Annotated in this window: 58 protein-coding genes (2 of these 58 only partly in view); 17 read left to right on the forward strand and 41 right to left on the reverse strand. The window is 63.8% G+C overall.

All coding sequences use genetic code 11. The features are described from left to right. The 3 genes in view from AC0L3H_RS05610 to AC0L3H_RS05620 are tightly spaced (at most 59 nt apart) and all read right to left on the reverse strand, a layout consistent with a single transcriptional unit that may run on beyond the window. On the reverse strand, positions 1 to 721 hold the beginning of the coding sequence (locus tag AC0L3H_RS05610) for a 6-hydroxynicotinate reductase (protein ID WP_473584764.1). It extends 821 nt beyond the left edge of the window; the window shows 721 of its 1,542 coding nt (coding positions 1-721); its start codon is at positions 719 to 721; the stop codon falls past the left edge of the window. Next, on the reverse strand, positions 718 to 3,471 hold the full coding sequence (locus AC0L3H_RS05615) for a molybdopterin-dependent oxidoreductase (protein WP_473584765.1): 2,754 nt from the start codon (positions 3,469 to 3,471) through the stop codon (positions 718 to 720). The genes AC0L3H_RS05610 and AC0L3H_RS05615 overlap by 4 nt, the downstream gene beginning before the upstream one ends. Before the next feature lie 59 nt (positions 3,472 to 3,530). Then, on the reverse strand, positions 3,531 to 4,394 hold the full coding sequence (locus tag AC0L3H_RS05620; protein ID WP_473584766.1) for an FAD binding domain-containing protein: 864 nt from the start codon (positions 4,392 to 4,394) through the stop codon (positions 3,531 to 3,533). 301 nt (positions 4,395 to 4,695) lie between these two features. On the opposite strand from AC0L3H_RS05620, the gene pncA reads away from it, so the two are divergent. After that, positions 4,696 to 5,295, forward strand: coding sequence for a bifunctional nicotinamidase/pyrazinamidase (pncA, locus tag AC0L3H_RS05625; protein ID WP_473584767.1), 600 nt, complete (start codon positions 4,696 to 4,698; stop codon positions 5,293 to 5,295). A 41-nt stretch (positions 5,296 to 5,336) separates the two neighbouring features. Next, positions 5,337 to 6,767, forward strand: coding sequence for a sodium:proton antiporter (locus tag AC0L3H_RS05630; RefSeq protein WP_473584768.1), 1,431 nt, complete (start codon positions 5,337 to 5,339; stop codon positions 6,765 to 6,767). On the opposite strand, the gene AC0L3H_RS05635 is transcribed toward AC0L3H_RS05630, so the two are convergent. The 8 genes from AC0L3H_RS05635 to gcvA (AC0L3H_RS05670) form a co-directional block, all read right to left on the reverse strand. Beyond that, on the reverse strand, positions 6,768 to 7,487 hold the full coding sequence (locus AC0L3H_RS05635) for an ABC transporter ATP-binding protein (RefSeq protein WP_473584769.1): 720 nt from the start codon (positions 7,485 to 7,487) through the stop codon (positions 6,768 to 6,770). After that, entirely contained in the window at positions 7,484 to 8,209 is a 726-nt protein-coding gene (locus AC0L3H_RS05640) for an ABC transporter ATP-binding protein (RefSeq protein ID WP_473584770.1), read from the reverse strand. Before AC0L3H_RS05640 ends, AC0L3H_RS05635 begins: the two co-directional genes overlap by 4 nt. Further along, positions 8,206 to 9,168 carry a branched-chain amino acid ABC transporter permease gene (locus AC0L3H_RS05645; RefSeq protein WP_473584771.1) on the reverse strand — a complete coding sequence of 321 codons (963 nt, stop codon included), beginning with the start codon at positions 9,166 to 9,168 and terminating at the stop codon, positions 8,206 to 8,208. The genes AC0L3H_RS05640 and AC0L3H_RS05645 overlap by 4 nt, the downstream gene beginning before the upstream one ends. Beyond that, positions 9,165 to 10,046, reverse strand: a complete 882-nt coding sequence (locus AC0L3H_RS05650; RefSeq protein WP_091596321.1) for a branched-chain amino acid ABC transporter permease — start codon at positions 10,044 to 10,046, stop codon at positions 9,165 to 9,167. Before AC0L3H_RS05650 ends, AC0L3H_RS05645 begins: the two co-directional genes overlap by 4 nt. A gap of 26 nt (positions 10,047 to 10,072) precedes the next feature. Then, positions 10,073 to 11,377, reverse strand: coding sequence for an ABC transporter substrate-binding protein (locus AC0L3H_RS05655; protein WP_473584772.1), 1,305 nt, complete (start codon positions 11,375 to 11,377; stop codon positions 10,073 to 10,075). Between the two features lie 165 nt (positions 11,378 to 11,542). Then, entirely contained in the window at positions 11,543 to 13,003 is a 1,461-nt protein-coding gene (locus AC0L3H_RS05660; protein WP_473584773.1) for a hypothetical protein, read from the reverse strand. A 194-nt stretch (positions 13,004 to 13,197) separates the two neighbouring features. After that, positions 13,198 to 14,502 (reverse strand): nicotinate phosphoribosyltransferase, encoded by a 1,305-nt coding sequence (gene pncB / locus AC0L3H_RS05665; protein ID WP_473514466.1) that lies wholly within the window; start codon positions 14,500 to 14,502, stop codon positions 13,198 to 13,200. A gap of 191 nt (positions 14,503 to 14,693) precedes the next feature. Next, a complete protein-coding gene (gene gcvA, locus AC0L3H_RS05670; protein ID WP_236393237.1) occupies positions 14,694 to 15,668 on the reverse strand; it encodes a transcriptional regulator GcvA in 975 nt (324 codons plus the stop codon). A 216-nt stretch (positions 15,669 to 15,884) separates the two neighbouring features. On the opposite strand from gcvA (AC0L3H_RS05670), the gene speB reads away from it, so the two are divergent. The 5 genes from speB to AC0L3H_RS05695 all read left to right on the forward strand — a co-directional run bounded on the left by speB (position 15,885) and on the right by AC0L3H_RS05695 (position 19,632). After that, positions 15,885 to 16,946: an agmatinase gene (gene speB / locus AC0L3H_RS05675; protein ID WP_473584774.1), complete on the forward strand. Its 1,062-nt coding sequence runs from the start codon at positions 15,885 to 15,887 to the stop codon at positions 16,944 to 16,946. 77 nt (positions 16,947 to 17,023) lie between these two features. Further along, a complete protein-coding gene (locus AC0L3H_RS05680) occupies positions 17,024 to 17,821 on the forward strand; it encodes a transporter substrate-binding domain-containing protein (protein WP_473584775.1) in 798 nt (265 codons plus the stop codon). Between the two features lie 21 nt (positions 17,822 to 17,842). Then, on the forward strand, positions 17,843 to 18,511 hold the full coding sequence (locus tag AC0L3H_RS05685; protein WP_023801531.1) for an amino acid ABC transporter permease: 669 nt from the start codon (positions 17,843 to 17,845) through the stop codon (positions 18,509 to 18,511). Continuing rightward, positions 18,508 to 19,155 carry an amino acid ABC transporter permease gene (locus AC0L3H_RS05690; protein WP_128244682.1) on the forward strand — a complete coding sequence of 216 codons (648 nt, stop codon included), beginning with the start codon at positions 18,508 to 18,510 and terminating at the stop codon, positions 19,153 to 19,155. The genes AC0L3H_RS05685 and AC0L3H_RS05690 overlap by 4 nt, the downstream gene beginning before the upstream one ends. 111 nt (positions 19,156 to 19,266) lie before the next feature. Beyond that, entirely contained in the window at positions 19,267 to 19,632 is a 366-nt protein-coding gene (locus AC0L3H_RS05695; protein ID WP_473584776.1) for a hypothetical protein, read from the forward strand. A 41-nt stretch (positions 19,633 to 19,673) separates the two neighbouring features. Here AC0L3H_RS05695 and AC0L3H_RS05700 read toward each other — a convergent pair whose 3' ends face one another. Further along, positions 19,674 to 21,077: an MATE family efflux transporter gene (locus AC0L3H_RS05700; RefSeq protein WP_473584777.1), complete on the reverse strand. Its 1,404-nt coding sequence runs from the start codon at positions 21,075 to 21,077 to the stop codon at positions 19,674 to 19,676. A 201-nt stretch (positions 21,078 to 21,278) separates the two neighbouring features. Beyond that, positions 21,279 to 21,815: a phosphatase PAP2 family protein gene (locus AC0L3H_RS05705; RefSeq protein ID WP_473584778.1), complete on the reverse strand. Its 537-nt coding sequence runs from the start codon at positions 21,813 to 21,815 to the stop codon at positions 21,279 to 21,281. Positions 21,816 to 22,103: 288 nt separating this feature from the next. Here AC0L3H_RS05705 and AC0L3H_RS05710 point away from each other — a divergent pair, with 288 nt between their 5' ends. Then, positions 22,104 to 22,283 carry a hypothetical protein gene (locus AC0L3H_RS05710; RefSeq protein WP_473584779.1) on the forward strand — a complete coding sequence of 60 codons (180 nt, stop codon included), beginning with the start codon at positions 22,104 to 22,106 and terminating at the stop codon, positions 22,281 to 22,283. 294 nt (positions 22,284 to 22,577) lie between these two features. Here the strand turns inward: AC0L3H_RS05710 and AC0L3H_RS05715 are convergent, their stop codons facing one another. Next, positions 22,578 to 23,249 (reverse strand): class I SAM-dependent methyltransferase, encoded by a 672-nt coding sequence (locus AC0L3H_RS05715; protein ID WP_473507950.1) that lies wholly within the window; start codon positions 23,247 to 23,249, stop codon positions 22,578 to 22,580. Positions 23,250 to 23,252: 3 nt separating this feature from the next. Continuing rightward, complete coding sequence (locus tag AC0L3H_RS05720) at positions 23,253 to 24,059, reverse strand: alpha/beta fold hydrolase (RefSeq protein ID WP_473584780.1); 807 nt, start codon at positions 24,057 to 24,059, stop codon at positions 23,253 to 23,255. Positions 24,060 to 24,169: 110 nt separating this feature from the next. Between AC0L3H_RS05720 and AC0L3H_RS05725 the strand changes: the two genes are divergently transcribed. Beyond that, positions 24,170 to 25,717, forward strand: a complete 1,548-nt coding sequence (locus tag AC0L3H_RS05725; protein ID WP_473584781.1) for a bifunctional AfsR/SARP family transcriptional regulator/alpha/beta hydrolase — start codon at positions 24,170 to 24,172, stop codon at positions 25,715 to 25,717. A 229-nt stretch (positions 25,718 to 25,946) separates the two neighbouring features. Here AC0L3H_RS05725 and AC0L3H_RS05730 read toward each other — a convergent pair whose 3' ends face one another. The 3 genes from AC0L3H_RS05730 to AC0L3H_RS05740 all read right to left on the reverse strand — a co-directional run bounded on the left by AC0L3H_RS05730 (position 25,947) and on the right by AC0L3H_RS05740 (position 28,321). Further along, positions 25,947 to 26,177 carry a tautomerase family protein gene (locus tag AC0L3H_RS05730; protein WP_473507952.1) on the reverse strand — a complete coding sequence of 77 codons (231 nt, stop codon included), beginning with the start codon at positions 26,175 to 26,177 and terminating at the stop codon, positions 25,947 to 25,949. Between the two features lie 233 nt (positions 26,178 to 26,410). Beyond that, positions 26,411 to 27,163, reverse strand: coding sequence for an OsmC family protein (locus AC0L3H_RS05735; protein WP_473584782.1), 753 nt, complete (start codon positions 27,161 to 27,163; stop codon positions 26,411 to 26,413). Positions 27,164 to 27,250: 87 nt separating this feature from the next. Then, a complete protein-coding gene (locus AC0L3H_RS05740; RefSeq protein ID WP_473584783.1) occupies positions 27,251 to 28,321 on the reverse strand; it encodes an alpha/beta fold hydrolase in 1,071 nt (356 codons plus the stop codon). A gap of 351 nt (positions 28,322 to 28,672) precedes the next feature. Between AC0L3H_RS05740 and AC0L3H_RS05745 the strand changes: the two genes are divergently transcribed. Then, positions 28,673 to 29,251: a histidine phosphatase family protein gene (locus AC0L3H_RS05745; protein WP_473584784.1), complete on the forward strand. Its 579-nt coding sequence runs from the start codon at positions 28,673 to 28,675 to the stop codon at positions 29,249 to 29,251. Positions 29,252 to 29,276: 25 nt separating this feature from the next. On the opposite strand, the gene AC0L3H_RS05750 is transcribed toward AC0L3H_RS05745, so the two are convergent. The 9 genes from AC0L3H_RS05750 to gcvA (AC0L3H_RS05790) form a co-directional block, all read right to left on the reverse strand. Further along, entirely contained in the window at positions 29,277 to 30,863 is a 1,587-nt protein-coding gene (locus tag AC0L3H_RS05750; RefSeq protein ID WP_473584785.1) for an FGGY-family carbohydrate kinase, read from the reverse strand. Continuing rightward, positions 30,860 to 31,543 carry an HAD-IA family hydrolase gene (locus tag AC0L3H_RS05755; RefSeq protein ID WP_473584786.1) on the reverse strand — a complete coding sequence of 228 codons (684 nt, stop codon included), beginning with the start codon at positions 31,541 to 31,543 and terminating at the stop codon, positions 30,860 to 30,862. Before AC0L3H_RS05755 ends, AC0L3H_RS05750 begins: the two co-directional genes overlap by 4 nt. Positions 31,544 to 31,583: 40 nt before the next feature. Next, positions 31,584 to 33,062 carry a mannitol dehydrogenase family protein gene (locus AC0L3H_RS05760; RefSeq protein ID WP_473584787.1) on the reverse strand — a complete coding sequence of 493 codons (1,479 nt, stop codon included), beginning with the start codon at positions 33,060 to 33,062 and terminating at the stop codon, positions 31,584 to 31,586. A 183-nt stretch (positions 33,063 to 33,245) separates the two neighbouring features. Next, entirely contained in the window at positions 33,246 to 34,016 is a 771-nt protein-coding gene (locus AC0L3H_RS05765) for an L-iditol 2-dehydrogenase (RefSeq protein ID WP_473584788.1), read from the reverse strand. Beyond that, positions 34,013 to 35,017, reverse strand: a complete 1,005-nt coding sequence (locus tag AC0L3H_RS05770) for an ABC transporter ATP-binding protein (RefSeq protein ID WP_091596290.1) — start codon at positions 35,015 to 35,017, stop codon at positions 34,013 to 34,015. The genes AC0L3H_RS05765 and AC0L3H_RS05770 overlap by 4 nt, the downstream gene beginning before the upstream one ends. A gap of 50 nt (positions 35,018 to 35,067) precedes the next feature. Next, entirely contained in the window at positions 35,068 to 35,892 is an 825-nt protein-coding gene (locus AC0L3H_RS05775; protein WP_287200723.1) for a carbohydrate ABC transporter permease, read from the reverse strand. A gap of 11 nt (positions 35,893 to 35,903) precedes the next feature. Further along, complete coding sequence (locus AC0L3H_RS05780; protein ID WP_473584789.1) at positions 35,904 to 36,776, reverse strand: carbohydrate ABC transporter permease; 873 nt, start codon at positions 36,774 to 36,776, stop codon at positions 35,904 to 35,906. Positions 36,777 to 36,899: 123 nt separating this feature from the next. Continuing rightward, positions 36,900 to 38,210, reverse strand: a complete 1,311-nt coding sequence (locus AC0L3H_RS05785) for an ABC transporter substrate-binding protein (RefSeq protein WP_027152174.1) — start codon at positions 38,208 to 38,210, stop codon at positions 36,900 to 36,902. Positions 38,211 to 38,401: 191 nt separating this feature from the next. After that, entirely contained in the window at positions 38,402 to 39,310 is a 909-nt protein-coding gene (gene gcvA, locus AC0L3H_RS05790; RefSeq protein ID WP_473584790.1) for a transcriptional regulator GcvA, read from the reverse strand. 213 nt (positions 39,311 to 39,523) lie between these two features. Here gcvA (AC0L3H_RS05790) and AC0L3H_RS05795 point away from each other — a divergent pair, with 213 nt between their 5' ends. Next, on the forward strand, positions 39,524 to 39,709 hold the full coding sequence (locus AC0L3H_RS05795) for a hypothetical protein (protein ID WP_027152175.1): 186 nt from the start codon (positions 39,524 to 39,526) through the stop codon (positions 39,707 to 39,709). Between the two features lie 21 nt (positions 39,710 to 39,730). Here the strand turns inward: AC0L3H_RS05795 and AC0L3H_RS05800 are convergent, their stop codons facing one another. Beyond that, entirely contained in the window at positions 39,731 to 40,687 is a 957-nt protein-coding gene (locus AC0L3H_RS05800) for a sugar-binding transcriptional regulator (RefSeq protein WP_023801517.1), read from the reverse strand. 238 nt (positions 40,688 to 40,925) lie between these two features. Between AC0L3H_RS05800 and AC0L3H_RS05805 the strand changes: the two genes are divergently transcribed. Continuing rightward, on the forward strand, positions 40,926 to 41,558 hold the full coding sequence (locus AC0L3H_RS05805; protein ID WP_473584791.1) for an HAD family hydrolase: 633 nt from the start codon (positions 40,926 to 40,928) through the stop codon (positions 41,556 to 41,558). Positions 41,559 to 41,905: 347 nt separating this feature from the next. Here AC0L3H_RS05805 and AC0L3H_RS05810 read toward each other — a convergent pair whose 3' ends face one another. The 7 genes from AC0L3H_RS05810 to ureC form a co-directional block, all read right to left on the reverse strand. After that, entirely contained in the window at positions 41,906 to 42,673 is a 768-nt protein-coding gene (locus AC0L3H_RS05810) for a class II aldolase and adducin N-terminal domain-containing protein (RefSeq protein ID WP_023801516.1), read from the reverse strand. Positions 42,674 to 42,758: 85 nt separating this feature from the next. Next, positions 42,759 to 43,400, reverse strand: coding sequence for an urease accessory protein UreG (gene ureG, locus AC0L3H_RS05815; RefSeq protein WP_287221321.1), 642 nt, complete (start codon positions 43,398 to 43,400; stop codon positions 42,759 to 42,761). Then, positions 43,397 to 43,837, reverse strand: a complete 441-nt coding sequence (locus AC0L3H_RS05820; RefSeq protein WP_287139353.1) for a DUF3995 domain-containing protein — start codon at positions 43,835 to 43,837, stop codon at positions 43,397 to 43,399. The genes ureG and AC0L3H_RS05820 overlap by 4 nt, the downstream gene beginning before the upstream one ends. Continuing rightward, on the reverse strand, positions 43,834 to 44,505 hold the full coding sequence (locus AC0L3H_RS05825) for an urease accessory protein UreF (RefSeq protein WP_473584792.1): 672 nt from the start codon (positions 44,503 to 44,505) through the stop codon (positions 43,834 to 43,836). Before AC0L3H_RS05825 ends, AC0L3H_RS05820 begins: the two co-directional genes overlap by 4 nt. Further along, positions 44,498 to 45,067, reverse strand: coding sequence for an urease accessory protein UreE (locus tag AC0L3H_RS05830; RefSeq protein WP_473584793.1), 570 nt, complete (start codon positions 45,065 to 45,067; stop codon positions 44,498 to 44,500). Before AC0L3H_RS05830 ends, AC0L3H_RS05825 begins: the two co-directional genes overlap by 8 nt. A gap of 157 nt (positions 45,068 to 45,224) precedes the next feature. Continuing rightward, the gene (locus AC0L3H_RS05835; protein WP_473584794.1) at positions 45,225 to 45,713 is read right to left on the reverse strand and encodes a DUF29 domain-containing protein; all 489 of its coding nucleotides are present in this window, start codon (positions 45,711 to 45,713) and stop codon (positions 45,225 to 45,227) included. A gap of 105 nt (positions 45,714 to 45,818) precedes the next feature. Continuing rightward, complete coding sequence (ureC, locus tag AC0L3H_RS05840) at positions 45,819 to 47,531, reverse strand: urease subunit alpha (RefSeq protein WP_473584795.1); 1,713 nt, start codon at positions 47,529 to 47,531, stop codon at positions 45,819 to 45,821. Positions 47,532 to 47,710: 179 nt separating this feature from the next. Here ureC and AC0L3H_RS05845 point away from each other — a divergent pair, with 179 nt between their 5' ends. Further along, positions 47,711 to 48,094: a hypothetical protein gene (locus AC0L3H_RS05845; protein ID WP_023801509.1), complete on the forward strand. Its 384-nt coding sequence runs from the start codon at positions 47,711 to 47,713 to the stop codon at positions 48,092 to 48,094. A gap of 126 nt (positions 48,095 to 48,220) precedes the next feature. After that, positions 48,221 to 48,715 carry a hypothetical protein gene (locus tag AC0L3H_RS05850; RefSeq protein WP_473584796.1) on the forward strand — a complete coding sequence of 165 codons (495 nt, stop codon included), beginning with the start codon at positions 48,221 to 48,223 and terminating at the stop codon, positions 48,713 to 48,715. A gap of 89 nt (positions 48,716 to 48,804) precedes the next feature. Here AC0L3H_RS05850 and AC0L3H_RS05855 read toward each other — a convergent pair whose 3' ends face one another. From AC0L3H_RS05855 to AC0L3H_RS05870, 4 genes are read right to left on the reverse strand one after another with little or no spacing between them, the layout of a single operon-like run. Then, positions 48,805 to 49,110 (reverse strand): urease subunit beta, encoded by a 306-nt coding sequence (locus AC0L3H_RS05855; protein WP_473584863.1) that lies wholly within the window; start codon positions 49,108 to 49,110, stop codon positions 48,805 to 48,807. Between the two features lie 37 nt (positions 49,111 to 49,147). Further along, a complete protein-coding gene (locus tag AC0L3H_RS05860; protein WP_473584797.1) occupies positions 49,148 to 49,405 on the reverse strand; it encodes a DUF1272 domain-containing protein in 258 nt (85 codons plus the stop codon). Positions 49,406 to 49,438: 33 nt separating this feature from the next. Next, complete coding sequence (locus AC0L3H_RS05865) at positions 49,439 to 49,741, reverse strand: urease subunit gamma (protein ID WP_023801505.1); 303 nt, start codon at positions 49,739 to 49,741, stop codon at positions 49,439 to 49,441. 43 nt (positions 49,742 to 49,784) lie between these two features. After that, positions 49,785 to 50,621 carry an urease accessory protein UreD gene (locus AC0L3H_RS05870; RefSeq protein ID WP_473530523.1) on the reverse strand — a complete coding sequence of 279 codons (837 nt, stop codon included), beginning with the start codon at positions 50,619 to 50,621 and terminating at the stop codon, positions 49,785 to 49,787. Positions 50,622 to 50,829: 208 nt separating this feature from the next. On the opposite strand from AC0L3H_RS05870, the gene AC0L3H_RS05875 reads away from it, so the two are divergent. The 3 genes from AC0L3H_RS05875 to AC0L3H_RS05885 all read left to right on the forward strand — a co-directional run bounded on the left by AC0L3H_RS05875 (position 50,830) and on the right by AC0L3H_RS05885 (position 53,088). Then, a complete protein-coding gene (locus AC0L3H_RS05875; protein ID WP_010912831.1) occupies positions 50,830 to 51,084 on the forward strand; it encodes an acyl carrier protein in 255 nt (84 codons plus the stop codon). Between the two features lie 4 nt (positions 51,085 to 51,088). Then, a complete protein-coding gene (locus AC0L3H_RS05880; RefSeq protein WP_473495050.1) occupies positions 51,089 to 52,297 on the forward strand; it encodes a beta-ketoacyl-[acyl-carrier-protein] synthase family protein in 1,209 nt (402 codons plus the stop codon). An 86-nt stretch (positions 52,298 to 52,383) separates the two neighbouring features. Beyond that, positions 52,384 to 53,088, forward strand: a complete 705-nt coding sequence (locus AC0L3H_RS05885) for a glutathione S-transferase family protein (protein ID WP_473584798.1) — start codon at positions 52,384 to 52,386, stop codon at positions 53,086 to 53,088. 28 nt (positions 53,089 to 53,116) lie between these two features. Here the strand turns inward: AC0L3H_RS05885 and AC0L3H_RS05890 are convergent, their stop codons facing one another. After that, positions 53,117 to 53,503, reverse strand: coding sequence for a hypothetical protein (locus tag AC0L3H_RS05890; RefSeq protein ID WP_473507974.1), 387 nt, complete (start codon positions 53,501 to 53,503; stop codon positions 53,117 to 53,119). Positions 53,504 to 53,592: 89 nt separating this feature from the next. Continuing rightward, positions 53,593 to 54,109, reverse strand: the 3' portion of a protein-coding gene (locus tag AC0L3H_RS05895; RefSeq protein ID WP_473584799.1) for a nucleoside triphosphate hydrolase. It continues 104 nt past the right edge of the window; 517 of the gene's 621 nt are visible here — the last part of the coding sequence; its start codon lies off the right edge, out of view; its stop codon occupies positions 53,593 to 53,595.

Raw genomic sequence — 54,109 nt, forward strand, 5'->3', positions numbered from 1 at the left:
CGATGGTGGCCGAGCCGCAACCGACCCGCATCCGCTGTTCAAGCTGACCGTCGATGACCGGCGGCTTACCGGCTTCGACGATGACCGTGGCACCGCCGTCGATGGTGAGTTCGACCGGCTTGCGGTTGCATAGATTGAGCAGCGCATCGCAGGTGGCGCGACCTTCGGCCTTGGATCCGCCGGTCAGATGATGCACGCCGCCCAGCGACAGCATCTGCGAGCCATATTCGCCTGTCGTGACATGGCCGATCGCCTCGCCCGCCGCGCGGACCGTCGCCGTTTCGGGGCCGATATGCCGGTCGGTGTCGATCTTCACCTTGACGCCGCAGTAGGAGAAGATGCCCTCGGTGACGACGGTGACGAGATCGACGCCTTCGACCTCCTGGCTGACGATGAAAGGCGCCGGCTTGTAGTCGGGATAGGTGGTGCCGGCGCCGATCGCGGTGACGAAGCGGCGGCCGGTGTTGACCAGTTCGCCGTCCCATTCTTCGCCCTCGGCGACAAACGGCACGACCGCGCCGCCGGCCTCGGTCGCGTGGTCGAGGATGGTCAGCGGATCCATCCGCACGATCCTGCCGCCGACATTGCCGTAGCGGTCGCAGGCGCCGGTGCGGCCGTCTGCTATGTAGCACATGACCGGGCAGGCATCGCAGCGGATCTTTTCCGCCACCTGCTTCTCGCCGGGATCATGCGTCTCAAAACGTTCGGCAAGCTCGCTCATCGGCGTGCCTCCTTGTCGCGGATCGCGGCGCGGATGCGGCTCGGCGTCGCCGGAATTTTGCTGACCAGGGCACCGGTGGCATGGCGGATGGCATTGAGGATCGCCGGTGCCGTCGGGATCAGCACATGCTCGCCTAATCCCTTGGCGCCAAAGGGTCCTTCCGGATCCGGAACTTCGATCAGGATGGTCTCAATCGGGGGCACGTCGCCGATCGTCGGGATCAGGTAGTCGTGCAGATTCTCGGTGCGGCCGGGGATGTATTCCTCCATCAGCGCCATGCCGATGCCTTGCGCGATGCCGCCTTCGATCTGGCCTTCGGCGAGCAGCGGATTGATCGCCTTGCCGACATCATGCGCGGCGGTGATCTTGATCAGCTTGACCGTGCCGAGCTTGAGGTCGACCTCCAGTTCGGCGATCTGCGCGCCGTAGCCATAGACGGCGTAAGGCTTGCCCTGGCCCCTGGCGTCGAGCGGCAGGGTCGGCGGGTCATAGCTTTCCTCAGCGCGAAAGACCAAGCCGTCGGCATCGGCCTTCAGCGTGGACAAATCGATATGCCGTGTCGCTTCGCCCTCGCGGATGACCAGGCTTGCGCCATCCAGAGCGATCGCCGCTCTCTCCGACACATTGGCGAAGCGCAGCATCGTCTCGCGCAGGGCACGGCCGGCCTTTTCGGCGGCCTTGCCGGTCACGAAGGTCTGACGCGAGGCGGACGTCTTGCCGGCGTCCGGCGTGATCGCCGTGTCGGCGCTTTTCAAGCGGAATTTTTCGAGCGGCAGGCCGACCGCGTCGGCGCAGATCTGCGCAATGACCGTGTTCGAACCTTGCCCGATATCGACCGCGCCCTGATGCAGGACGACATCGCCTTCAGCCGAGATGCCGACCCTGATGGTCGACGGATTGGGCAGCGAGGTGTTGCCGCAGCCGTACCAGCAGGAGGCGACACCGACGCCGCGTTTCCTGCTGTCATTGGCACTGTTGAACGCATCGGCATCGACAAGCGCACGCATCCAATGCGGCCGCAGCGCTTCGAGGCACTCGGCGATGCCGACGCCCGATTCCAGCCTCTGGCCGGTAACCGTTTCGGAGCCGTTCCGAAGGCTATTTTTGAGGCGAAAATCGAGCCGGTCCAGTCCAAGCTTTGCGGCAAGCTCGTCATAGAGCGTCTCCTGCATGATCGTCGCCTGCGGCACGCCGAAACCGCGGAAGGCGCCGGAGATCGGGCCATTCGTGTGGATGGCGCGGCCTTCGGCGCGATAGTTCGGCGTCGCATAGGGACCGGAGGCATGCACCGGCACGCGGTTGGCGACGGTCGGTCCCCAGCTCGCATAGGCGCCGGTGTTGAAATCGCCTGCGAAGACCATGCCGGTGACGCGACCATCGGCATCGGCGCCGATCATCGCCGTCATCTCGGCGGGATGACGCTTGGTGGTCGAGATCATCGATTCATGACGGGTATAGGCGAGCGCTGCCGGCCGCCCGGTCTTCATCGCGACCAGACCGATCAGCGGCTGCAACGAAACGTCAAGCTTGGAGCCGAAGCCGCCGCCGGTGGCGGTCGGCACGATCCGCACCTTGTCGACGGCAAGGCCAAGCACTTTTGCCACGTCGTCGCGGTCCATATAGGGCGCCTGCGTGCAGGCGACGACGACCAGCGTGTCGCCGTCCATATAGGCATAGCCGGCCTCGGGCTCGATGTAGGCATGTTCGACATAGGACGTGTCGACGGCGCCGGAAACAGTGAAGGCGGCGCCGGCAAGGGCGGCGTCGGGGTCACCACGCTCGACAAAGCCCGATGTGAGCAGGTTTGCCGGCCGGTTCTCGTGGATCAGCTGCACACCGCCGGCTTGCGCCTCGGCTGGCTGCAGGACATGCGGCAACTCGGTCCAACGAGCAGGAAAATCCGCAAGGTCGAGATCGAGGATGGCCTCGCGCTCGCCGGCAACCAGCGCCACCGCCTCGCCGCGAAAGCGCGAAAAATTTTCGGCCAGCGCCGGCTGGTCGGCAAAAGGCGCGATGACGCCGAAGCAGTTCCTTCCCGGAATGTCGGCAGCGGTGAAGACGCCGACGATGCCGGGATGGACTTTCACCCAGGCGTCGAGATCGCCGAAGGCGAAGCGGGCGTGATAATGCGGCGAGCGGACCACCAGCACCGCCAGCGCATCGGCCGGGAAGGAATCGCCGCCGAATTTTTCGCCGCCGGTGACTTTCGGCAGGCCGTCGAGCCTGATCGGGGATGAACCAACGGCGTGGCCGGACTGCGGCATGCGATGGTCGAGGTCATCTGCATGGCGCGACGCATCCATCACCGCCGCGACGATCTTGCGATAGCCGGTGCAGCGGCAGAGGACGCCGCCCAGGGCATCCAGGGTTTCGGCCTCGGTTGGATTGGGGTTGCTGTCCAGAAGCGCTGTCGCCGCGATGAGCAGGCCGGGTGTGCAGATGCCGCATTGCGCCGCGCCATGGTCGAGGAACGAGGCCTGCAGCGCCGACAATCTGCCGTTGGCGAGACCCTCGACCGTGGTCACCACGGTGCCAGCGGCAGAAGCCGCAGACATCAGGCAGGCGCAGACAGGTTCGCCGTCGACAAGCACCGTGCAGGCGCCGCAGTCGCCGGCGTCGCAGCCGACCTTGGTGCCGGTCAGCCGCAATTCGTCACGCAGCACCGAAGAGAGACGGCGAACCGGCGGCACGCAGACAGAGACGGCGGCGCCGTTGACCTCGAAGGCGATGTCAGCGCGCTCCATGCTCATGCCAGGCTGAGCTCCGCTCATGCCAGGCTGAGTTTTGGTCATGCCAGGTTGAGCTTGGCTCATGCCGCCGCTACCTTCTCGACCGACGCGTGACCCGCGGCACCGAGAACGGCGCGGGCGACAATCTCGCGCGCGGCGTCCAGCCGGTATTCGGCGCTGCCGCGCACGTCGTCGATCGGCGAAAGCTCGTCCATCGGTGCGGACTGGATCGCAGCGACGAGAGCGTCGTTGACCGGGAGGCCGCGCAAGGCTGCTTCGACACTTGCAAGACGGCTGGCGACCGCCGAACAGGAGCCGACGGCGACGGCGGCGTTGGCGACGATGCCATCCTCAATGGTCAAGCGAGCCGCCGCCATGGCTATCGAAATGACGAGATAGCGGCGCGCGCCGAGTTTTTCGAAAACCGACGTGCCGGTGGCCGCTTCTTTCGGCACGCGGATGGCGGTGACCATTTCGCCCGGCTGCAGTTCCGTGCGGCGGTTCCCCAGGATGAATTTTTCCAGCGGCAGATGGCGGACCATCGTCACCGCGCGCAGTTCGACCTCGGCGTCGAGGACGAGCAGCGCCGGCACGCCGTCGGCCGCCGGGGAGGCGTTGCAGAGATTGCCGGCGATGGAGGCGACGTTCTGGATCTGGACGGAGCCGACTTCCCGCGCCGCCTGCTTCAGCGCGTCGAAGGCCGCCGGCAGCGGATGACGGACAAGATCGGTCCAGGTCGTGCGCGCGCCGATGCGCCAATGGCTGTCGGTCTCAGCAATACCACGCAGCGTCGCTAGGCCGTTGATATCGAGGACATTGTCGCGGAAAGGCTTGGCTCCTTGTGCCGCATAGAAATCGGTGCCGCCGGCAAGGATGCGCCACGGAGCCTCGCCAAGCAGAGCGAGCGCCTCGTCGACCGTGGTGGGTTTCGCGTAACGGATCACGCCCGCCTTCCCAAAAAATGGGCCTTCCCAAAAATAGGGAGTCCTTCCGGCATTCGGGCCGGTCAAATTCATTCGTATGCAAATGATATCAAGCCGGCAGGAATTGTCAAAGCCAGAGTTTTGCGCCGCTATCCGCATCGGCGCGACGGCACGCATTTGTTATACCGTTAGAGTTGACGCAGCCGGCCATCTGGTCAAGTTTCTGCATCCGTTGCGTCAGCGGCATTTTCGGCGGGTTCGAACACCGGATTCCACGTTTCGGCAGACTTCATGCCTCCGGGACAAACAAGAGGGAGGCTCCATGGCCGACGAAGCGCTTGTCATCATCGACCTGCAGAACGATTTCTGTCCGGGCGGCGCGCTGGCGGTGGCCGGCGGCGACGAGATCGTGCCGCTGGTCAACGACCTGATCCGGCGGACCGAACATGTCGTGCTGACGCAGGACTGGCATCCCGCCGGACATTCGAGTTTTGCCTCCAATCATCCCGGCAAGCAGCCGTTCGAAACGATCGAGATGCCCTATGGCCCGCAGACGCTGTGGCCCGACCACTGCATCCAGGGCAGCCTGGGTTCGGATTTCCATTCGGGCCTTGCCTGGACCAGGGCCGAACTGGTGATCCGCAAGGGTTTCCGCCAGGAGATCGACAGCTATTCGGCTTTCTTCGAGAACGACCATGCGACGCCGACCGGCCTTGCCGGCTATCTCAAGGAGCGCGGCATCGACACGCTGACCCTGGTCGGCCTGGCGACCGATTATTGCGTCGCCTTCTCGGCGCTCGATGCGGTCAAGCACGGCTTTCACACGACAGTGCGGCTCGACGCCTGCCGCGGCATCGATCTCAATGGCTCACTCGAGACGATGCTGAACCGAATGCGCGATGCCGGCGTGACGCTGGCTTGAACATCACCAATCGCATTCGACACAATTCCAGAGGGGGCATTATGCGGTTTGCGGCGGCATTGACGGCGGGCGCTGTGGTGGCAGTCGCAACCCTGTTTCCGGGAACAGTGCTTGCAGCCGAGGCCCACGAATTGCCCGGCGAAACAATGTCGCTGTGGTGGGCGCTGCCCTTTGCCGGCCTGCTTCTGTCGATCGCCACCGGGCCGTTGCTCTTCCACCATGTCTGGGAGCATCACTACGGCAAGATTACCTTGTTCTGGGCGGCGCTTGCGGTCGTGCCGCTGGCGCTGGCGTTCGGCATGGCTTCGGCTGCAGAGGCGGTGCTGCATGCGCTGCTCACAGAATACATGTCGTTCATCATTCTTCTGTTTGCGCTGTTCACCATTTCGGGCGGCATCCTCGTCGCCGGCAACATCCACGGCACGCCGCTGGTGAATGCCGGACTGCTGCTGATTGGGGCGATGCTCGCCTCGGTCATCGGCACGACCGGCGCCTCGATGATCCTGATCAGGCCGATCCTGCGCGCCAACGACAACCGGCCGTTCAACGCCCATGTCGTCATCTTCTTCATTTTCCTGGTGTCCAACATCGGCGGCTCGCTGACGCCGCTCGGTGATCCGCCGCTGTTCGTCGGCTTCCTGCGCGGCGTCGATTTCTTCTGGACCGCTGCCAATCTCTATCAGGAGACATTGTTCGTCGGCGGCCTGGTGCTGGCCGTCTTCCTGGCCATGGACATCATCATGCATCACCGCGAGGCCGGCGCACCGAAAATCAAGGATCCGACACCGGACACCAAGGTGCGCATCCGAGGCCTGGCCAACCTCCCGCTGCTGGCCGGGGTGATCGGCGCGATCCTGCTTTCCGCGACCTGGAAGCCGGGCGTGGCGTTCTCCGTCCAGGGCGTGAGCCTTGAATTGCAGAACCTTGTGCGTGACGCCATCATCCTGGCCCTCGCCTTGCTTTCGCTCGCTGTCTCAAGCAAGAGCCACAGGCGGGCGAACAACTTCCACTGGGAGCCGATATCAGAGGTGGCAAAACTGTTCGCCGGCATCTTCATCTGCATCGTGCCGGTCATCGCCATTCTCAGGGCCGGTGCTGGCGGCGCGCTGGCGCCGCTGGTCTCGCTGGTCAGTTCGCCAACGGGCGAGCCCAACGACCTGGCGTATTTCTGGATGACCGGAGCGCTGTCTTCCTTCCTCGACAATGCGCCGACCTACCTGGTGTTCTTCGAGCTCGCCGGCGGCGATCCGCAGCATCTGATGACCACCTTCGCCTCGACGCTGGCGGCGATCTCGGCCGGCGCGGTGTTCATGGGCGCCAACACCTATATCGGCAATGCGCCGAATTTCATGGTTTACGCCATTGCCAGGCATCGCGGCGTAAAAATGCCGGGCTTCTTCGGCTACATGGCATGGTCGGGCGCGGTGCTGATCCCGATTTTTTTGATCGCGGGTTTCCTGTTCTTTCGCTGATCAGCCGACGCCGACATAGCGGCGGACCGCCGACGGATCGGCGCGGAGCTCCTCGACATCGACGGTCTCGCGGTTGCGGCCGTTTTCGATGAACGAGACCCGGTCGGCGACGGACAGCACGGCATCGACGCGCTGCTCGACCAGGATCGTCGAGACGCCTGATACACGCAGCTTCGCTACCGTCTCGCGGATTTTTGCGATCATCGACGGCATCAGCCCTTCGGTCGGCTCGTCGAGCAGAAGCACCTGCGGCTCGAGACACAGGGCCCGCGCCATAGCCAGCATTTGCTGCTCGCCGCCCGACAGCGTGCCGGAGCGTTGTCTCAGCCGCTGGCGCAGCAGCGGGAAGAGCTCGAGCACGTTTTCGCGCGTCGCCTTGCCCTTGCCGCGGGCCATCAGGCCGATCTCGATGTTTTCGGCCACCGTCATCTCGGCGAACAGCCGCCGGCCCTGCGGCACATAGGCGACGCCGGCCTTCGGCACGTCATGCGCCGGCAGGCCGGTCAATTCCCTGCCGTCGAGCCTGATCGAGCCGGCGCGTGTGGGAACGAGTCCCATGATCGCCTTCAGCGTCGTCGTCTTGCCGGCGCCGTTGCGGCCGAACAGGCAAAGCACCTCGCCCTTGTTCAGCACGAGGTCAAGGCCGTAGAGCACCTGGACCTCGCCGTAGAAGCAGTCGAGCCCGGAGATGGTCAGTGCTTCAGCCCGTGGTTGCGTCATGGGGTCGTCCCCAAATAGGCGTCCTGCACTTGCGTATTGGCGCGGACCTGCTCGGGCGTGCCTTCGGCCAGGATCTTGCCGGCGTTGAAGACGGTGATGCGGTCGGCAAGCTGCATGACCACCGGCATGTTGTGCTCGATCAGCAGCACGGTGGCGCTTTTGGCGATCTCGCGCACCAGCCCGATGAAATTGTCGATCTCGCTGTCGGCCAGCCCCTGCGTCGGCTCGTCGAGGATCAGCAGGCGCGGTTTCAGCGCCAGCCCCATCGCCACTTCGAGCAGGCGCTGATGGCCATAGGACAATTGCCCGGCCGGCATATGGGCGCGGTCGGCAAGGCCGGTGCGCTCCAGCGCCACCATGACGCCGGCATGCACAGCACCTTTCGAGCGGCCGTCGGTCAGCGTGCGCTGCACCGGCAGCGCGACATTGTCGTAGGCGGTGAGGTTGGCGAAGACGCTGGTGATCTGGAAGGTGTAGGCGATGCCAAGGCGGACCCTGGCGTAGGCCGGCAGGTTGGTAATGTCGGCGCCGTCGAAGACGATCATGCCCGATGACGGCTGGATGCGGCCGCTGATCAGGCTGACGAAGGTGGTCTTGCCGGCGCCATTGGGGCCGATGACGGCGCGGATCTCGCCCGGCATGAGAGCGAAATCGACACCATCGACAGCGCGCAGGCCGCCGAAATTGCGGGACAGGCCTTTGGTCGTCAGCAGCGGCATCATGGCAGCCATCCGAGCCAGCGCTGACGGATGGTGCCGAGAATGCCCCTGGGAAAGTACAGCACCAGCGCGATGAGGGCGATGCCGACGATCAGCAGATAGGCCGAGGTGTAGCCGCTGGTGATGTCGACGACATAGTACATGAACAGAGTGCCGATCAGCGGACCGAGCGTGGTCGCAGCACCGCCGAGCAGCACCCAGAGCAACGGCAGGATGGAATATTGCACCGAGGCGAAGGTCGAGCCGATATAACCGAACAGCAGCGCGTAGGCGGCGCCCGAAGCCGCGCAGATGGTGCCGGAGACGACGACCGCGGCAAGCTTGTTGGAAAAAGTGTCGTAGCCAAGCATTTTGGTCCGCTCCTCGTTTTCGCGGATGGCGACAAGCACACGGCCATACCTGGAGCGGACGGTGACGAGCGTCACCAGCAGCACGATCGAGAACAGGACCAGCGCGCTCATGTAGCGCACGGTCGGATTGGTGAGGCCGAGCGAGGTGTCGCCCAAAACAAGCACACGCGCCGACTGCGGCACCACCAGGCCCTGATCGCCGCCGGTCCAGGCCGCGAGATAGAGGATTATGAGATAGAACACCTGCGCGAACATCATGGTGACGATCATGAAGGCGACACCGGAAGTGCGCAGCGCCAGCAGCCCGATCACCAGCGCGAGAAGCGCGCCGCAGGCAAGGCCGGCGGCGAAGGCGGCCGGCACGCTCCAGCCGAGATGGATGACGGCAAGGCCTGCGCCATAGAGCCCAGCCGAAAAGAACATGGCGTGGCCGAGGCTGAGCAACCCGACATAGCCGAACAGCAGATTGTAGCCCATGGCGAAAACCGCCAGCACCATGATGCGGGCGAGCAGCCCGTGGTGATATTCCGGCAGGACGAAGCTTAGGGCGAACAGCAGGACGATGACGCCCAGATGCAACGCATAGGCGTTTGACGGTGAAGCCTCCTTCATCGCGATGCCGTCCCGAACAGGCCCTGCGGCCGGAACACCAGCACCATGGCCACCAGCAGCGTGGCGATGATCTTGGCCAGCGTCGGCGAGAAGAACACCGAGATGATGCCGTCCGACAGGCCGATGAGCACGGCGGCGACCACGGTTCCGCGCAGCGAGCCGAGGCCGCCGATGATGACGACGATGAAGGACAGCAGCAGCGGGTCCTGTCCCATCAGGTAATGCGCCTGGCTGATCGGCACGATCAGCACCGCGGCCACCGCCGCCAGCATGGCGCCGAGCGCGAAGACGCCGGCATAGACGCGGTCGACCGGAATGCCAAAGGCCTGCGCCGTTTCGCTGTCATATTGCGTGGCGCGCATGACGAGGCCGATTCTCGTACGCGTCAGCACGAACCAGGTCGCCACCAGCAGAAGCGCGGATGCGGCGATGATCGACAGCTTGTAGCCGGAGTAGCCGAACCACGGCAAAAGGATGCGGTAGCTGAAGGGCGGCTCCACTGGCCGTGCCTCCGGACCATAAAAGGTCAGCGCCAGTTGCTGGATGATGTAGAGCATGCCGATGGTGGCGACGATGGTGGCTTCCGGATTGTAATTCAGCCGGCGCAGCACCAGCCGTTCGGAGACCAGCGCGATCAGGCCGACGATCAGTGGCGCCAGCACCAGGGCTGCGAGGAAGCCGAGCGCCGGATGGCCTGATATCGCCGTGGAGATCGCCCAGGCAAGCACCGCGCCGAGCATGAAGAACTCGCCATGGGCGACATTGACGACGCGCATGACGCCGAACACCAGCGACAGGCCAAGCGCCGTCAGCGCCAGCACGGCGGAGGTGACGAGGCCTTCGAGGGCGGCGAGAAGAAGATGAGGTCCGAAGTGCATCGGCTATACGCTGGCGGGGTGCAAACTCACAGGGCCTGGGTCGTGTAATCCCCTTCCGGCTCGTAGAGGCCGTCCTCGATCTTGGTCTTGTGGACGACGTTCAGCCGGCCGCCTTCGACCTTTGAGATGTTCTGGATGCCAAAACACTGGTGGATCTTGCCGTTGAAGGTCTTCGGCCCTTGCGGATGCTCGGGGCCCTCGGCGAACTCGGTCAAGGCCTCGGTCGCCTCGACCAGCTTGGCACGGTCTTCCGGGCCCTTGTAGCCGGCATCCTCCATCGCCTTCTTGACGACATAGAGCGTTTCCCAGCAGCCGAACATGTGCGCGGCGGTGGAGACGTCCTTCGGATCGCCGACGGCAGCGCCATTGTCGTCGATGCCGACGGCGGCGCGATAGGCCTTCTGCGCGGCGGAATCATCTGGCTGCGCGTAGCGCGGCGAGCCTTCCCAGAAATGGCTGCCGTCGAGGAATTCGAGGCCGAGGCTGTTGATGTCGGTGGCTTCGAGCGAATCGATGAAGCCGAACAGCTGCGGCCGGCTGGAGCCGTAGAATTCCCCGAGTTCCTTGACGAAGGTGAGTACCGCCGGGCCGACCATGACGTGGTAGATCACTTCGGTTTCGGCCGGGATCTGCGGAAAGTATTTGGTGAAGGACGATTCCGTCGGCGGGATGGCGATCTGGGCGATGACCTCGGCGCCCTGCGCCTTCAGCGCCGGCGGCAGGTAGTCGCGATGGTCGTAGCCGAAGGCGAAATCGGGGAATATCTGCGTCACCTTCTTGCCGGCATTCGCCGCGATCCACGGCGCCATCGCCTGGATCTGGCTCTTCACGTCGGTGATGCCGGGCTGGAAGACGTAGCGGTTGAGCTTGGTCGAGGCGACGTGGTGGCCTTCGCTGACGACAAAATAGGGCATCTTGGCCTCGCCGGCGGCCGGCGCCGAGCCGATGACGACATGCGAAAACAGCGTGCCGTAGACGATGTCGGTCTTGTGCTGGGTGGCGAACTTGCCGACCACTTCGGCGCCGCGGCCGGGATCGGTGCCGTCATCCTCGATGATCACCTCGACCGGCCGGCCGTTGATGCCGCCGGCTTCGTTGATCGCCTTGACCGCGGCTGCGGTGGTCCGCTCGTACCAGCGGCCATAGGCGGCGCCGATGCCGGTGCGGTGGCACTGGAAGCCGATCTTTATCGGCGCCGAGCTCTGCGCCTGGCTGTAACGCACGAACCCGGGCGCGACGGCGAGGCCGGCGCCCGCGGCCAACCCCTTGAGCGCGGTGCGGCGGGTAAAACCGGTCTTGGAGAGATCGAAAAACCCATTCTTGTCAGTCACGGCAGTTCCCCTTGTTTTTTGAGTTTGACCAATGGCTGTAGCGACGCGGGCCACTCTCGGTAAGAGCGCCGAAATTGCATGTGTACAAACTAAATCACCAAAGCCCTGATGTGGCAAGCGGGCTTTCCCGGGGGATCAATCGACGCGATCGAAGCGGTTTTTGTCTCATCCGGCAGCCGGGGTGGCAAGCAGCCACAGGCCGAACACCGTATAGGCGATCATCAGCACGGTGAGCGGAAACTGGCTGAGCGCGGCGCCGGCGGGACGCGGGTGCAATCGCCAGGCGAGGCCATGCGCGACGAGCACGGCGAGCATGTGGCCGATGATGATGACGCCGGCCTGGATATTCCACAGCCACCATGCCGAGCCGGCGCCGGCAGCGACGCCGGCTTCGATCGGCATGTCGGCGGTGCCGAACAGGTTCCAGCCCAGCCCAAATGGGTCGGAAAGCGCAGCCAGCGCATATTGGCTGTCGACGAGCAGCGCCGTCAGATAGTGCGCAAAATGATAGGCGAGCGCGATCGGCACGATCGACCAGACCAGCAGCCCTGCGGCCTGACCGAGGGTATGCGGGCTGCCGGCAAGATGCTGGCCGAGGACAATGGCAAGGATGAACGCGGCCGCAAGCAGGACGAACGTCACCACGAGCCCGAAGCTGCCGATGCCGATCACCGCCGTGCGGCCCGGGACTTCCAGCGGATTGATGCCGAACAAGCCGAGCCAGAAGAAGGTTTTCGACAGGCCGTCGAACGACACCGACGACAGCGCCAGCAGCAGGAAAGCAATGCCGCTGAGCGACAGCGGCGCGGCATCGCCGAGCTTGGCGCCCGGCCAGCACAGACTGAGCCGACCGCCTTCTTTGCGCTCAAGCAGGGCGAAGCGCGTCACCATGGCGAGGAAGACGGTCAGGAACTCGCCACGCCGGCTCCAGTCGCGGTAGCCGAACACCAGCATGGCGGCAAAACTCAGCAGCCAATAAAGGCTGGCGGCCCAGGCGAGCCGCGCCGGGTCGTCGGGCGCCGGGTCGATCAACTCGAACCAGGCGAAGGCGAAGAACAGCGCGAAAGCCGGCCAGCAGCCGAGCCACGCAGGCGGTCGCCATGTCTTGCGATTGACGACCTTGCGATTGCCGAACACGCGGGAAATGACACGCCAGGGCCCATACCAGGGGTTGAGCCATGACCAGAGATTGCCGAAAAGCCCCTGCAGCAAAACCAGGCCAACCCAGAGCAGTGTCCAGATCGCCAGCGGCAGCGGGTTGGAGAGCGGATCACGGCTGCCGAACAGGCCGGCCGCAACCAGAACTACAAAGCCGGCAAAGGATATCAAGCTGACGACTGCCCGCGCGCCGTCGCCGAATGCAATAAGCGGCAGGCGCCGCCGCCAGAAGCGGGCAGGAAAGTCTGAGGGCAGCAGCGCCAGGACAAGAAAACTGGCTGCGACCGCGAACGCGCCGCCGGCGACGTAGTAGCCGGTGGGCAGAAGCAGGACGTGGCCGCGATCGGAGGCATGGGCGAAGGCTGGGGTGGGTGATGCGATGAAAGCCGAACAGATGAAAGCTCCCGTCCAGAAAGAATATGCTCGCCCGCAGTGATCCTTCGCACCCCCCTCTGTCCTGCCGGACATCTCCCCCGCAAGGGGGGAGATTGGCTGGCATGCCGGCTTTCGCCAATCTTCAACGTTGCAGGAAGGGCGCCGTTCGAACGAACTGCCGATCTCCCCCCTTGCGAGGGAGATGTCCGGCAGGACAGAGGGGGGTGGGCGGGAACTCACGCTATCCGAGATTTCCCTTTTGGCGAGGCGAAACCATCCGCAGCCCCTCACACCTTGACCAGCTGCTCCACGCGGTCTTTCTCGCCAAATATGCGCAAATAGCGCTCGATCTCTTTTTCGTCGCCGGTGGCCTTGGCGGGATTGTCGGAGAGCTTGACCGCCGGGTGGCCATTGGCCTCGGTGACCTTGCAGACAAGCGAGATGGCGTCGAGCCGGTTGGTTTTGGTCGGCGCGCAGCCCTCGAAATCATTGGTCAGGTTGGTGCCCCAGCCGAAGGACATGCGCACCTTGCCGTGGAAATGGCGGTAGGTTTCCTCGATGGTCTCGACCTCGAGCCCGTCGGAGAAAATCAGCAGCTTCTGTCTGGGGTCCTTGCCCTTTCCGCGCCACCAGGAAAGGATCTTTTCGCCGCCTTCGATCGGCGGCGCGCTGTCGGGGCGAAAACCGGTCCAGTCGGCGATCCAGTCCGGCGCGTCACGCAGGAACGCCGCGGTGCCGAAGGTGTCCGGCAACACGATCAGCAGATTGCCGCCATAGTAGCGCTGCCAGTCCTGCAGCACCTTGTAGGGCGACTGCTTCATTTCCTTTTCCGAATTGGCGAGCGCGGCGAACACCATCGGCAGTTCATGCGCGTTGGTGCCGAGCGCCTCGAGGTCGTTGTCCATGGCCAAAAGCACGTTGGAGGTGCCGGTGAAAGCCTCGCCGATGCCTTCCTTCAGCGCTTCGACGCACCAGCGCTGCCACAGGAAGGAATGGCGGCGGCGGGTGCCGAAATCCGAAATGCGGATATCCGGCAGCGCTTTCAGCCGCTCGGTTTTGGCCCACATCTTGGCCTTGGCGCGGGCATAGAGCACGTCGAGCGCAAACGGCCCGAACGCCCGCATGGCGGCGCGAGATCGAAGTTCATTGATAATTGCCAGCGCCGGGATCTCCCACAGCGTCGTGTACATCCACGGACCGCTGAAAGTGAGCTCGTACTGGCCATCGCGCTTGGAAAGCGCGTATTCCGGCAACTGGAAATTCTCGAGCCAGGCGAGGAATTCCGGTTCAAATATCTGCTTGCGGCCATAGAAGGTGTTGCCGCCAAGCCAGATCATTTCTTTCTTGGAGAAGCGCAAGGTGCGGGCATGGTCGAGCTGATCGCGCAGTTCCGCCTCGTCGATCTCCTCGGCAAGGCGAACCGAGGTGGTGCGGTTGATCAGCGAGAACGTGGTGTCGATCTTGGGATACATGCCCCAGATCATCTGCAGCATCAACAGCTTGTAGAAATCGGTGTCGAGCAGGCTGCGGACAATCGGGTCGAGCTTCCAGGTGTGGTTGTAGACGCGCCGCGCTATATCGGTCTTGGTCATGTCTCGATGCCGCCTTCGCTGTTCGCCCTAGCTTTTGTTTAGCGCTTTTCCCGGGAAGCCGCTGCGCACTATTCCGGGAATTGCTCCAAATGCCTCTTAGCATTGAATTTTTGAATGCGCCTCCCGCTTTGCCGGCTGGCCCGACAAAAAGAAAAGGCTGCGGGAAGCGCGCTGCGCCGGCTGCAGCAACTTCAGGGCGCGGTCTTGGCGCCGATCACCCTCAGCGCCGGACGCTTCCTGCGGATGCCGATGCGGCCCGCCACCGGCGCATCGGCGCGGCCGTCGGCCTGCTCCTTTTCGGCAAACAGCCAGTCGATGAACAGCTGCACGATCGGCGCCGACCTCATCTCGTTGCGGCAGACGACATAGAAATCGTCGACCGCCGGCACCGACAGGCTGAACGGCGCGACCAGCAGTCCCCTGGCAAGCAGTCCGCTTGCTGTCACCGTATCGCCCAGCGCCACGCCATGGCCGTGGACCGCCGCCTCGCTCGCCATGCGCGCGTCGCCGAGATGATGGCGGCGGCCGCGCTCCAGGTCCAGCGCGTCGGCGGCGGCCAGCCAGGTGTGCCATTCGCGGCCGTCGTCGCCGTGCAGGAAGACGTGATCGGCGAGGTCGCGCACGGTGCGGATCGGACGGTTGTTGATCAGCGTCGGGCTGACCACTGGGAACAGTTCGAGGCCCGACCATTTGCGCATCCAGCAATCGGTCCAGCTGCCATCGCCATAATGCACGCAGATATCGATATGCGGCGCGCGGACGTCCTTGGCATCATTCGACGGGATCAGCGTCAGCCTGATATCGGGATACTGCGAGGTGAAGCTGCCGAGCCGCGGGATCATCCACAGCAGCAGCAGTGCCGGCACGCAGGAGACCGAGAGGGCCCCGGTGCTCGCCGGCCTTGTCATGCGCTGCGTGGCGGCGGCGATGCCGTCGAAGGCGGTCGACACCGCCGGCAGCAATTCGGCGCCGTGCGGCGTCAGCTTCACCCGCTGACCGGCGCGCTGGAACAGCTTGACGCCCAGCGACTGTTCGAGCGCCTTGATCTGATGGCTGACGGCGCCGTGGGTGACGTTGAGCTCAGCCGCCGCCTTGGTCAGCGAGGCATGGCGCGCCGTCGCCTCGAAGGCCCGCAATGGATTCAGGGGAGGCAGACGCTTGGCCATCGGAGCCTCAAAGGAACACGATCCCCCCGGTTTGGATAAGACCGTGCTCGACATCAATGTGAGATCTTCTCACAGCAAACACCCTAACAATATCAATTGATTTTTCAATGCAGCTGCAAGACACTTTGGCTCGTACAGCATCAAGACGTGAAAATCCGCAGGCAGCCGGCGCGACCGTCATTGATGGCCGCACTGCACCAGCCATGGAGGACCGACATGGGTTATAACAGCGGCAAGCTCGAAGCGTTGCGCCGCAAATATGGCGAAAGCCATGGCGGCGAGATGTTCGACCCAAAATTCCGGCGCGTCGCCGACAAGATTTTTTCCAAGAGCGGCACGCGGCTGGCGCCCTATTCCGGCATCCCGACCTTCCTCAGCGCGCCTTACCGGGAAATAGCCGCCGACAATCCTGATTTCGGCGATCTGCAGGTGGCGATGATCGGCGTGCCGATGGACCTTGGCGTGACCAACCGGCCGGGCGCCCGCTTCGGGCCAAGGGCACTGCGCGCCATCGAGCGCATCGGCCCCTATAACCATGTGCTGGAATGCGCGCCGACACACGAACTGAAGGTGGCCGACATCGGCGACGTGCCGTTCCAGAGCCGCTACCGGCTGGAGACCAGCCATGACGACATCGAGCGCCGGACGAACCAGATCGTCGACGCCGGCGTCATTCCGCTTTCGGTCGGCGGCGATCATTCGATCAGCCATCCGATCCTGAAGGCTGTCGGCAAAAAAGCGCCGGTCGGCATGATCCATATCGACGCCCACTGCGACACCAGCGGCCTGTTCGACATGACCAAGTTCCACCATGGCGGGCCGTTCCGCAATGCAGTGCTCGACGGCGTGCTCGACCCGTCGCGCACCATCCAGATCGGCATCCGCGGCTCGGCCGAATATCTGTGGGAGTTCACCTACGAATCCGGCATGACCGTCGTGCATGCCGAAGAGGTGACCGGCCTCGGCATCCCCGCCATCATTGCGAAGGCGCGGAGAATAGTCGGCGATGGCCCGACCTATGTGTCCTTCGACATCGACAGCATCGACCCGGCCTTTGCGCCGGGCACCGGCACGCCGGAAGTCGGCGGGCTGACGACGCGGGAAGTGCTTGAACTTCTGCGCGGCCTCAAAGGGCTCAACATCGTCGGCGGCGACGTCGTCGAGGTGGCGCCGCAATATGACGCGACCACCAACACCGCCCATGCCGGCGCGCAGGTGCTGTTCGAGATCCTCAGCCTGATGGTGTTCAGCCCGGTGATCTCAGGCAAGCGAGCTTAACGCACATCCAAGGCGAGCGCCGCGCTGGAGCCGGCGGCCGCATTCAAACAAAACAAGCTTCCAGCAGGGGAACGACAATGACATTTCACATGAAATCATCCATCGCCGCCGTGCTGCTGCTTGCCGGCCTCGGTCTTGCCACCCAAGCCGCCAATGCCGACGCGCTCGACGACATTACTAAGGCCGGCGCGATCAATGTCGGCATTTTCTCCGACTTTCCGCCCTTCTCCTCGGCCAGTGCCGATATGAGCATCAAGGGCTATGACGTCGACGTGGCGCAGTTCATCGCCGACCAGCTCAAGGTCAAGCTCAACTTGGTCAGCGTGACCGGGCAGAATCGCATCCCGTATCTTACTGACAAGCGCGTCGATATCCTGATGAGCGTCGGCTACTCCAAGGAGCGCGAGCAGGTGATCGATTTCGCCGCCGCCTACGCGCCCTATTATATCGCCGTCATCGGCCCGGCCGCGCTCAAGGTCGAAGGCAAGGACGATCTCGCCGACAAGTCGATCGCCGTCAACCGCGGCACGCTGGAAGATACGTCGCTGACCGAGGCAGCACCCGCCTCGGCCGACATCCGCCGTTTCGACAACTATAATTCCGTCATCCAGGCCTTCATCTCGGGTCAGACCCAACTGATGGTCGTCGGCAACGATGTCGGCGCCCAGGTGCTCGCCCGCCAGGAGGCACTGAAGCCGGAGCAGAAGTTCCAGCTTCTCACCTCGCCCTCGCATATCGGCCTCAACAAGAACGAGGACCGCCTGAAGCAGGTGGTCAACGACGCGGTCGCCAAGATGCTGGCCGACGGCAAGCTGGACGAAAGCTCGAAAGCCTGGCTCAAAACACCGCTCAATCCCGACAACCTCAAGGATTGATCTCCGAGGTAAGGACCTATCATGGGCTACAGCCTCGACTTCGGCTGGCTTGCCGATGCGACAGGTGCGATCGCGCGCGGGGCGGCCATGACGATCCTTTTGATCGCCGTGACCACGCTGGCGGGAACGTTCCTCAGCATCCTCGGCGCAGCAGGGCGGCGAAACGGCCCCTTGCTGCTCAAGCGGGCAATCGGCGTCTATGTCGAAATTATCAGGAACACGCCGTTCCTTGTGCAGCTGTTCTTCATCTTCTTCGGGTTGCCCAGCATCGGCGTGAGGCTCGATCCGCTGCTGGCCGCCATGCTGGCAATGACGCTCAACATGGCGGCCTACACGATCGAGATCGTCGGCGCCGGGCTCGACGCGGTGCCGCGCGGGCAGACGGAAGCAGCCCTTGCGCTTGGGCTCAGGCTGCGTCAGGTCTTCGTCAAGATCGTGCTGCCGCAAGCGCTCAAGGTGATCTTTCCGGCGCTGACCAGCCAGATCATCATCATGATGCTGGAGTCCGCCGTGGTGTCGCAGATCGCGGTGCGCGAACTGACCTACGAGGCCGACATGCTGCAGGCGCGCACCTTCCGTGCTTTCGAGACCTATTTCGTGGTGACGATGGTCTATCTCGTCCTGTCGATGGGGCTGCGCCGGCTACTGGTCAGCGGCGGCCGCCGCGCTCTGGGAGCCGGCGTGTCATGATCGAATTCACCTTCTGGGATATTGTCCGCAACCTTCTGCTCGCCGCGCGCTGGACGGTGCTTCTGTCACTGGCGGCCTTCGTCGGCGGCGGCGTCGTCGGGATGGTCGTGCTGTTCTTCCGGATCGCCAAGAATAAATGGGCGCGGCGGCTGGCCTCGGGCTACATTGCGCTTTTCCAGGGCACGCCGCTGCTCATGCAGCTCTTCCTGATGTTCTTCGGCCTGCCGATGCTGGGCTTGCGCATCGAGCCGTGGACCGCTGCAGCGCTTGGCCTGACCTTCTTCGCAAGCGCCTATCTCGCCGAGATCTGGCGCGGCGGCGTCGATGCGCTGCCGCGCGGCCAGTGGGACGCCGGCGCCAGCCTCGGCCTTCACTATCTGCAGGAACTCAGGCTTATCATCCTGCCGCAGGCGTTTTCGATCACCCGCGCCCCGACCGTCGGTTTCCTGGTGCAGCTGATCAAGTCGACCGCGCTGACCTCGATTATCGGTTTCGAGGAACTGGTCAGGACATCCAACGCCATCAACAATGCGACCTTCGAGCCGTTCACCGTCTATGGGCTGGTCGCCTTGATCTTCTTCGTCATGTGCTTCCCGCTGACGCAATATGCACGCTCGCTTGAACGACGGGCGACTTCAAACTAGCAAACCGCCTCTGCGCTTGGTCTTCGAACGCCTTCTTCGCTTCTTCGGAGCTATCTCCTTGTTGGAAGAAGAGTTCTGTGTACTCTCACAATGCTTAATCAAGGGCTTGGGATGAGAATTGCAATGTTGGTCGCGTTGGCCGCGACAGTAGCCGGGTGCGCGACCTCTCCGGTCGACTATGGAGCGTCGCTTTCGAAGCAAGACCGGAAATGGGCGTCGCCGGAATGCCAGCAAGCCCGCATGGAGGCTTCCTACTACGACGCTCGCGAAAAAAAGCAGCCGGGCTGGGGAACCGGCGTCTTTCTTGGCCCGTACGGATTAGGGCTCGCAGCAGCCATCAAGGAGCACCAGCAGAAGCAACGAAAATTGTTCGCCCGCGCGGTGCACTTGCGGTGCTCAAGCCTTCCACTGCCAAAGGAGTTGCACAGCGACTTAAGCCCACAGGCCGCAACTGCAAATCAGACGAAGTATCCATAGACGTCACGATCCCCGCCCTCCTCGTGACGAAGCTGCTTTCATCAATGCCCAAAGGAGAGCGGCGGCGCGATCTTGTCGCGCCGCAGCCAGCGCGCCAGGAGCAGCGCCGCCACCACCGCCAGCCCCATCGACAGGCCGATCCAGATGCCGACGCCGTCGAGCCCGGAATGGAAGGCAAGCAGCACGCCGAGCGGCAGGCCGATGCCCCAATAGCCGATCGCTGCATAGATCATCGGCACCTGGGTGTCGTGCAGACCGCGCAGCATGCCGGCGGCCACGGCCTGGGCGCCATCGAAAATCTGGAACAGCGCGGCAAAGGCCAGGAACGACACGGCAAGCCCGATCACAGTGGCATTGGCCGGGTCGCCGAGATCGATGAAGGCGCTGATCAGCAATTGCGGCCACAGGATCATCACCAGCCCCATCAGCGCCATGAACGAGACGCCGATGACAAAAGCGGTCCAGCCGGCGCGAGAAACACCTTCCGGATTGCCGGCGCCATGGGCGAGCCCGACGCGCACTGTCGCCGCCTGGTTGAGACCGAGCGGCACCATGAAGCTGATCGAGGCGATCTGGATGGCGATGGCATGCGCCGCGAGCGAGGCGGCGTCGATCAGGCCCATGAGAAGGGCCGCCGCGTTGAAGATCGTCACCTCGAAGGCAAGCAGGCCGGCGATCGGCAGGCCGAGCCGCAGCAGGCCCTTGAAGCGCGGCCAGTCGGCCCGCCAGAACCGCCCGAACAGTTGGTAGCGGCGAAACTTCGGCTCAAGCGTCACCACCGCCGCCATGCCGGCGAACATCAGCATGCTGGACAGCGTGGTGGCGAGGCCGGAGCCGGCAATGCCCATCGAAGGAGCGCCGAGATTGCCGAACATGAACACCCAGTTGAAGAACACATTGCAGGCGACGGCAACGAAGACGATGACCAGCGCCCAACCCGGCCGCTCCAGCGCCGAGATGAACGAGCGCAGGACGATATAGCCATAGAACGGCAGCACCGCCCATTCGAGCCAGCGCAGGTAGATGCCGGCCTGATGCGCCAGCGCCGGTTCCTGGCCCATGGCCAGCAACACGGCCTCGCCGTACCAGAGAAATATCCAGATCGGGATTGAGATGAGGATTGCCAGCCACAGGCCCTGCCGCACGGTGCGGCGCAGATCGCGCACTGAGTGGCGACGGCGGCCGAGTTCCGTGGCGATCATCGGCGAGGTCGCCAACATCAGGCCGAGCCCGAAGATCAGCGGCATGAAATAGAGGTTGGCGCCGAGCGCGCCGCTGGCCAGCGTGTCCGGACCCAGCCGCCCCATCATCATGACATCGGTGGCGGTCATCGCGGTCTGGCCGAGATTGGTGAGCACCATCGGCCAGGCGAGCGCCAGCGTCGCCTTGATTTCCCGACGCCAAAGATTTTCCGGCGCGCGCGCGCCGGCTTCGATCGCAGACATTATTTCGCCTATCCGATTGCGGCGCGTCGGCAAAAAGGGCCGGAAGCCGCGTCTCAGCGCGGAAAATGGCCGTGATCGGCCCGGATTCCGCATTATCCGCACGGCTTGTCCACGAAATGGGCAGCTATGGCAAGGGGGCTGGCTCAGGGGAAGCGTTGAGCCAGCTGGGCGCCGAAGCCTCCAATGGGAACGGTAAGCTTCTCACTCCTCCCTGTCGGTGAAGGCGCGCGACAGCACCTTCTCGGCGACCTGCCGGCCCACGGTCTCCCCTGCCTCGATATCGAAGCGGTAGTGGATGCCGGCCCAGATCCGCGACTCGCTCGCCTCCGTCGCGCGCGCGAAAAGCCGTTCGCGGTCGCGCGGGAAGAGGTGCGCCAGCACCGTCGCGCGGGCGGTCGACAGGCAAGAGTGAGCGGCCGAGTAGCTCGGATGGTTGGGCGAGGGGAACACGGTCTCGAGCTCGGGGTCGAGCTGCGAGGGCCGGATGTACCAGTAGACATACTTCGCGTCGAAGCAGGCAATGGTGGCATCGACATGGGCGACGTTCAGAGCCGCCAGCGCGCGGGCCGACGCCTGCGGGCCGAACGCCGGGCCGTATTCCAGGAGCTTCGTCCGCGCGATCTCGTTCCAAAGCGCGAAGTCACGGCCGCCGCCGAACACCTCCCAATAGAGGGCCTTGTGGTTGCTCGCCGGCGTGCGCTCGTAGCTCTTGAGCTCCGCCAGGGCCGCGGCGACCACCTCGGAATTGAAGGCAGGCGGCGGGGCGGGGCGGAAACTCGTCCGGACGGTCGAGCACCCAGGGACGCCAGGTGCCGGCGAGCGGGGCGATCGGCTTGCTGCCTTGCCATTTGCCTGGTCCCTCCGAAATTCGACCCTGCAAGGAGCCGGCTCTGCATGGCCTCTTCCGCCTTCTCGGCAAATGCGCTCGCGCGATTAGGGAAGAGATCGCCGAGCACGCCTGCGGCCGCTGCCGCCGCTGCCGCATACTCGGACGGGTAGGACGAACTGTCCGGCGTCGGAATCGCCGTGTCGATCGATGGATCGGCTCTGGCCGGGCGCGCCCTGCCGGGCGTTTGCTTCATCGCTGATGCGGCCGCGATCGCGTCGTCGATCGCCGCGTGCATCAAGGCGAGACCACGTCCCGCGGCGAGCGAGGTGACGAAGTCGGCGAGCATCGTGTCGACGGCGATCTCATTCCACCGGTAGGCCGGTCCGCCGACGTTCCACCAGCGGATGCGTTCGACGTCGGCAGCGCTCCGCCGTGCGACAAACGCCTTCACCTCGTCGAGTTCGGCGCCAGCGTCGGCGGGCGGGTTGGGCACGTCGGGGCCGGCGAACGACGTCGTCAGCCAACCCCTATCGCTTGAAGGCGCTACCTCCGCCTCGTCGGCTGCATTGGCCGGATCCGGCATGATCACGAGCACGGCAAGCAGTCCGGCAATCGTGTAGCTAGTGTTCCTACTCAGGTGAATGTCGACAAGTGGCATGACTTCCTCCTGTTCAGGTTGACGTTCTCGGTTGTGATGGCTGGCAGTCAGGCTGCCTTATGGCGACGCCCGCGTAGTGGCTGCCCAACAGCCAGAAGGTGGGCGGAAACCCCTCCTGCCATGCGTCTCGAATGTCGAAGTGGGCGCTCGCCACGAGCTGAAACGGGTTGCGGTTGAGATTGCATCCGCCGGCAAGAACGCCCCAGAAGCGGTTGAGCCGATCCTGCAACCTTCTCCGCCAGCCGGCATTCGCTTGCCCGTGTTCGAGGAAGATCAACCGCCCGCCGGGCTTCAAGATGCGCCGGATCTCCGTCAGCGCAGCCGCCGGCTTCGGAATGGTGCAGAAGGCGTAAGCGACGATCACTGTGTCGGCGAATCCACTCACAAGTGGCATGCTTTCGCCGCAGGCCTGGAGGCATTCGACATCGAACGGCAAAGCGCGGTTCTGTCGTTTCGCCAAAGCGAGCATAGTGCCGTCAGGATCGACGCCGACGAGCCGCCTCACCTTGGCTGCATCGTAGTAAGGCAGGTTCAGGCCGGAACCGAAGCCGACTTCGACCACAACGCCCTCCGCCAGCGGCACCATGCGCTGCCGCATGCGCGAGAAGGCGGTCGCCGAACAGCCGGCGTGGACGACATACGGCGCGATGCGTCGTCCGTACCAGGAGAGACATGACCGACACATGGCTCAGCCTCCTCGCCCTGCATTGCGGGTGCCGATACAGCCGAGGAATTGGTCGACGACCGACACGATCGTCTCGACATCTAGAAAGGCCGTCACATGGTTCCTGCCCTCAAGCGATAGGAATTCACCTCCGGCCAGTTCCGCGAAATTCCGGACGCACTCCCAGCGGGGGTCGAGCGTGCCGCTGATCGCCAGCACCGGGATGTCGAGCTTCGCAAGGGCCGCTGAGAAATCCGCCCTATCCCTGGCAAGGCTTGCCTGAACAGCAGGGAGATCATTATCTCGGATGCGTCGGCAGCTGTTCGGCGAAAGGTCGGGGGCCAACTGCTTCACGAAGGCAAGCCACGCTTCGAAGTTATCCTTGATGGCGGCTCGCAAGGGAGTCAGGTCTTCCGCGAAGGGATGCGCGCCATTGACGATCAGTGCACCGACGCGGTCCGGATGATACGCGGCGGTGGCAAGTGCGATGACACCGCCCATCGAATGACCCATTAGTGCAGCGCGGCGAATGCCGGCGTGGTCGAGGACCGCGATGATATCGGCCGCCCGCCTGCGGCCCGAATAGGCAGCCGGATCGTGCGGCTTGCCGCTGCGGCCATGGCCGCGGCAATCGACAAGGATCAGCCGCCGTTCGCGCTGCAGGAATTGCTCGACATAACCGGCCTCATGCCAAGACTCACGGCTTTCAGTTACGCCGTGAAGCAGCATGAGCGGCTCGCCGCAGCCAATGTCTTCATAAGCAATCGAGACGCCATCCGCGGCAACAGCCTCGGATGGGTGGTGGGGGATGATAGAATTGACCAGTGACATTTATCGCTCCAAAGTTGGGCGCAGTTGGCCCGAAAGTCGCAGGGGGAACGATAGACGGCAGGCGTCCCCTCAACGTCCCCTGCCTGGTGCGATTTGTCGCGAGCGGATCGATGGAGCGATTGGAGTTTCGGCTTTTGGGCTTTCCGGAGTTCCGCTTGGACGGACAGCCGATGCCACTTGCCCTGCGCAAGGCAGCCGCGCTGCTCATCTTTCTTGCCGAGGCCGGTCGGCCCGTCGCGCGTGAAACTGCGGCCACGCTGCTGTGGCCCGAAGCCGACGAAGAGACTGCTCGGGCGCGCCTTCGGCGTGTCCTTTACAAGATCCGGATCGCCTTTCGCAGCGAACTCGTCGCCGTGAGCGGAACTTCCCTCAGCCTGCACCCGGCGCTTTCCGTCGAGATTGACTCCAGAATTTTTGAGCACGCCTGCGACCACGGCTCTCTTGAAACGGCGGCCAACATATACACGGGCGATTTTCTTGCGGGTTTCTCCCTGCCGGATTGTCAGGAATTCGAGGAATGGGCGTTCTTCAGGCGCGAGGCCCTGCGCAGCCGCCTGACACAGGCGTTGGAGCGCCTGGTCGAAACGCAGATCGCCGCTGGAGAACCTCTCACCGCAGTTGTGCATGCGACGCGTCTGGTGGGACTGGATCCGCTGAGCGAAAATGCACACCGCCATCTGATCCGTGCCCACTTGGCGGCCGGGAACAGGGCGGCAGCCGGGCGCCAACTCGAAGCATGCGCCCGGCACTTGCAAGAAGAGCTTGGCGTGACACCTGACCCTGCAACCGTTGCCTTGTTGCAAGAGCCAAGCAAGACCACTGCTCCGGAAGCGCCGCGAACGCGTTATGTCGAGGTGGATGGGATCCACCTCGCGTTCCAGACCGTCGGCAGTGGCCCGCCGGACATCGTGCTCGTTCCCGGGTTCGTGTCGCATGTGGAGCGGATCTGGGAAGACAGCCGCTGCCGCGCGTGGATTGCGGCGGTTTCGCGTATCGGTCGCCTTATCCTCTTCGACCGGCGCGGCGTGGGCCTTTCCGACCGCGTCGGAGCGCGTCCAACCGTCGACGCGACGGCGCAGGACATATTGGCGGTCATGAACGCGGCCGGAAGCCGCCTTGCGCTCCTCATCGGTTCGTCGGAAGGCGGTCCCGGTTGCATCCGCTTTGCAGTCGATCATCCCGATCGCCTCATCGGGCTCGTTCTGTGGGGCTCCCTGGCCAAAGGCAGCCGGACGCCCGAATACGCTTTCGCCTTGACCTCCGAGCAATACGACCTCTGGAAGCGCCGCCTGGTCGCCAACTGGGGCGGACCTGCCGAGATCGAAACCTTTGCCCCGAGCCTGGTCGGCGACCGCCAAGCGGAAGCCTGGTGGGCCGGGTTGCTGCGGGCGGCGTCCAGTCCAGGTGCCGTTGCAGGTGTGATCGATGCGCTGCGCGACACCGACGTCCGCCATTTGCTCGCAAGGGTCTCGGTCCCGACACTGGTGCTGCATCGCTCGGGCGACCGCGCAGTCCACCCCGAGGTGGGTCGTTTCCTTGCTGCGAAGATACCCGGAGGGCGGTTCGTGGAGGTCGCCGGCGACGACCACTGGTTCTGGGTCGGCGACCAGAACCAGCTGCTGCGCGGCATCAGCGAGTTTGCGGAACGCCACCGGTGAACCAGCGCAGCGAGCGCCCGCAGTTATGGCGTCGAATCTGATCACCGCCACTGTCTCATTCTGTTGCCCGGGACGAGGTCGCCCGCGGCGCGGGTCAAGCACTTGAGCTTGCGCTGGCCGGCGCAGCCCGGTGTCCGGGCATCGCGCTCAATTGGTCCGGGATCGACGTAAGTGATGTCGAAGGGATCCGTTTCGTTGATCTGGACAATCGGACCAGGTCCGGCACGGGTTATGCCGCAGCACCGCGTCCGGCAGCGATGGCCTTGACCTTTTCGGACGTCAGCATCTCTCCGCCGATCGCCCAGTCGCCGCTTGCGACTTCGTTGATCTTGACCCAGGTGACGCCGCGCATGTTTTCGCCTTCGACGGCGACCATCGCTTCGGTCACCTTCTCGATCAGCTTGTGCTTCTGGGCGGGCGTGAAAACGTCTCGGATGACGTGAATGTCGACGAGTGGCATAGTCTGTTCCTCCATTTCAGGGTTGGCGTTTTCGATCGTCGTGGACTTGTTCGCACGACTCATTCTGCGGTCGGTGAAGCCTCCGTGGCGGTGTCATGAGCCACCCCCTGTTGCTGTGCTCGTCTGCCGTCGCATCCGCCAATGAGGCCACGGGAACGGCCTGCGCTCTGCTGGGGCGAACGAAACTTGCGGGCTCGCGCGGTTGTTTTTATTGGTTCGGACAAGCAGTGTGGTCATGACGCTTCTCCTCTCGGGCGCTGGTCCGGCGCCAAAGACGCCCAATGATCTGCTTGTGAATGATGAGGCCAGTCCATGGGCGCGGACGCGGGAGGCGACGTGGAATCGTGTTGACCGGGTCGATCGGGCGGCGAACCTGCCACCTCGTCGAAGGGCGCTCCGATGCGCGTTCGCACCGGAACGCCGTGGCGCAGGGTCCGCAGCACGACACAACTGTGTTCGGCCGCCGCGAAGAGCACCTGCAGCTTCGTGGGATCGGCATCAGAAGCCGGCTGCAAGCGCACGCGGCAGCCTATGCGCTGGAAGCCTGCCGGAACGGAGCGATCGACGAGCAGCGCGCCTCGCACGTCGGCGTCGGCGCTTACGGCGACCTCCAGCGACTCAAGGCGAATCTCGAGCCGGTCGGCAACCATTCGAAGGGTGGAATCGAGACAGCCGGCGAGCGCGGCGCACAGCATGTCGCCCGGATTCGGCAGATCGTGATAACCGCCGACCGCCCGATGAATACCGAACCGCCATGGCGAACCATCTCCTTCCCCGAGAGCAACGCTGCCGTGGAAAGGATCTGCGCGATCATCAATCGTTCTCGCGCGGTCGGTGATGAGGGCTTCTTCCGCAGCGCTGCGATAGCGCTCGCGAAGCGGATCCTGGCGTTGCTTGACGATGCCTGCTGAGGTTTGGCTCATGGGTCCGTGTCCCAAGTTCTGCAATCCTGGTGCAAAAATGGGGCAACGACGGGCCCCGGTCATGGGGCGAGAGCCCTACCGATCTTGCTTATTTTGCCAGAAGGGGCGGGTTTTCTGGGGCGCCGGCCCCAGTGGGCGAGCCAAAACGGCTCAGTCGTGGCCAAATCCCGCCTTGCGCGCGGCCACGATGGCCTGGGAACGATGCTCGACACCAAGCTTGGAGAAGATGCTGGATATGTGATTGCGCACGGTCTTTTCCGAGATGTTCAGCCCTCGTGCAATCTCGATATTGGTCAGGCCGCGCGCGATGCGGTCCAGCAGTTCCTTTTCGCGCTCTGTCAGGTCGAACAATTCGCTGCCCCGCGCCATACTGATCGGCTCGTCGGCATCAAGGAAATTGTCGAGTTCCTTCCGAAACTTCCTCCAGGCCTTCTCGCGCGGCAGCAGGATGTGGTTCTTGCTTTCGAGCGACACGAAGCGGGCATTCGGTATCATCGCAGCAAGGCTACGGCCGGCCTCGAACGGTACCATGCCGTCGCCACGAACGTGAAAGACCAGCGTCGGCATCGTGATCTTGGGTGCCTCTTCCCGAATGTCGAATGCGTGGAAGGCATTCCACAGCCGGCATGCGGTTTCAGGCGACGCGCTTAGCCGCTGCAGTTCACCGATCCATTTGAGCTGCTCCTTGCCTCCGTCCGGCATCAGAAGATTCGCAAAAACTTCACGGAACGCTCCAGATTCACGGCCCCATCCGACCTCGATCATCTGCGAGAGCGTCCGCGCCTGCTTGGCGAGTTTCTCGCCCACACCGTCGACATAGGCGCCGTGTAGATAGCCGCTGTAGAGGACGAGCCGCGTGACACGCTCGGGGTGGCGCGCAGCAAAGGCAATCGCCACCAGACTACCTTGACAGAGCCCGATGATGGGAAAGCGATGCAAACCGAGCGCATCGACGACCGCTTCCAGGTCGGCTACCCAGGCATCGAGCGAGAAGTCGGTCGCATCCCGGTCCGAAAGGCCTGACCCGCGCGGGTCATAACGGACAAGCATACGTCGATCGCTGAGAGTCTCTTGCCAATGCCGCCAGACGGGGCTTTCCCAATCAATATCGAGGTGCGTGAACCAGTTGTTGACCCGCACCAGTGGCGGGCCGTGGCCTGCCGTCGCCAAGGCGATTCGAACCCCGTCCCGCGACGTGCAGAACTGTATCCGTTGCGTCATCGGAGCTTTCCTGCTTGTCCTTGTCCGCAACCACTGCAAGAGAGCCGCAATGTTATCAGGCACACCGCGCCAGCAACAGCTATCAGAACACAGCCGCCTATCAATGGTAGCTCATCAGCGCTCATCAGCATATCAGACGACGTTCATCCTTAACCAATCGAACAGACGCCTTGCTCGACTACGTCATTCTCTCGCTGCTCGACTTCGCTTCGAGTACAAATAGAGTGAGCCAGGAATCGCGATGATCTCGCGCCCGACCGCGGACAATCTCAATTCCGCTACAGCTATGATCGCGTCGTTGGCCGATTTGAAGAGCGGTCATCACATCGGATTCAATCGAAAGGCATGCGGATGAGCGCGTTTCCCGAAATCCATCTGGTTCGACATGGCGAGACGGAATGGAGCGCGTCGGGAAAGCACACCGGCCTGACCGACATACCGTTGACGCCAGCCGGCGAGAAGGCCGCTCGTGAGCTCGCCGAGCGGCTGCAGGGGCTTTCGTTCCAGGCAGTCTGGTCGAGCCCGTCGCAGCGGGCCTTCAAGACCTGTACGCTGGCCGGCTTCGGTTCGGCCGGCGTGAAGAAGGCCGATCTGGCGGAATGGGATTACGGCGCTTACGAGGGACTGACCACGAAGCAGATCCTCGTCGAGCACCCCGGCTGGCGCCTGTTTCGCGACGGCTGCCCTGACGGCGAGGCGGCAGACGACGTCGGCGCGAGGGCCGATCGGATCGTCAATGAATTGCGCGACGTCAACGGCAATGTCCTGGTGTTTTCAAGCTCGCATTTTCTGCGGGTGCTGGCGGCGCGCTGGCTCGGCCTGCCGCCGCAAGATGGCGCCTTGTTCGTGCTGGATACCGCCAGCACAAGCGTGCTCGGTTATGAGCACGACCTTGGCGAGCCAATTATCCGGCGATGGAATCAGAAATAGCAGACGCATTGCAGGCCATTCGAGACTACCTGATCGCATCCAGCGCCTGCCGCTGCCGGTGCATCTCCAAAAACACGCGGTAGTCGCGGTCGAACCGGCCGGCGGCCGCCGAATTTGGCTCTCGCGTCTTGCCGCCTTGCTGCATGGCGACGCAGGCGGCGTTCAAATCGGGGAAAAGCCCGGCGGCGGTGGCGGCGATCATGCCGGTGCCGAGCAGCACCGCCTCATCGGCCAGCGGCTCGACCACCGTGCAGCCGGTGGCGTCGGCATAAAGCTCCATCAGCAGCGGGTTCTTGGTGTGACCGCCGGTGACATGCAGCGTGTCGATCAGATAGCCGTTCTCGTTCAGGGCTTCCAGCACATGGCGCACGCCCAGCGCAATGCTGACGGCGGTGCGCCAATACAGCTTGCACAGGCTGTCGAAGGAGGAATCCAGCGTCAGACCGCTGATGACGCCGACGGCATGCGGGTCCGCGAGCGGCGAGCGGTTGCCATGGAAATCCGGCAGCACATGCAGCCTTCCGGCCAGGTTCTCGCCCTCTATGGCGCGCAACTCGACAACGCGCCGGGCAATCCTGGCGTGCATGGCGGCGTCCGGCTCGCCGCCGGCGCCGTGCCAGCGGATGATGTGATCGAGCAGCGCGCCGGTGGCCGATTGGCCGCCTTCCGACAGCCAAAGCCGGGGAAGCGCCGCGCCATAATACGGGCCCCAGACCCCGGCAAAGGGTTGCGGGTCGGGCGACATCGCCATGACGCAGCTCGAAGTGCCGGCGATCAGCGCCAGATGCCGGCCGATGTTGGTTTCATCGCCGGCGAAGCCGCCGAGCACGCCGAGCGCGCCGGCATAGGCATCGATGACGCCAGCGCCGACCCGGCATTGTTCGCTCAGGCCAAGCTCGGCCGCGGCTTGCGCGCTCAGCCGGCTGATATCGGCGCCCACCGGGCTGGCCTTGTCAGGCAGATTGCCATGCTCGAAAAGATCGCCGAGCCCGACGGCTTTGAAGAAGTCGCGCCGCCAGCCGGTCTCTTCATGCGCCAGATAGGTCCATTTGGCGGTCAGCGTGCATTGCGAGCGGGCAAGCGAACCGGTTGCCTTCCAACTGAGAAAGTCGGCGAGGTCGAATAGATAGCCGGCGTCGTTCCATGTTGCGGGCAGGTTTCGCTTCAGCCACATCAGCTTCGGCGTCTCCATTTCCGGCGACATGACGCCGCCGATATAGTCGAGCACGGCGTGGCCGCTTTCGGTGCATTCATCGGCCTCGGCAATGGCGCGGTGATCGAGCCAGACGATGGTGTCCCAGCGCCTTTCGCCTGTCACCGAGACACTGAGCTGGCCACCATCCTTGCCCCGCACCACCAGCGAGCAGGTGGCGTCGAAGGAGATGCCGACGATGTCCTGCGCTGCCACGCCGGCTTTTTCATTGGCCGCGCGCACCGCAATGCAGACCGCCGACCAGATATCCTGCGAATCGTGCTCGGCGTGATCGGCCTTCGGCCGGTTCATGACGATCGGATGCTCGGCGCGGCCGAGCAAGGTGCCTCCGGTGTCGAGAATGCCCGCACGGGCGCTCCCGGTGCCGACATCGACCGCGCAAACGAAACTGTTCGTCAAGATGTTCTTACTCTCGCTCCCAGGCCTGCAATCAGATCGGGCAGTTGCAGCATGTCAGCGAATATAAAGTCCGGTTCACTCGACGCAAGCCGCGCTTTCAGTGCCGGGTTGCCGGCATGCGAGCCGCCGGTGAAGGCGAGGACGCGCATTCCCGCCGCCCGTGCCGCCGCGACGCCGACGGGGCTGTCCTCGACGACGACGCAATTTTGCGGGATCGCTCCCATTTTGGCGGCTGCGTGGAGAAAAAGGTCCGGCGCCGGCTTGCCCCGCGCCACCATGGCGGCGCTGAACAGATGCGGCTCGAGCAGCCCGAGCAGCCCGGTAACCTCGAGCGCATAGCGGATGCGATCCAGCGTGCCGGAGGAAGCAACGCAGCATGGCACGGTAAGCTTCGGAAGAACCTGGCCGATGCCGGGGATCGGCTTGAGCTCGTCGCGAAATTTGCGCATCAGCCCGACGCGCATCTCGCTCAGATGCAGGTCGGTGATATCAAGTCCGAAGTCGCGACCGAGGATTTCGCGAACGCTTTTCATGCTTTTGCCGAGGAAATGCTCATAGGCGGCATCCTCGCTGACACTGCCGCCGGCAAGCGTGATCATGCCAAGCAGCGCCGAAACGGACAGCCCCTCGCTGTCGACCAGCACGCCGTCGCAGTCGAAAATGACCAGGTCAGGCGTCATTGCAGGGCCCTCATCGGCGGGGACATGCATTGAGCCGATCTTAGAGGTTGCCGGCGAGGTAGCGCGTCAGCGTCGTACGTGCGCCATCGGCCCAGAGCGCCTCGAGCGCCTTGGCAAAGGCCTCGACGAACGGCGTCGAGCGGCCGACCTCGCCATAGATGTCCTCCATGGCCAGCCAGGCGGCAGGCGCAGCCTTTGCCGCCCTGGCGGTCGTCTGCAGCCGGTCCCAGCTTGGATCATTGGGCTCGATGACCGCGCCTGAATCCGTGGTGCCGAAGCAATAGCGGCACCAGAGCGCCGATTCCAGCGCCAGGCCGGCCACGCCCTTGCCGGCCTTCAGCCGGTCGGCGATGGTCGGGATGATGAATTTCGGCTGCCGGTTGGAGCCGTCGAGGCAAAGCCTGCGAATGGTGTCGCCGATCTTCGGATTGGAGAAGCGGTGCTCGATGAGCTGGTAATAGTCCTCCAGCACGGTACCCGGCACCGGCGGCACGGTCGGGATGATCTCGTCGTGCTCCAGTTTTTCGAGAAAACCGCGCACCAGCGGCTCCTGCATCGCCTCGTCGACGAAATGGATGTCCATCAGCCCGGCCGGATAGGCGATGGTCGCATGGCCGCCATTGAGGATGCGGATCTTCATCAGCTCGTAGGGTGCGACATCGCTGACGAACTGCACGCCGACCTTTTCCAGCGGCGGGCGGCCGTCGGTGAAATGGTCCTCCAGGACCCATTGCCTGAACGGCTCGCAAAATACCGGCCAATTGTCGTCGAGCCCGAACTCGCTCGACAGAATGCCGCGCTCGCGGTCGGTTGTGGCCGGCGTGATGCGGTCGACCATGCCGTTGGGAAAGGCGACGTTCTCGCTCACCCAGGTCGCCAGTTTCTCGTCGATCAGCCGCGCGAGCCCGATGACGCCGTCGGCGGTGACATGGCCGTTGTGGGGGATGTTGTCGCAGGACATGACCGTGAACGGCACGATGCCGTCGTCGCGGCGGCGCAACAGCCCGGCAAGAATGATGCCGAAGATAGTCTTCGGCATTGCTCCCGGCTGCGCGTCGGCGACGATATCGGGATGGGTCGGATTGAACACGCCCGATGCCGGATCGATGAAGTAGCCGCCCTCGGTGATGGTCAGCGAAACGATCCTTATCGCCGGGTCGGCAAGCCGTTCTAAGATCGCGGCTGCATCGCCCGGCATCAGGAAGTCGATCATGGCGCCGGTGATGCGGGCGCTCATGTGGCCAGAATCCTGCTCGACCACGGTGGTCAGCCAGTCCTGTTCCTGCAACTTGCCGCGGCCGACCTTTTCGCCCTCAAAAACGCCGGCGCCGACAATTGCCCAGTCGTGGCCGACGCCCGCATTGAACAGGTCGTCGAGATAGACGGCCTGGTGCGAGCGATGGAAGTTGCCGACGCCGAAATGCACGATGCCGGCTTTGAGCGCGGCGCGATCATATTTCGGGCCGACGACTTTTTCCGGCAGGCGGGACAGTGCCGCCGATGAGAGTTTTACGGTCATTTTAACAAACGCCTTCTCATTGCGGCGCCTGCGCCTGCCTGACCTTCTCCCCTTGTGGGAGAAGGTGGATCGGCGCGCAGCGCCGAGACGGTTGAGGGGTGCTGGACGAAGTGCTGCATCAGAACACCCCCCGTCCGCCCTCGTTTCACTCGGCACCTTCTCCCCCAAGGGGAGAAGGAAAGTTCAACTCATCCACTGGCCGCCATCGACATTGTAGGTCTGGGCGACGATGTATTCGGCGTCATCGCTGGCCAGGAACACCGCCATGCCGGTGAGGTCTTGCGCCGTGCCCATGCGGCCGTAAGGCACGGCTTCGCCGACCAGCCGCTTCTTCTCGCCCTTCGGCCGGTTTTCGTATTTGGCGAACAGGGCATCGACATGGTCCCAGTGCTCGCCGTCGACGACGCCGGGCGCGATGGCGTTGACGTTGATGCGGTGCTTGATCAGGTCGAGGCCGGCCGACTGGGTGAGTGAGATGACGGCTGCCTTGCTAGCGCAGTAGACGGCAACCAGCGCCTCGCCGCGGCGCCCGGCCTGGCTCGCCATGTTGATGATCTTGCCGCCTCGGCCAGCCGCGATCATCGAGCGGGCGGCTGCCTGCAGCATGAACAGCGTGCCGGCGACATTGACCGAAAACAGCCTGTCGTAGCTCGCCTTGCTGATCTCGACGATCGGCGCCAGGTCGAACAAAGCGGCGTTATTGACCAGGATGTCCAGTCCGCCGGCCCCTGTCTCGACCGCTTTGATCGCCGCCTCGATCGAAGCGAGATCGGTGACGTCCAGTTTCACGGCGTAAGCCTTGCCACCGATCTCCGAAGCGGCCTTTTCCGCGGCTTCGAGGTTGATGTCGCCGATGGCGACGGTGGCGCCCTCGCGAACATAGGCTTCGGCGAACGCCCGGCCGATGCCGCGCGCCGATCCGGTGATCAGCGCCGATTTACCCTCGAGCCTCATTGCAACATCGCCTTTCCGTCGGCGCCGAAGCGGTGCAGCTTGGTCTGGTCCGGCGTCAGATAGATCGTGTCGCCGTGATGGGCGGCCAGTTCGCCGTCGGCGCGCACTGTCAGCGGCCCGACACCGTCGGCCTGAACGTGCAGAAACGTGTCGGAGCCGAGATGCTCGGCAACACCGACCGTGGCTTTCCATTCGCCTGAAGTCGTCGAGATGTTCATATGCTCGGGACGGATGCCGACGGTCTTGGCGCCATGTTTGGCCGCCGGCGCGCCTTCGATCAGGTTCATCCTGGGCGAACCGATGAAGCCGGCGACGAACAGGTTCTTCGGCGTCTTGTAGAGCTCCATCGGCGAGCCGACCTGTTCGATGTTGCCGGCGTTGAGCACGACGATCTTGTCGGCCATGGTCATCGCCTCGACCTGGTCGTGGGTGACGTAGATCATCGTCGTCTTGAGCTGATGATGCAGCTCGCTGATCTCCAGCCGCATGGTGCCGCGCAGCGCCGCGTCGAGATTGGACAAAGGTTCGTCGAACAGGAAAGCCGATGGCTGGCGTACGATGGCGCGGCCGATGGCGACGCGCTGGCGCTGACCGCCGGAGAGCTGGCCAGGGCGGCGATCGAGATAGTTGGTGAGGTTCAGGATGCGCGCCGCGTCCTTCACCTTCCTGTCGATAGTCGCCTGGTCCTCGCCCGCCATCTTCAGCGGGAAGGCGATGTTCTTGGCCACCGTCATGTGCGGGTAGAGCGCATAGGACTGGAACACCATGGCCAGCTTGCGCTTGGCCGGCGCCTCGCCGGTGACGTCGCGGCCGTCGATGTTGATGGTACCGGCGGTGGTGTCCTCCAGCCCGGCGATCAGTCGCAGCAGCGTGGACTTGCCGCAGCCCGACGGGCCGACGAAGACGACGAACTCGCCGTTTTCGATAACCAGGTCGATGCCCGGAATGATGATCGTCGACCCGAACGACTTGGAGACGTGCTTGAGCGTGATGTTTCCCATGGTTTCCTCCCCGAGGGGTTATTGTCCGTCGTTCATCGCTTGCGGCGGTGTTACTTCACGGCGCCAAACGTCAGGCCGCGCACCAGCTGCTTCTGGCTGAACCAGCCCATGATCAGGATCGGCGCGATCGCCAGCGTCGAGGCCGCCGAAAGCTTGGCCCAGAACAGCCCTTGCGGGCTTGAGAAGGAACTGATGAAGGCGGTGAGCGGCGCGGCCTCGGTGGTGGTCAGCCGGATCGTCCAGAACGCCTCGTTCCACGCCAGGATGATGTTGAGCAGCATCGTCGAGGCGATGCCCGGCACCGCCATCGGCGTCAGCACATAGACGATCTCGTTCCAGAGCGATGCGCCGTCCATGCGCGCCGCTTCCAGGATCTCGCCGGGGATCTCGCGAAAATAGGTGTAGAGCATCCACACCACGATCGGCAGGTTGATCAGCATCAGCATGATCATCAGGCCGATGCGGCTGTCGAGCAATCCGGTATCGCGGAAGATCAGGTAGATCGGGAACAGCACGGCAACCGCCGGCATCATCTTGGTGGAAAGCATCCACATCAGGATGTCCTTGGTCCACTTGCCCGGCGAGAACGCCATCGACCAGGCCGCCGGTATGGCGACGAGCAAGGCCAGGATGGTCGAGCCGACCGACAGGAACACCGAGTTGAGGAAGAACTTGAAGTAGCCGCTCTGCGCCTCGACCGCGGTGTAGCTTTCCGTGGTTCCCGACGGAAACAGGTTGAAGCCCTGGATGGCCTCCTGCTCCGACTTGAACGAGGTGATGATCGTATAAAGGATCGGGAAGAAGATCAGCAGGGCGACGATCCAGGCGGCCGCGGTCGCGATCGTCTTGTGCTTGGTGCTGACTGCACGTGCCATCGTTTCCTCCCTTATTTGTCCAGGTTCTTGCCGACCGCGCGCATGGCGAAGAAGGCGACGATGTTGGCTAAAATGACGGCAATGATACCGCCGGCGGATGCCTGGCCGATTTTGAACTCCAGCAACGCCTTCTGGTAGACGAGGAAGGGCAGGTTGGTGGAGGCGTAACCCGGGCCGCCATTGGTGGTGACGAGAATCTCGGCATAGACCGACAGAAGGAAAATCGTCTGGATCAGGATGACGACGGTGATGGCGCGCGACATATGCGGCAGCGTCAGATAGATGAAGCGGCTGACAAAACCGGCGCCGTCCATCTCGGCGGCTTCCTTCTGCTCGCCGTCGAGTGACTGCAGGGACGTCAACAGGATCAATGTCGCAAACGGCAGCCATTGCCAGGCGACGATGATGATGATCGCCAGCATCGGGTATTGGCCAAACCAGTCGATCGGCTGCCCGCCGAAGAAACGCGCAATGTCGGCAAAGACGCCGTATTGCGGATGCATGATCATGTTCTTCCACACCAGCGCGGCGACCGGCGGCATGACGAAGAACGGCGAGATGACGAGGATGCGGACGATGCCCTGTCCCCACATCGGCTGATCGATCAGCAGCGCCAGCAGGATGCCGCCGATCACCGTAATCAGAAGTACGCTGCCAACCAGTATAAGCGTGTTGAGGATCGACTGCAGGAATGCCGGGTTGGAATAGAAAAGCGCGTAGTTCGAGAAGCCGACGAAGCCGTCGCGGATCGGGTTGAGCGGATTGTACTGCTGGAAGGAGAACCACAGGGTGAATGCCAGCGGAACGATCATCCAGACGAACAGCAGCACCACGGATGGCGCCATCATGAAGCGGGCAAGCGAACGGGTCTGCTGAGTAGCCATGACGGTCACCCTTCAAAGGTCAGCCAAATTTTTTCAGTGTTGTGAAGGTGGGCCGCCCGAACTGGGATTAGGGCGGCCCCAGCCGGTCAAGATGGGCAACCGGCGTTCGGCACCGGGAGGAGCCTACTGGATATAACCGCCCTCGGTCATCGTTGCGGTGGCGGCGTCCTGGGCCTGCTTCAGAGCGTCGTCGACGCTGGTCTGGCCGGCGAGTGCCGCCGAAAACAGCTGGCCGACGGTGGTGCCAAGGCCCTGGAACTCGGGGATGGCAACGAACTGGACACCGACATAGGGCACCGGCTTGACGGTCGGATGCGTCGGATCGGCGGCGTTGATCGAGTCCAGCGTCATCTTGGCGAACGGCGCCGCCTTCTGGTACTCGGGGTTGGCGTAGAGCGAGGTGCGTGTTCCCGGCGGAACATTGGCCCAGCCTTCCTTCGATGCGACGAGCTCGAGATAGGCCTTGCTGGTTGCCCAGGATACGAATTTTTGGGCGGCGTCAGCCTTTTGCGTGCCGGCGGGAATGGCCAGCGACCACGCCCACAGCCAGTTGCCGCGCTTGCCCAGGCCATTGTCGGGCGCCAGCGCATAACCGACCTTGTCGGCGACAGTTGAGTTCTTCGGGTCGGAGACGAAGGAGGCGGCGACGGTGGCGTCGATCCACATGCCGCACTTGCCCTGCTGGAACAGCGCCAGGTTTTCGTTGAAGCCGTTCGAAGATGCGCCCTCCGGGCCATTGGCCTTCATCAGGTCGACATAGAACTGCAGCGTGTTCTTCCACTCGGGTTGGTCGAACTGCGGCTTCCAGTTCTCATCGAACCAGCGTGCGCCGAAGGAGTTCGACATGGCGGTCAGGAAGGCCATGTTCTCGCCCCAGCCGGCCTTGCCGCGCAGGCAGACGCCGTTCACGCCATTGGCGCGATCGGTCATCTTCTCGGCGGCTTGCTTGACGAAGTCCCAGGTCGGCGCGTCGGGCATCGTCAGCCCGGCCTTCTCCATCAGGTCCTTGCGGTACATGACGAACGAGCTTTCGCCATAGAACGGTGCTGCATAAAGCGTGCCATCGACCGACAGGCCACCGGCAATGGCCGGGATGATGTCCTTGACGTCATAGTCGTCGCCGAGCTTGTCGAGCGGCAGCAGCCAGCTCTGCTTGGCCCAGATCGGAACTTCGTAAGTGCCGATGGTCATCACGTCGTACTGGCCGCCCTTGGTGGCGATGTCGGTGGTGACGCGCTCGCGCAGCACGTTCTCCTCGAGCGTGACCCACTGCAGCTGGATATCGGGGTTCTTGGCGGTGAAATCGTCGGTCAGCGTCTGCATGCGGACCATATCGCCATTGTTGACGGTGGCGATGGTGATGGATTCGGCATGCGCGGCGAACGCGAGGGTGCTGGCCGACAACAGACCCAGGGTGAGCGTGCGAAGTTTCATCAAAATTCCTCCCATGGACCAAGCTGAGCATTTGCTTTGGCTGTGGGCAATTACTCACCTCGCGTGATTTATGTCAAGCCGGATTCGTTGCTGCAGCGCAGCATCCGGCCGCGTGCGGGATCTTGCTCCGGAGGATTTGGGCGCGCAAAAATGACGGATGTCGGTGCCCGCTTGATCGGATGGATTATCGACTATCCGCCGGCAATCTCGGCCAGTATCCATTCGCGAAAAGCGCGGATCTTCGGCACGTTGCGCCGCGCCTGGGGATAGACCAGCCAATAGGCGTGGCCGTCGTCGCCGACCAAATCGAAAGGCTGGATCAGGCGGCCATCGGCAAGCTCGGCCTTGAAGAAAGCGGCCGTCACGATCGCCACGCCCTGCCCGGCGATCGCGGCGTTGGCCTCATAGGCCTGAGCACCCATGCTGGAGCCGGGGCGCTTGGCCAGTTCCTCGACCGGCAGGCCGGCGGCGATAAACCAGTCCCGCCACCAGATATCGCCGGGGTCGAGGATCGGCAGGCGCAACAGATCGGCCGGCTCCTTCACCCCGCCGATGCTTGCCGCGAGTTTCGGGCTCAGCATCGGCGTGAAGTCCGCATTGAAAAGCTTGTGCACCTCCACGCCCGGCCAGTTTCCGCCGCCCGAACGGATGGCGATGTCGATGTCCTCGCGGGCGAAGTCGACGAGGCGGTTCGATGTATCGAGACGCACCGCCAGCGACGGATGCGCGACCTGGAACGAACCGAGATGCTGCGCCAGCCAGTTCGAGGCAAAGGTCAGCAGCGTCGAGACACAAAGTACTCCGTCGGCGCCGCTGCGCGCCGCGGCATAGGCTCCACCCAACAAGGCGAACGCCTCGCTGACCGCAGGCGCCAGGCGTTGCCCCGCCTCGGTCAGCACGATCTGCCTTGGCCGGCGCAGGAACAAAGGCGCACCGACGCGCTCTTCCAGAAGCTTGATCTGATAGCTCGCCGCCGCCTGCGTCATGCCAAGCTCGCCGGCTGCCTTGGTGAAGGAAAGATGCCGCGCCACCGCCTCGAACACCCGGATCGCCTGAAGCGGAGGGAGCTGGGAGACCTGCCGTGACTTGAGTTCAGGCATAAGCCCTCCTTATGGGCCATGATCGACGTTTGATTGGCAGCAAGGGCCGAGCCAGCCGATATTTGAGGTCGACGATCACTCTCGTCTACAGCGCCGCGCGTCCTTTTGGACGCGCAAAGGACGCTGTAGCCCTTTTGATTTTGCGCATGATCCTTTCCGAAAATCGACATCGATTTTCGGGTCATGCGCCAGAGATAACGAAGGCTGATGATCATGACCATTGTACAGGAAAAGCTATTTCTGACGCCAGGCCAAGGCTGGTTTTTGCGGCTGGCGCGTGGATTGGCGCGGCACGGAGCCAGGAAACGGGCCTATCTCGACATCAGGGAATTGCCGCCGCATCTGCAGCGCGACATGGGTTTTCTCGACGGCAACGATCCTTATGGCCGGCGCAAATAGCCCTGCTTGATTTATCGCAAATCAGCTGGCCGCCAGCAAGGCGGCGGCGGTCCGCTCGTCGGTGATGAGGCCGTTGACCAGCCGCCGATTGACAGCCGCAAGGATGCCCGGCAGCTTCCGCTCGCCCATGGCGAGCGCGATCACCAGCGATTTTTCACGCGACGGCAACGATGCCGACGACACCCTGTCATTGGTGATGCCCTCGATCATGCGGCCTTCGCGATCGAACACCCAGCCGACGATCTCGGCGACGCCGCCGGCCTTTTGCAGCGCTTTCAATTCACTCTCCGAAATGAAGCCGTCCTCGTAAAGCGGCGCCTTGGGGCCGAGATCGCCGATGCCGACGAAGGTGACGTCGGCTTCCGCGGCAAGCGCCAGCGTCGGTTGGATCATCGGCTGGCTGAGCAGCATCTCGCGCTCCTGTGGCGAGGAGGCGATGACCGGCAGCGGCATCGGGAAGGAGCGAGCCTTGACCCTGTCGGCCATGGTGAAGATGACGTTGTAGAAGGCGGCCGAACCGTCGGGCGAGATGTTGCCGGTCAGCGACACCACCTTGTGCTGCGGGCATTCCATCGGCGGCAGCTGCTCGATTGCCGCCTTCAGCGTGCGGCCGGTGCCGATCGCCATGACGATCGGCGTCGGCGAGCGCAGCCGTTTCTCGATCTCGGCGGCCGCCGCCACGGCGACGCCGATGGTCGAGGAGGAAGCGGGATCGCTTGGAACCACCTCGACCAGATCGAGCGCGAAGCGCGATTTCAGCCGGGCCGCGAGGTCGAGGCAATTGGCGATCGGGTGGTCGACACGCACCTTGATCAGCCCTTCCGAGACCGCCAGCGACACCAGCCGCTGCGCCGTCTGCCGTGAGATGCCAAGCGTCGAGGCGATCTGGTCCTGCGTGTTGCCAGCGACATAATAGAGCCAGCCGGCGCGCGCCGCGTCGTCCAGCCTGTTGCTGCCGCTGTCCTGCCGGGAATTCAACTTGCTGCCTCCCTGCCCCCGAGCACCGAGCGGGAGCGCATTTAGTTCTACCGGGGAATGCGCTTGTAAGCAATTGCCTGTTGCCAGAGCAATTGCCTAGGTAAAGCTCCCGATGTGCCTGCGGTGTTTCGGGTGGGTGGTAATATCCAAGCAGATCCCACAATGTTGGTGCAGCCAGGCGCGGCAGTTTATCTCGCGAGGCAAACCCTTTAAGGGATTTCGGACAAAGGAGCCTCGCATGACGCCGAAAGCGGTTTTCTGGGACATGGACGGCACGCTGGTCGACAGCGAGCCGTTGCACGAGGCGGCGCTGATAGCGGCGCTGCACAGCGTCGGCATCGCGGCGCCGGCCAACCTGCATGAGCGGGTGCTCGGCATCGCCGCATGGCCGGTCTACGAGATGCTGCGCGACGATTTCGGCCTCGATCTGGCCTTCGACGACTGGATCGTGCGCAAATACGACCACTATCTGCCGATGGCCGAGACGCTGAAGCCGCGTCCTGGCGCCATCGAGATCTACAACGAGCTGCGTGCCCTTGGCGTGGCGCAAGCGGTGGTGTCCAATTCCGACCGGCTGGTCGTCGACGCCAATCTGCGCATGGTCTGTCTTTTCTATCCCGGCATGAAGACGATCAGCCGCAACGACGTGCGCGAAGGCAAGCCGCATGCCGAACCGTTTTTGCGCGCCGCATGGCTGGCCGGTGTCGATCCAGCCGATGCCATGGCCGTCGAGGACAGCGTGACCGGCGCCACGGCAGGGCTGGCGGCGGGGATCAGGACGATCTTCTGGCCGGAAGCGCCCATGGCAGGGCCGCCCGGCGCGATCCTCATCAACAGCGCCGCCGAACTGCGGGCTGAACTCGGGCTCTGAGCTTAGGAAGTGGAGTGGCCGCAACCTAGACGCGCATCCTGCGACGCCGATGATCGGCGAAACCGGCGATGGGAGCGTCCTTCTCCCCGTCACTATACCAGCGCTTTTGCAGGTGGAAGCCGAGGCTTTCGCTCTACGATGTACCCCCACCCGTAACCCCTCCCCACAGGGGGAGGGAGACTTTCGTTGGCGCTGACCTCGGCAACTTGCCTGCCTTCGGCGCCAAAGGGGAGAATAAATGCGCGCGGCAGCGTTCCCTCCCCCTTGTGGGGAGGGTTAGGGTGAGGGTCCACCTTCGCAAGAATCCAAATGCGATTGTGCTGGTCACTTTACGGGCAGGAAGGGGCTCAATTTCTGTAAACCGGCTCCTGCTCGTCGAGGATCGCCTTCAATTCGGACAGGTGCCGCTCGGCCTGACCGGGATAATCTTCCTGCTCCGCTGCTGCCTTCTCGGCGATTTCGTCCGACAGGATCCGCAGCGGACGGCCGGTCCACAGCGCCTTGATGTAGGTCTCGGCGGCGCGTTCGAAATAGAACATGCGGTTGAAGGTGTCGGCGACGGTATCGCCGATGACCAGCACGCCGTGGTTGCCCATGACCATCACCTTGACCTTCGGATCGGTGAGCAGCTGCGAGCAGCGTTCGCCCTCTTCCTCGAAGGCGAGCCCGCCATAATGGCCGTCGACGACGTGGCGGTTGAAGAAGATCGCCGCGTTCTGGTCGATCGGCGGCAACGTCGAGTCGGCGAGCGAAGCGAGCACCGTGGCGTGGATCGAGTGCACATGCATGACGCAGCGCGCATGACGGACATTGCGATGGATGGCGCCATGCAGCCCCCATGCCGTCGGGTCGGGCGCATCCGGGCCGGAGAGCGTATCGGGATCGTTGGCGTCGATCAGCAGCAGGTCGCTCGCCTTGATGCGCGAGAAATGCACCTGGTTGGGATTCATCAGGAATTGCGAGCCGTCATCGTTGACAGCCAGCGAGAAATGATTGGCCACCGCTTCATGCATGTTGAGCCGCGCCGTCCAGCGGAAGGCGCAGGCCAGATCGACGCGTTCCTCGTAAAAGGGCAGGTTGGTCAGCATTTCCTTCTGCAGGCGGGCGATGCTCATCGAAAACCTCCGTGAAAGAAGCAAGGATGCCGTGCGCCGCCGATGCGCGCAACCGGTTTCGTTTGGTGCAGGCGAGGGCTTTGGCTTACGCCGCAGTGCTTCTGGCGGCGTCGATGCGCAGCCCGCCATGCTCGACGACAAAATCGATCACCTGCTGCAGGCCCTTGCCGCGCGACAGATCGGTAAATCCGAACGGCCGCTTGCCGCGCATGCGGGCGGCATCACTCTCCATGACATCGAGATTGACGTTCACATAGGGGGCGAGATCGCTCTTGTTGATGACCAGGAAATCCGACCGGGTGATCGCCGGGCCGCCCTTGCGCGGGATTTCTTCGCCCTGGCAGACCGAGATGACGTAGAGCGTCAGATCGGCGAGGTCGGGGGAAAACGTGGCGGCGAGGTTGTCGCCGCCCGATTCGATGAAGACGATGTCGAGATCCGGGAATTTCCTGGTCATCTCGGCGATCGCCTGCAGATTGATCGAGGCATCCTCGCGGATGGCGGTGTGCGGGCAGCCGCCGGTCTCGACGCCGATGATGCGATCCTCGGGCAGCGCCTGAAGCCGGGCCAGCATCATGGCGTCTTCCTTGGTATAGATGTCATTGGTGACCACGGCAATGGAGAACTCGTCGCGCAGCGCCTTGCAGAGCTTTTCGGTGAGCGTCGTCTTGCCGGAGCCGACGGGACCGCCGATGCCGACGCGAAGGGGACCATTGGCTTGTGTCATCCAGGGAACTCCATGATGGCTAGCACTGCAAAGCCGAGCCCTACAACCAGGCAGAGCGGCGAATAATAGCTGACATCGAGCCGCGCGAAAGGCTGTTCGGGCGCCAGCCGGCGCCACCACGGCGTGAAGCCGGCAATGCCGCGCCCCAGGAAGACCAGCGCGATGAGCAGCGCTGTCGCGGCAAGCCCGGCCTTAGGAAAGGGCGTGGCAAACACGCCTTCGAGCGCCAGCGGCCACAGTGTCGCCAGGCCGAGGCAGGCGGCGACGGCGAAGCTGGCGAAGGGCGCCGGCATTTCGTCGACGCCGCGAAAGCCGACCACCGCGCGGGCGCAGGAGGCAGCGTCCCTGCCCGGCCAGATTCCGCCAATGCCCCAATAGACATGCAGGGTGGTGATCAGCAGCAGGACGAAGGAGAGCGCGAAGGCGAGGACGATCATGAGCGGAACAGCCGCGAATATTGCGTCTCGTGCTTCATCGCCATGACATCCGAGACGAAGGCGCAGCCGCCGAGATCGTCCAGCGTCGAGCCGGCAGCGCGGGCGGCAGTTTCCAACGCCAGCGGCTCGAAGCCGGCGAGCAGCGCCGTGGCGCCGGTCTGGCCGACGACGCCAAGCCGGATCGCGGCCTGGACGAGGTTGGAAAAGAAGCTGTGCAGGAAGGCCGACAGTGCATCGTGCAGGGCAATGGCGTTGCCACCGGCAGTTGCACCGACGGCGACGCAATAGGCGCACTCGGCCGGCAGACGGTCGAGCACCTGACACGGCCAGGCCGATGCCGCGTTCAGGAAGGCGGCGCCCTGCAGCATGGTCTCGCTGTGGCGCTCGCGCGAGCCGGCCAAGGCCTCGGCGAGGGCTGCGATTTCGGCGAGATCGCCGGCTTTGCCGGCGCGCCGCCAGCTTTCGGCAAACAGCACGGCATCGTTCCAGCCCGAGCCCATCTCGACCAGCGTCTCCAGCCATGCGGCGAGGTCTTTGCTGTCGGCGACCAGGCCGGCATGCACGGCTTGTTCGAGACCATGGCTGTAGGAAAAACCGCCGACCGGGAAGGCAGGCGACAGCCACGCCATCAGACGCAACAAAGCGACGTTGGAAGGCTGGTCAGTCATGGTCGTGCGAATGGCTGTGGGAATGCGATTCGCCATGGGTATGGGAATGCGCACCGCTGTGCGCATGCGCCTCGGCATGGGCATGACCGTGACTGTGCCCGGAATAGGCGCCGCGCAGCGGCTTGAACGGCTCGGAGACGTCGCTCACCGTGGCGCCCAGGCCTTCCAGCATCGCCTTGATAACGTGATCGCGCAGGATGAGGATGCGGTTAGCCTCGATGGCGGCCGCAAGATGGCGGTTGCCGATATGCCAGGCAAGCTCGGCCAGATGGACAGGGCCGCTGGCACGGATATCGTAGAGCGGTTCCTCGGCCGCGACGATCTCGATATGACGGCCATCCTCCAGCACCAGGCGGTCGCCATCGTTCAAGGCCACCGGTTCGGGCAGGTCGACCAGCACTCTATCGCTACGGGCCGTTTCGATGGCGCGGCGGCGCAGATGCCGCTCGTCATGGGCCAGCACCGCACGATCATACGGGGTGACCGCACCCGCTTCGCCGGCGCTCAGAACCGAGACGGCACGCGGGAATTTGGTGAAATCGGTGCGGATGTCGAGCTTCATGTAAAACTGCCTCTCCCAACAAGCGTAGCCTATCGCGTGCGTCGCCCCAATGGTGCTCAGACGATCGTGTCGAAGAGCCGCAGGATGAACGATATCTGGTAGACGAGGGCGGCGGCGACAAAGGCGATGTGAAAGCGACGGTCGCCGAAGAAGCCAGCTAATCCCGCAGGAAATCGCCGATCGAAAGTGGGTTGCCTGGCCAAAATCGTTCATCGAACGCCTGCTTGCATGTGAAGGGAGGTTCGCCTGGAAAGTGAGATTTCCTGAGACCCGTCTCCCTGACCGCGACAAGCAAAGCGTCTTTATATGCATCGTCGAAAATCTGAGCGGGATATCGGCGAAGACTCGGGCTGTCCTTGATGATGTTTCCGATCCAGATGCGCTGTTCGGAAATTGACGACTGCCGACTGTGACTTCGATGGCCGGGTTGGAATTCCCATTTCAGGAGATGTGCAAGCAGCACCTCCATCCGACTGCGAATCTCTCGTTTGTCACGTCTCCCCAAGCTCTCGATCTCCTCGGCAAGATTTTCGCGATCGAGGTCGGAGAAACGAGCTTCGCGCAACAATGCGCCTTGCTCGGCGCACCACTGGACGTAGTCCGCTTCGTAGGGAGTGAGGGCCCTGAGACGATCAATCCTGTTCATGAGGCCCATCATGCCGCAATTTCGAGACAATCGCAAAACGGCACGTCAGAGCTTGGACAACTGAGCACCGAATTTGACGCCCCGCCAACAGGGCGTTTGTAGGGATCAAAACAAAAAGTATCTCTGCGCCATCGGCAGCACGGTGGCCGGCTCACAGGTGAGCAATTCGCCGTCGGCGCGCACCTCGTAGGTTTCGGGATCGACCTCGACATGCGGGGTGGCGTCGTTGAGCACCATCGAATGCTTGCCGATGCCGCCGCGGGTGTTGTCGACGGCGACCATCTGCTTGTCGACGCCGAGCCGGCCGCGCAGGCCGGCATCGAGCGCCGCCCTGGAAACGAAGGTCACCGACGAATTGGTCATCGCCTTGCCATAGGCGCCGAACATCGGCCGGTAGTGCATCGGCTGCGGTGTCGGGATCGAGGCGTTGGGATCGCCCATCGGCGCGGCGGCGATCATGCCGCCGACCAGCACCATGTCCGGTTTAACGCCGAAGAAGGCCGGGTTCCACAGCACCAGGTCGGCGCGCTTGCCGACCGCCACCGAGCCGATCTCGTTCGACAGGCCGTGCGCGATGGCCGGGTTGATCGTGTATTTGGCGATGTAGCGGCGGACGCGGAAATTGTCGTTGTCGCCGGTCTCCTGCGGCAGCGAGCCGCGCTGGCGCTTCATCTTGTCGGCGGTCTGCCAGGTGCGGATCGCCACTTCGCCGACGCGCCCCATCGCCTGACTGTCCGACGAGATGATCGAGAAGGCGCCGATGTCGTGCAAAATGTCTTCGGCGGCGATGGTCTCCTTGCGGATGCGGCTTTCGGCAAAGGCGATGTCTTCGGGGATCGACGGCGACAGATGATGGCAGACCATCAGCATGTCGAGATGCTCGGCCAGCGTGTTGACGGTGTAGGGCCGGGTCGGATTGGTCGACGACGGGATGACATTGGGCAGGCCGCAAACCTTGATGATGTCGGGCGCATGGCCGCCGCCGGCGCCTTCGGTGTGGAAGGCGTGGATGGTGCGGCCCTTGATCGCCGCCACGGTGTTCTCGACAAAGCCGGATTCGTTGAGCGTGTCGGTGTGGATCATCACCTGCACGTCATAGTTGTCGGCGACCGACAGGCAGCAGTCGATTGCCGCCGGTGTCGTCCCCCAGTCCTCGTGCAACTTAAGCGAGCAGGCACCGCCCAGCACCATTTCTTCAAGCGCGGCCGGCAACGACGCGTTGCCCTTGCCCGACAGGCCGATGTTCATCGGGAAGGCGTCGAAGGACTGGATCATGCGCGCCAGATGCCACGGGCCGGGCGTGCAGGTCGTCGCCAGCGTGCCATGCGCCGGTCCGGTGCCGCCGCCGAGCATGGTGGTGATGCCTGACATCAGCGCTTCCTCGATCTGCTGCGGGCAGATGAAGTGGATATGCGCGTCGAAGCCGCCGGCGGTGAGGATCTTGCCCTCGCCGGCGATGATCTCGGTGCCGGGACCGATGATAATGGTGACGCCGTCTTGCAGGTCGGGATTGCCGGCCTTGCCGATCGCGGCAATGCGGCCGTCGCTCAGGCCGATATCGGCCTTGAAGATGCCGCCTGAGGCATCGACGACCAGCGCATTGGTGATGACGGTGTCGACCGCGCCTTGGGCGCGGGACACCTGGCTCTGGCCCATGCCGTCGCGGATGACCTTGCCGCCGCCGAATTTCACCTCTTCGCCATGCAGCGTAAAATCCTTCTCGACCTCGATGAACAGCTCGGTATCGGCAAGCCGCACCTTGTCGCCGACGGTCGGGCCGTACATCTGCGCATAGGCGGCGCGGGTGATTCTAGCCATCAGCAATTGCTCCCGAAATACGACCCAAGATACGGCCGGGGCGAAGCCCGGCCCCACATTGTCGCCATCCTATGGTCACGCAATGACCTGCTGGGCGACACCTTCCGATCCCATTTAACGTTTGAGGTGGCAGGGTCACCCCAAAACGACCGTTTGCCAATCGATGGAAAGGAAGTTTTATGCGCAAAACGATCTCTCTCGCAGCCGCCGCCACCCTGCTGCTCGCGACCGCCGCCAGCGCCCAGCAACAGCCTGCGCCGCAGCCTGCCGAGCCGCCGGCTTCGCCCGCTCCCGCAGCGCCCGGCGCTCAGCCGCAAGCGCCGGCGATCCAGACCGTCAACGTCGTCGACATCGAGGAACTGCCCAAGGAAACGCAGACCAAGGTCAACGAAGTGATCGCCAAGCGCGGCGAGGACGGCCTGCAGAAATTGCGCAGCTCGATCGACGCGACCCCCCAGGTCAAATCCGCGCTCGAAGCCAAGGGACTCACCTCGGCGCAAGTGATCGCCGCCAGCATGGACGCCAACGGCTCGCTGACCTTGATCACCAAGAAGGCGAGCTGACGACGCGCCGTGGCGGGCCGGCACGAGGCCGGCCTGCCGCATCGGGGAGGGAACCTTCGCAGGGCGGAATACGTTTCGACTTTTTGGCCTAGAAGCGAGCCTCGAAAGCGGCTCTGAGAGCGAGCGATGGCGATCACCACCTTCCCCGACAGCAGATGGCTGCATATGCTTGCCGCAACTGCGTTTCTTGCGGCGAGCGCTCCCCAGGCCGGGCTGAATGCGCAGGGTCTTGAAGGCCCTGAGACCCAGAACAAGATCATCGGCTCGGAGGTCGGCCAGGAAGAGACCAACACGGCTGTCGAGGCCGGCAAAGTCGCTACGGCGATCGACCGGACGCGTGAAAACATCGGCGCGGTGCGCAAGACATCCAAGCTCGACAAGGTCGATATCGTGTTCCTTACCGACGCCGCGCGCACGGAAGGCGGGCTGCCGCCGGCGATCGAAAGCAAGGTCGAGCAGCATCAGGACGACATTGCGGAACTGCGCGACGAGATCGAGGCGAACGCATTGCTGTTCAACGCCATCGACTCTCGACGCGTGCAGACCGAAGACGTTCTCGCCGTCGAATTCGACGATCCTGGCAAGGTCGTCATCTACGCGGCGGCCAAGCCGCCCAGCTGAGCCGAAACCGCTCGACGCTCTGGATCGCACAACGCGACCAGGGGATCTCACAGCGCGCCCAGGGGATCTCACAACGCGACCAGGGGATCTCACAATGCGCCCATGATCTTCTGCTGGAACCCGTAGACCTCGCGCTTGCCGCCGAGCGGCACCAGGGTGACGTCGCGCTCCTGACCGGGCTCGAAGCGCATTGCGGTGCCGGCGGCGATGTCGAGGCGCATGCCGCGCGCTCCGTCGCGATCGAATTTCAGCCCCTCATTGGTCTCGAAGAAATGATAGTGGCTGCCGACCTGGATCGGCCGGTCGCCGCTGTTGGCCACCTTCATGGTGATGGTCGGCTGGCCCTTGTTGAGTTCGATCTCGCCGCCTGCCGTGATGATTTCGCCCGGGATCATCGCCATCGATATGCCTTTCGCTGTCAGGATCGTGCCGTCACGCGGCGCGGCGCTCCGGGCCGCAGCCTTCGGCCTTGAGGACGCGCTTTGTCGAGGCGGGATATTTGTTCAGCATCGCAGCCGGCCTTATCGGGCGCGGCGCGAAATCACCGCCGCAGTTAGGGCAAAAGCCTCCCAGAACACGGTCCACGCACTCGGCGCAGAAGGTGCACTCGAAGGTGCAGATCAGCGCATCCGTCGCCTCAGGCGGCAGATCCTTGTCGCAGCATTCGCAGTTGGGGCGTAGCTCAAGCATTTTTTTCTCCTACCGGCCCCACCGTGTCGGCCATCATCTTATCGGTTCATGCACGGTCACCAGCTTGGTGCCGTCGGGAAACGTCGCCTCGACCTGGACGTCGTGGATCATCTCGGCGATGCCTTCCATCACCTGCGCGCGGGTGACGACGTGGGCGCCGGCCTCCATCAGCTCGGCGACCTGGCGGCCGTCGCGGGCGCCCTCGACGACGAAGTCGGTGATCAGCGCGATCGCCTCCGGGTGATTGAGCTTGACGCCGCGTTCGAGCCGCTTGCGCGCCACGATCGCCGCCATGGCGATGAGCAGCTTGTCCTTTTCCCTTGGCGTCAGATTCATGCGTTTTCCCAGGATGGCGTAGACAGGAGCGGTGTAATCGGAATCAGAGTGACCATAATTTGGGCAGACCGGCCAGTCCGTTGAGCAATTCGACGAGCGGAACCAGCCGCTTGCGGAGCTGGTAGCCGTCCTCGGCAAACAGCCTCGCAAGAAGCTTGCCAGATTTCTTCACGCTCCAGACGCTGGCGTCGCCCTGGCCGCCGATGATGTCCCGGGCCGGATCGAGCAAAGCCTCGACCCGCGGCGAGATCATCAGCACCGTCGCCATGGCAATGGCGCCGCCGGCCACGGCCGAACCGCCCAGAATCGCCGCAATGTCCGGCCCGATGCGGAAATCCTCGGCATGAACCAGCGCTCCGTCCTGGCTGACCCGCCAGCGGTCGTGGAAAGCGCCGTGCGCCGCGCGTTCGCCCATGGCGAGGCGGCCGAAGACGGTCGCCTCGAGCACCAGCGCCTCGGCACCGGCGGCAAGCTCCAGGTCAAGCCTGCGGGCGAAGGCCGACCGATCAAAGACGATGGTTTCCTGCGGCAGCCAGGCGATGCGGCCGCCGGCGCCGACCGTTAGCTTCACCCGCACCTCGGCACGGTCGGATGCGGCGCGGTAGACCTTCTCGCAGGCCTGGGTGGTTATGCTGGCGCAGGCGCCGGCGCCGACATCGACCTGCCAGCCAAGGCGGTCGCCGCCGGTCAGCCCGCCGGCGGTGTTGATCAGCACGGCTTCGAGCGGATCGGCCGAGACGGCCGGCATGCGGATCTTGGCGGATCCATCCTGATAAAGCCGCCGAAGACGCGTGCGGCCGCCATCCTTCTCACAGGCAAGCCGCGCCGTCCCGGCGACGCGCTGCGCCGGCGGCACAAAGGTCAGGTCCTGTCCGATCATATCCACGTCGCCAACTTAAGCACAGCGCCGGCTTTGTCGACATATAGCTTGTTGCTTGACAACGTTTCGGTTTCTATAGAGGAGCCGTCTTGGTACGGTCACACAACGCCTGGCCGGATAAAAGGCGACGGTGACGGTCTGAACCTGGGGAAAAACGGGCGCCGATCCGTTGGCGCCGGGAAACGACGAGGGTTGGGGAAGGAACCGAATGGCTGACCAGCTGGCAACGGACATCATCGAGAAGATCAAGGCTCATGCCGAGCCGGGTGGCGAAGAGATCACCACCAGCACCGAACTGACCTCGCTTGGCATCCATTCGCTGGAACTGACGGAGATCATCTTCGACCTCGAGGAACAGTATGGCATCGAGATCGAGATGAACACCGTCGACGCCTGGAGCAATCTGAAGAACGTCGGCGACATGGTCGAGGCGGTTCGCGCGCTGATCGCGAAAAAAGCCTGACCGAATGCACAAGCGCGTCGTCATTACCGGCATCGGCGGCCTGTGCGGGCTCGGCACCGACGTGCCGACGATCTGGGGCGAGATGCGCGCCGGCCGTTCGGCCATCGGCCCGATCGTCAATTCGGAGCTGCATGACCTGAAAATCAGGGTCGGCTGCGAAATCAGGACGCTTCCCGAGCACGGCATCGACCGCAAGCAGGCCGTGTCGATGGACCGTTTCAGCCTGTTGGCGACGATCGCCGCGCGCGAGGCCGCGCAACAAGCCGGGCTAAGCTTGCACGCGGCCAACACCTACCGGATGGGCTCCATCGTCGGCGTCGGCGTTTGCGGCTGGGAGGCGATCGAAGAGAGCTATCGCGCCATCCTGCTCGAGGGCAAGAACCGCACCGGCATCTTCACCGTGCCGAAAGTGATGCCGGGCGCCGCGGCCGGCCATGTCAGCATGAATCTCGGCCTACGCGGACCGGTCTTCGGCATCACCTCGGCCTGCTCCTCGTCCAACCACGCCATTGCCTCGGCGGTCGACCAGATCAGGCTTGGCCGCGCCGACGTCATGCTCGCCGGCGGCACCGATGCGCCGCTGGTCTGGGGCATCCTGAAAGGCTGGGAGGCGTTGCGGGTGCTGGCGCCCGACACCTGCCGGCCGTTTTCGGCCGATCGCCAGGGCCTGGTGCTCGGCGAAGGCGCCGGCATGGTCGTGCTGGAAACTTTTGAGCATGCCATGGCGCGCGGCGCCACGATCCTTGCCGAAATTGCCGGCGCCGGCCTTTCCGGCGATGCCTCCGACATCGTCGCGCCGACCATCGAAGGGCCGGAGGCGGCGATGCGCTTCTGCCTCGTCGATGCCAGGCTCAACCCGGAGGACATCGACTACGTCAATGCGCATGGCACCGGCACCAAGGCCAACGACCAGATCGAGACGGCGGCGATCAAGCGCGTTTTTGGCGATCATGCCCAAAAACTTTCGATCTCCTCGACCAAATCGATGCATGCCCACTGCCTCGGCGCGTCGGGCGCGCTGGAGCTGATCGCCTGCGTGATGGCGATCCGCGAAGGCATCGTGCCGCCGACAGCCAATTTTCGCGAAACCGACGCCGATTGCGATCTCGACATCACGCCGAATGTGGCGCGCGAGCGCAAGGTGCGCGCGGCGATCAGCAACGGTTTTGCGTTCGGCGGCACCAATGCGGTGCTGGCGTTCAAGGCGGTCTGACCGCAGCCGGTTCCCAGCTACGGCGAGACGCGTCTTGCCACGCGCCACGACGGCGCGCTTGCGCGAAAAAAATCCCAGGAGTTTCGATGACCGACCTGTCCGCCTTTCCGATCGCCACGCGCTGGCCGGCCAGCCATCCCGACCGCATCCAGCTCTATTCGTTCCCGACGCCGAACGGGGTAAAAGTGTCGATCGCGCTGGAGGAACTCGGCCTGCCCTACGAGGCGCATGCGGTGAACATCGGCAAGGACGAGAGCTGGACGCCGGAATTCCTGTCGCTGAACCCGAACGGCAAGATCCCGGCGATGATCGATCCGGACGGCCCGGGCGGCAAGCCGATCGGGCTGTTCGAATCCGGCGCCATCCTGCTCTACCTCACCGACAAGACCGGCAGGCTGATCCCGGCCGACCCGGCGCGACGTTACGAAACGATCCAGTGGGTGTTCTTCCAGATGGCCTCGATCGGGCCGATGTTCGGGCAGGTCGGCTTCTTCCACAAATTCGCCGGACGCGAGATCGCCGACAAGCGCCCGCTGGCGCGCTATCGCGACGAATCGCGGCGGCTGATCGGTGTGCTCGAGACGAGGCTGAAGGGCCGCAGCTGGATCATGGACGACGATTACACCATCGCCGACATCTCGATGCTGGGCTGGGTACGCAATCTGATCGGTTTTTACGAGGCAAGGGAACTTGTCGGCTTCGACGATTTTTCCCATGTCGCGGCATGGCTGGAGCGCGGCCTTGCCCGGCCGGCGGTGCAAAGGGGTCTCAGCATCCCCGCTCGCGGCTAGCTCATCGGTCGCAGGCGCCGGGAAGCGGCTATTTTGACTTGGTTTTGGGTTTTGAGCCGCCCTTGCCCATGACGGAAGCGGCGAGGGACGCAGCGGTCTTGGCGGTGGCGACAACTGCGCCGGCCGCGACATTGGCCGTCGTCTTGACGGTGCGCATCGCGCTGTCCGCCATCGAGCCGCCACTTGCCGACTTCCTCGACCTAGCCGGTTTTGCCGTGGTTTTGGCGGCGGTCGGTGTCACTTTCTTCGGTGCTGCCTTGCCAAAACTGGGCTTTGCATCCTTGGAGCGGGCGGCAACGGCCGGGCCAGCGCCGGTCTTCGCTTCAGTTGCCTTTGATCCAGTTGCCCTGGATCGAGTTGCCCTGCCCTTGCCGGGCGCAGGCTTTCTTGCCTTGTTTGCCATCGGAGTAGCCATCGGACAGTCTTCCTCATGTCAGCATTATTGCCGTATTCGAGATAACGGCCGGAAAGTCCGAAGGTTCCAGGCGCCGGCTGTCCCGCGAATCAGGGTTGATCGCCAAGCACCAGATCGGCGGGGCGGCGGCGGGCAAGCACGCGGTCGATGTTGGGCATGTCGTTGGAGGCGATCCAGGCGCGGGCGTCGTCGTCGGAGCGGCCATGCTCGTGCCACCGCTCGAGCAGCCGGCGCTCGAGCTCGTCGCGCGGCACATCGACAAAGATCGAGAAATCGAACAGCGGCGCCAGCCGCGACCACGGTTCCTCGTCAAGCAGCAAATAATTGCCTTCGACCAGGATGAACTTGGTGTCGGCGGCGATGATCGAAGCGGCCGCGCGCGACAGCTCCATGCTGCGGTCGAACACCGGAATGGCGATGTCGGGCTCGGCGGCGCGGATGCGCTTCAGCAAGGTTTCGAAGCCGGCAAAGTCAAAGGTTTCCGGAGCGCCCTTTCGCGCGCGCAGGCCGCGCCGCTCGAGCACGATATCGTCGTAATGGAAGCCATCCATCGGCACGATTTCGGCCGCGCCTTCCGGCAGCAGCTCATGCAGGCGCGCCGACAGC

Source organism: Mesorhizobium sp. WSM4816 (assembly GCF_055811535.1).

What these genes read in the sequence shown, in the direction of transcription:
- AC0L3H_RS05615 (WP_473584765.1), bottom strand. Translation starts at nt 3,471, where the DNA reads ATGAGCATGGAGCGCGCTGACATCGCCTTCGAGGTCAACGGCGCCGCC.
- pncA (WP_473584767.1), top strand. Translation starts at nt 4,696, where the DNA reads ATGGCCGACGAAGCGCTTGTCATCATCGACCTGCAGAACGATTTCTGT.
- AC0L3H_RS05630 (WP_473584768.1), top strand. Translation starts at nt 5,337, where the DNA reads ATGCGGTTTGCGGCGGCATTGACGGCGGGCGCTGTGGTGGCAGTCGCA.
- AC0L3H_RS05635 (WP_473584769.1), bottom strand. Translation starts at nt 7,487, where the DNA reads ATGACGCAACCACGGGCTGAAGCACTGACCATCTCCGGGCTCGACTGC.
- AC0L3H_RS05640 (WP_473584770.1), bottom strand. Translation starts at nt 8,209, where the DNA reads ATGATGCCGCTGCTGACGACCAAAGGCCTGTCCCGCAATTTCGGCGGC.
- AC0L3H_RS05645 (WP_473584771.1), bottom strand. Translation starts at nt 9,168, where the DNA reads ATGAAGGAGGCTTCACCGTCAAACGCCTATGCGTTGCATCTGGGCGTC.
- AC0L3H_RS05650 (WP_091596321.1), bottom strand. Translation starts at nt 10,046, where the DNA reads ATGCACTTCGGACCTCATCTTCTTCTCGCCGCCCTCGAAGGCCTCGTC.
- AC0L3H_RS05660 (WP_473584773.1), bottom strand. Translation starts at nt 13,003, where the DNA reads ATGTCCGGCAGGACAGAGGGGGGTGCGAAGGATCACTGCGGGCGAGCA.
- pncB (WP_473514466.1), bottom strand. Translation starts at nt 14,502, where the DNA reads ATGACCAAGACCGATATAGCGCGGCGCGTCTACAACCACACCTGGAAG.
- gcvA (WP_236393237.1), bottom strand. Translation starts at nt 15,668, where the DNA reads ATGGCCAAGCGTCTGCCTCCCCTGAATCCATTGCGGGCCTTCGAGGCG.
- speB (WP_473584774.1), top strand. Translation starts at nt 15,885, where the DNA reads ATGGGTTATAACAGCGGCAAGCTCGAAGCGTTGCGCCGCAAATATGGC.
- AC0L3H_RS05680 (WP_473584775.1), top strand. Translation starts at nt 17,024, where the DNA reads ATGACATTTCACATGAAATCATCCATCGCCGCCGTGCTGCTGCTTGCC.
- AC0L3H_RS05685 (WP_023801531.1), top strand. Translation starts at nt 17,843, where the DNA reads ATGGGCTACAGCCTCGACTTCGGCTGGCTTGCCGATGCGACAGGTGCG.
- AC0L3H_RS05690 (WP_128244682.1), top strand. Translation starts at nt 18,508, where the DNA reads ATGATCGAATTCACCTTCTGGGATATTGTCCGCAACCTTCTGCTCGCC.
- AC0L3H_RS05695 (WP_473584776.1), top strand. Translation starts at nt 19,267, where the DNA reads ATGAGAATTGCAATGTTGGTCGCGTTGGCCGCGACAGTAGCCGGGTGC.
- AC0L3H_RS05700 (WP_473584777.1), bottom strand. Translation starts at nt 21,077, where the DNA reads ATGTCTGCGATCGAAGCCGGCGCGCGCGCGCCGGAAAATCTTTGGCGT.
- AC0L3H_RS05715 (WP_473507950.1), bottom strand. Translation starts at nt 23,249, where the DNA reads ATGTGTCGGTCATGTCTCTCCTGGTACGGACGACGCATCGCGCCGTAT.
- AC0L3H_RS05720 (WP_473584780.1), bottom strand. Translation starts at nt 24,059, where the DNA reads ATGTCACTGGTCAATTCTATCATCCCCCACCACCCATCCGAGGCTGTT.
- AC0L3H_RS05725 (WP_473584781.1), top strand. Translation starts at nt 24,170, where the DNA reads ATGGAGCGATTGGAGTTTCGGCTTTTGGGCTTTCCGGAGTTCCGCTTG.
- AC0L3H_RS05730 (WP_473507952.1), bottom strand. Translation starts at nt 26,177, where the DNA reads ATGCCACTCGTCGACATTCACGTCATCCGAGACGTTTTCACGCCCGCC.
- AC0L3H_RS05735 (WP_473584782.1), bottom strand. Translation starts at nt 27,163, where the DNA reads ATGACCGGGGCCCGTCGTTGCCCCATTTTTGCACCAGGATTGCAGAAC.
- AC0L3H_RS05740 (WP_473584783.1), bottom strand. Translation starts at nt 28,321, where the DNA reads ATGACGCAACGGATACAGTTCTGCACGTCGCGGGACGGGGTTCGAATC.
- AC0L3H_RS05745 (WP_473584784.1), top strand. Translation starts at nt 28,673, where the DNA reads ATGAGCGCGTTTCCCGAAATCCATCTGGTTCGACATGGCGAGACGGAA.
- AC0L3H_RS05755 (WP_473584786.1), bottom strand. Translation starts at nt 31,543, where the DNA reads ATGACGCCTGACCTGGTCATTTTCGACTGCGACGGCGTGCTGGTCGAC.
- AC0L3H_RS05760 (WP_473584787.1), bottom strand. Translation starts at nt 33,062, where the DNA reads ATGACCGTAAAACTCTCATCGGCGGCACTGTCCCGCCTGCCGGAAAAA.
- AC0L3H_RS05765 (WP_473584788.1), bottom strand. Translation starts at nt 34,016, where the DNA reads ATGAGGCTCGAGGGTAAATCGGCGCTGATCACCGGATCGGCGCGCGGC.
- AC0L3H_RS05770 (WP_091596290.1), bottom strand. Translation starts at nt 35,017, where the DNA reads ATGGGAAACATCACGCTCAAGCACGTCTCCAAGTCGTTCGGGTCGACG.
- AC0L3H_RS05775 (WP_287200723.1), bottom strand. Translation starts at nt 35,892, where the DNA reads ATGGCACGTGCAGTCAGCACCAAGCACAAGACGATCGCGACCGCGGCC.
- AC0L3H_RS05780 (WP_473584789.1), bottom strand. Translation starts at nt 36,776, where the DNA reads ATGGCTACTCAGCAGACCCGTTCGCTTGCCCGCTTCATGATGGCGCCA.
- AC0L3H_RS05785 (WP_027152174.1), bottom strand. Translation starts at nt 38,210, where the DNA reads ATGAAACTTCGCACGCTCACCCTGGGTCTGTTGTCGGCCAGCACCCTC.
- gcvA (WP_473584790.1), bottom strand. Translation starts at nt 39,310, where the DNA reads ATGCCTGAACTCAAGTCACGGCAGGTCTCCCAGCTCCCTCCGCTTCAG.
- AC0L3H_RS05795 (WP_027152175.1), top strand. Translation starts at nt 39,524, where the DNA reads ATGACCATTGTACAGGAAAAGCTATTTCTGACGCCAGGCCAAGGCTGG.
- AC0L3H_RS05805 (WP_473584791.1), top strand. Translation starts at nt 40,926, where the DNA reads ATGACGCCGAAAGCGGTTTTCTGGGACATGGACGGCACGCTGGTCGAC.
- AC0L3H_RS05810 (WP_023801516.1), bottom strand. Translation starts at nt 42,673, where the DNA reads ATGAGCATCGCCCGCCTGCAGAAGGAAATGCTGACCAACCTGCCCTTT.
- ureG (WP_287221321.1), bottom strand. Translation starts at nt 43,400, where the DNA reads ATGACACAAGCCAATGGTCCCCTTCGCGTCGGCATCGGCGGTCCCGTC.
- AC0L3H_RS05820 (WP_287139353.1), bottom strand. Translation starts at nt 43,837, where the DNA reads ATGATCGTCCTCGCCTTCGCGCTCTCCTTCGTCCTGCTGCTGATCACC.
- AC0L3H_RS05825 (WP_473584792.1), bottom strand. Translation starts at nt 44,505, where the DNA reads ATGACTGACCAGCCTTCCAACGTCGCTTTGTTGCGTCTGATGGCGTGG.
- AC0L3H_RS05830 (WP_473584793.1), bottom strand. Translation starts at nt 45,067, where the DNA reads ATGAAGCTCGACATCCGCACCGATTTCACCAAATTCCCGCGTGCCGTC.
- AC0L3H_RS05835 (WP_473584794.1), bottom strand. Translation starts at nt 45,713, where the DNA reads ATGAACAGGATTGATCGTCTCAGGGCCCTCACTCCCTACGAAGCGGAC.
- ureC (WP_473584795.1), bottom strand. Translation starts at nt 47,531, where the DNA reads ATGGCTAGAATCACCCGCGCCGCCTATGCGCAGATGTACGGCCCGACC.
- AC0L3H_RS05845 (WP_023801509.1), top strand. Translation starts at nt 47,711, where the DNA reads ATGCGCAAAACGATCTCTCTCGCAGCCGCCGCCACCCTGCTGCTCGCG.
- AC0L3H_RS05850 (WP_473584796.1), top strand. Translation starts at nt 48,221, where the DNA reads ATGGCGATCACCACCTTCCCCGACAGCAGATGGCTGCATATGCTTGCC.
- AC0L3H_RS05855 (WP_473584863.1), bottom strand. Translation starts at nt 49,110, where the DNA reads ATGATCCCGGGCGAAATCATCACGGCAGGCGGCGAGATCGAACTCAAC.
- AC0L3H_RS05860 (WP_473584797.1), bottom strand. Translation starts at nt 49,405, where the DNA reads ATGCTTGAGCTACGCCCCAACTGCGAATGCTGCGACAAGGATCTGCCG.
- AC0L3H_RS05865 (WP_023801505.1), bottom strand. Translation starts at nt 49,741, where the DNA reads ATGAATCTGACGCCAAGGGAAAAGGACAAGCTGCTCATCGCCATGGCG.
- AC0L3H_RS05870 (WP_473530523.1), bottom strand. Translation starts at nt 50,621, where the DNA reads ATGATCGGACAGGACCTGACCTTTGTGCCGCCGGCGCAGCGCGTCGCC.
- AC0L3H_RS05875 (WP_010912831.1), top strand. Translation starts at nt 50,830, where the DNA reads ATGGCTGACCAGCTGGCAACGGACATCATCGAGAAGATCAAGGCTCAT.
- AC0L3H_RS05880 (WP_473495050.1), top strand. Translation starts at nt 51,089, where the DNA reads ATGCACAAGCGCGTCGTCATTACCGGCATCGGCGGCCTGTGCGGGCTC.
- AC0L3H_RS05885 (WP_473584798.1), top strand. Translation starts at nt 52,384, where the DNA reads ATGACCGACCTGTCCGCCTTTCCGATCGCCACGCGCTGGCCGGCCAGC.
- AC0L3H_RS05890 (WP_473507974.1), bottom strand. Translation starts at nt 53,503, where the DNA reads ATGGCTACTCCGATGGCAAACAAGGCAAGAAAGCCTGCGCCCGGCAAG.